Source organism: Bacillus sp. EB V-12, assembly GCF_056158125.1.
On the sequence record NZ_JBUXJL010000001.1, the window covers coordinates 573,093 to 630,257 of the forward strand.

Annotated in this window: 62 protein-coding genes and 3 riboswitches (2 of these 65 running past the window's edge); of the genes, 38 read left to right on the forward strand and 24 right to left on the reverse strand. The window is 34.8% G+C overall.

From position 1 onward, the window contains the following. Positions 1–315: the 5' portion of a DUF309 domain-containing protein gene (locus ACZDYH_RS03100; protein ID WP_000283596.1), read on the reverse strand. 204 nt of this gene lie to the left of the window's left edge; only the first 315 of its 519 coding nucleotides appear in the window; the start codon lies at positions 313–315; the stop codon falls past the left edge of the window. A gap of 99 nt (positions 316–414) precedes the next feature. Beyond that, positions 415–510: a YjcZ family sporulation protein gene (locus ACZDYH_RS03105; RefSeq protein ID WP_000510194.1), complete on the reverse strand. Its 96-nt coding sequence runs from the start codon at positions 508–510 to the stop codon at positions 415–417. 169 nt (positions 511–679) lie between these two features. On the opposite strand from ACZDYH_RS03105, the gene scpA reads away from it, so the two are divergent. The 6 genes from scpA (at position 680) to phnF (ending at position 5,943) form a co-directional block, all read left to right on the forward strand. Beyond that, a complete protein-coding gene (gene scpA / locus ACZDYH_RS03110) occupies positions 680–1,423 on the forward strand; it encodes a segregation/condensation protein A (RefSeq protein WP_001199754.1) in 744 nt (247 codons plus the stop codon). Between the two features lie 158 nt (positions 1,424–1,581). After that, positions 1,582–2,154 (forward strand): segregation/condensation protein ScpB, encoded by a 573-nt coding sequence (gene scpB / locus ACZDYH_RS03115; protein WP_000375168.1) that lies wholly within the window; start codon positions 1,582–1,584, stop codon positions 2,152–2,154. Positions 2,155–2,232: 78 nt separating this feature from the next. Then, a complete protein-coding gene (locus ACZDYH_RS03120; RefSeq protein ID WP_001214830.1) occupies positions 2,233–3,135 on the forward strand; it encodes a ComEC/Rec2 family competence protein in 903 nt (300 codons plus the stop codon). A gap of 211 nt (positions 3,136–3,346) precedes the next feature. Continuing rightward, a complete protein-coding gene (nagA, locus tag ACZDYH_RS03125; protein ID WP_006928115.1) occupies positions 3,347–4,489 on the forward strand; it encodes an N-acetylglucosamine-6-phosphate deacetylase in 1,143 nt (380 codons plus the stop codon). A 4-nt stretch (positions 4,490–4,493) separates the two neighbouring features. Further along, complete coding sequence (nagB, locus tag ACZDYH_RS03130; protein WP_001024210.1) at positions 4,494–5,282, forward strand: glucosamine-6-phosphate deaminase; 789 nt, start codon at positions 4,494–4,496, stop codon at positions 5,280–5,282. Further along, positions 5,212–5,943 carry a phosphonate metabolism transcriptional regulator PhnF gene (gene phnF, locus ACZDYH_RS03135; protein WP_021727649.1) on the forward strand — a complete coding sequence of 244 codons (732 nt, stop codon included), beginning with the start codon at positions 5,212–5,214 and terminating at the stop codon, positions 5,941–5,943. Before nagB ends, phnF begins: the two co-directional genes overlap by 71 nt. A 73-nt stretch (positions 5,944–6,016) precedes the next feature. Here the strand turns inward: phnF and ACZDYH_RS03140 are convergent, their stop codons facing one another. Continuing rightward, complete coding sequence (locus ACZDYH_RS03140) at positions 6,017–6,823, reverse strand: Cof-type HAD-IIB family hydrolase (RefSeq protein WP_000594248.1); 807 nt, start codon at positions 6,821–6,823, stop codon at positions 6,017–6,019. A 165-nt stretch (positions 6,824–6,988) separates the two neighbouring features. On the opposite strand from ACZDYH_RS03140, the gene glcT reads away from it, so the two are divergent. The 4 genes from glcT (at position 6,989) to ptsP (ending at position 12,351) form a co-directional block, all read left to right on the forward strand. Then, positions 6,989–7,837 carry a glucose PTS transporter transcription antiterminator GlcT gene (gene glcT, locus ACZDYH_RS03145; protein ID WP_000073858.1) on the forward strand — a complete coding sequence of 283 codons (849 nt, stop codon included), beginning with the start codon at positions 6,989–6,991 and terminating at the stop codon, positions 7,835–7,837. 339 nt (positions 7,838–8,176) lie between these two features. After that, positions 8,177–10,240 carry a PTS glucose transporter subunit IIABC gene (gene ptsG / locus ACZDYH_RS03150; RefSeq protein ID WP_000475799.1) on the forward strand — a complete coding sequence of 688 codons (2,064 nt, stop codon included), beginning with the start codon at positions 8,177–8,179 and terminating at the stop codon, positions 10,238–10,240. A 135-nt stretch (positions 10,241–10,375) separates the two neighbouring features. Then, the gene (gene ptsH, locus ACZDYH_RS03155; RefSeq protein WP_000411080.1) at positions 10,376–10,639 is read left to right on the forward strand and encodes a phosphocarrier protein HPr; all 264 of its coding nucleotides are present in this window, start codon (positions 10,376–10,378) and stop codon (positions 10,637–10,639) included. Continuing rightward, the gene (gene ptsP, locus ACZDYH_RS03160; RefSeq protein WP_000174207.1) at positions 10,639–12,351 is read left to right on the forward strand and encodes a phosphoenolpyruvate--protein phosphotransferase; all 1,713 of its coding nucleotides are present in this window, start codon (positions 10,639–10,641) and stop codon (positions 12,349–12,351) included. Before ptsH ends, ptsP begins: the two co-directional genes overlap by 1 nt. A gap of 97 nt (positions 12,352–12,448) precedes the next feature. Here ptsP and ACZDYH_RS03165 read toward each other — a convergent pair whose 3' ends face one another. The 3 genes from ACZDYH_RS03165 to ACZDYH_RS03175 form a co-directional block, all read right to left on the reverse strand. Further along, the gene (locus tag ACZDYH_RS03165; RefSeq protein ID WP_006928123.1) at positions 12,449–12,811 is read right to left on the reverse strand and encodes a DUF3915 domain-containing protein; all 363 of its coding nucleotides are present in this window, start codon (positions 12,809–12,811) and stop codon (positions 12,449–12,451) included. A 196-nt stretch (positions 12,812–13,007) separates the two neighbouring features. After that, entirely contained in the window at positions 13,008–13,226 is a 219-nt protein-coding gene (locus ACZDYH_RS03170) for a hypothetical protein (RefSeq protein ID WP_000100485.1), read from the reverse strand. A gap of 234 nt (positions 13,227–13,460) precedes the next feature. After that, the gene (locus ACZDYH_RS03175; RefSeq protein ID WP_000180387.1) at positions 13,461–14,078 is read right to left on the reverse strand and encodes a nitroreductase family protein; all 618 of its coding nucleotides are present in this window, start codon (positions 14,076–14,078) and stop codon (positions 13,461–13,463) included. Positions 14,079–14,405: 327 nt separating this feature from the next. Between ACZDYH_RS03175 and ACZDYH_RS03180 the strand changes: the two genes are divergently transcribed. From ACZDYH_RS03180 to ACZDYH_RS03195, 4 genes are all read left to right on the forward strand, one after another. After that, a complete protein-coding gene (locus tag ACZDYH_RS03180) occupies positions 14,406–15,698 on the forward strand; it encodes a GGDEF domain-containing protein (RefSeq protein WP_001023185.1) in 1,293 nt (430 codons plus the stop codon). A 90-nt stretch (positions 15,699–15,788) separates the two neighbouring features. Next, positions 15,789–16,925, forward strand: a complete 1,137-nt coding sequence (locus ACZDYH_RS03185; RefSeq protein WP_049106590.1) for a serine hydrolase — start codon at positions 15,789–15,791, stop codon at positions 16,923–16,925. Positions 16,926–16,929: 4 nt separating this feature from the next. Beyond that, positions 16,930–17,808 carry an NAD(P)-dependent oxidoreductase gene (locus tag ACZDYH_RS03190; RefSeq protein ID WP_000400431.1) on the forward strand — a complete coding sequence of 293 codons (879 nt, stop codon included), beginning with the start codon at positions 16,930–16,932 and terminating at the stop codon, positions 17,806–17,808. Between the two features lie 5 nt (positions 17,809–17,813). Continuing rightward, positions 17,814–18,146 (forward strand): DUF3909 family protein, encoded by a 333-nt coding sequence (locus ACZDYH_RS03195; RefSeq protein WP_000365620.1) that lies wholly within the window; start codon positions 17,814–17,816, stop codon positions 18,144–18,146. A 51-nt stretch (positions 18,147–18,197) separates the two neighbouring features. Here the strand turns inward: ACZDYH_RS03195 and ACZDYH_RS03200 are convergent, their stop codons facing one another. From ACZDYH_RS03200 to ACZDYH_RS03225, 6 genes are all read right to left on the reverse strand, one after another. Then, positions 18,198–18,473, reverse strand: coding sequence for a hypothetical protein (locus ACZDYH_RS03200; protein WP_000054659.1), 276 nt, complete (start codon positions 18,471–18,473; stop codon positions 18,198–18,200). A gap of 287 nt (positions 18,474–18,760) precedes the next feature. Beyond that, positions 18,761–19,273, reverse strand: coding sequence for a 1,2-dihydroxy-3-keto-5-methylthiopentene dioxygenase (locus ACZDYH_RS03205; RefSeq protein ID WP_000057313.1), 513 nt, complete (start codon positions 19,271–19,273; stop codon positions 18,761–18,763). Further along, positions 19,251–19,889: a methylthioribulose 1-phosphate dehydratase gene (locus tag ACZDYH_RS03210; RefSeq protein WP_474885672.1), complete on the reverse strand. Its 639-nt coding sequence runs from the start codon at positions 19,887–19,889 to the stop codon at positions 19,251–19,253. Before ACZDYH_RS03210 ends, ACZDYH_RS03205 begins: the two co-directional genes overlap by 23 nt. Then, on the reverse strand, positions 19,886–20,545 hold the full coding sequence (locus ACZDYH_RS03215; RefSeq protein ID WP_025709088.1) for a 2-hydroxy-3-keto-5-methylthiopentenyl-1-phosphate phosphatase: 660 nt from the start codon (positions 20,543–20,545) through the stop codon (positions 19,886–19,888). The genes ACZDYH_RS03210 and ACZDYH_RS03215 overlap by 4 nt, the downstream gene beginning before the upstream one ends. Then, complete coding sequence (gene mtnW / locus ACZDYH_RS03220) at positions 20,542–21,786, reverse strand: 2,3-diketo-5-methylthiopentyl-1-phosphate enolase (protein WP_474885675.1); 1,245 nt, start codon at positions 21,784–21,786, stop codon at positions 20,542–20,544. Before mtnW ends, ACZDYH_RS03215 begins: the two co-directional genes overlap by 4 nt. A gap of 64 nt (positions 21,787–21,850) precedes the next feature. After that, positions 21,851–21,956: riboswitch (SAM riboswitch) on the reverse strand. 64 nt (positions 21,957–22,020) lie between these two features. Beyond that, entirely contained in the window at positions 22,021–23,199 is a 1,179-nt protein-coding gene (locus tag ACZDYH_RS03225) for a pyridoxal phosphate-dependent aminotransferase (protein ID WP_113304654.1), read from the reverse strand. 14 nt (positions 23,200–23,213) lie between these two features. Here ACZDYH_RS03225 and ACZDYH_RS03230 point away from each other — a divergent pair, with 14 nt between their 5' ends. The 4 genes from ACZDYH_RS03230 (at position 23,214) to ACZDYH_RS03245 (ending at position 26,849) form a co-directional block, all read left to right on the forward strand. Beyond that, complete coding sequence (locus ACZDYH_RS03230) at positions 23,214–24,077, forward strand: carbon-nitrogen family hydrolase (RefSeq protein WP_016123295.1); 864 nt, start codon at positions 23,214–23,216, stop codon at positions 24,075–24,077. A 71-nt stretch (positions 24,078–24,148) separates the two neighbouring features. Then, positions 24,149–24,290: riboswitch (SAM riboswitch) on the forward strand. A gap of 90 nt (positions 24,291–24,380) precedes the next feature. Next, the gene (gene mtnK, locus ACZDYH_RS03235; protein ID WP_474885676.1) at positions 24,381–25,562 is read left to right on the forward strand and encodes an S-methyl-5-thioribose kinase; all 1,182 of its coding nucleotides are present in this window, start codon (positions 24,381–24,383) and stop codon (positions 25,560–25,562) included. Next, on the forward strand, positions 25,559–26,620 hold the full coding sequence (mtnA, locus tag ACZDYH_RS03240) for an S-methyl-5-thioribose-1-phosphate isomerase (RefSeq protein ID WP_000104624.1): 1,062 nt from the start codon (positions 25,559–25,561) through the stop codon (positions 26,618–26,620). Before mtnK ends, mtnA begins: the two co-directional genes overlap by 4 nt. Positions 26,621–26,687: 67 nt before the next feature. Next, on the forward strand, positions 26,688–26,849 hold the full coding sequence (locus tag ACZDYH_RS03245) for a YvrJ family protein (protein ID WP_000393336.1): 162 nt from the start codon (positions 26,688–26,690) through the stop codon (positions 26,847–26,849). 30 nt (positions 26,850–26,879) lie between these two features. Here ACZDYH_RS03245 and ACZDYH_RS03250 read toward each other — a convergent pair whose 3' ends face one another. Continuing rightward, the gene (locus ACZDYH_RS03250) at positions 26,880–27,656 is read right to left on the reverse strand and encodes a 3-hydroxybutyrate dehydrogenase (protein WP_290101630.1); all 777 of its coding nucleotides are present in this window, start codon (positions 27,654–27,656) and stop codon (positions 26,880–26,882) included. Between the two features lie 196 nt (positions 27,657–27,852). On the opposite strand from ACZDYH_RS03250, the gene ACZDYH_RS03255 reads away from it, so the two are divergent. From ACZDYH_RS03255 to ACZDYH_RS03270, 4 genes are all read left to right on the forward strand, one after another. Continuing rightward, a complete protein-coding gene (locus ACZDYH_RS03255) occupies positions 27,853–28,185 on the forward strand; it encodes a PadR family transcriptional regulator (protein ID WP_000107982.1) in 333 nt (110 codons plus the stop codon). After that, the gene (locus ACZDYH_RS03260; protein WP_000952889.1) at positions 28,185–28,952 is read left to right on the forward strand and encodes a DUF1129 domain-containing protein; all 768 of its coding nucleotides are present in this window, start codon (positions 28,185–28,187) and stop codon (positions 28,950–28,952) included. Before ACZDYH_RS03255 ends, ACZDYH_RS03260 begins: the two co-directional genes overlap by 1 nt. Positions 28,953–28,965: 13 nt before the next feature. Further along, positions 28,966–29,673 (forward strand): DUF1129 domain-containing protein, encoded by a 708-nt coding sequence (locus ACZDYH_RS03265; RefSeq protein WP_474885680.1) that lies wholly within the window; start codon positions 28,966–28,968, stop codon positions 29,671–29,673. 110 nt (positions 29,674–29,783) lie between these two features. Beyond that, positions 29,784–30,083 carry a DNA-binding protein gene (locus ACZDYH_RS03270; RefSeq protein WP_290101626.1) on the forward strand — a complete coding sequence of 100 codons (300 nt, stop codon included), beginning with the start codon at positions 29,784–29,786 and terminating at the stop codon, positions 30,081–30,083. Positions 30,084–30,098: 15 nt separating this feature from the next. On the opposite strand, the gene ACZDYH_RS03275 is transcribed toward ACZDYH_RS03270, so the two are convergent. Further along, on the reverse strand, positions 30,099–30,716 hold the full coding sequence (locus ACZDYH_RS03275; RefSeq protein WP_086386177.1) for an ImmA/IrrE family metallo-endopeptidase: 618 nt from the start codon (positions 30,714–30,716) through the stop codon (positions 30,099–30,101). Between the two features lie 175 nt (positions 30,717–30,891). Here ACZDYH_RS03275 and ACZDYH_RS03280 point away from each other — a divergent pair, with 175 nt between their 5' ends. The 3 genes from ACZDYH_RS03280 to ACZDYH_RS03290 all read left to right on the forward strand — a co-directional run bounded on the left by ACZDYH_RS03280 (position 30,892) and on the right by ACZDYH_RS03290 (position 33,057). Then, the gene (locus ACZDYH_RS03280) at positions 30,892–31,185 is read left to right on the forward strand and encodes a DUF3928 family protein (RefSeq protein WP_474885683.1); all 294 of its coding nucleotides are present in this window, start codon (positions 30,892–30,894) and stop codon (positions 31,183–31,185) included. Between the two features lie 107 nt (positions 31,186–31,292). Beyond that, positions 31,293–31,742, forward strand: a complete 450-nt coding sequence (locus ACZDYH_RS03285; protein WP_000540529.1) for an NUDIX hydrolase — start codon at positions 31,293–31,295, stop codon at positions 31,740–31,742. Between the two features lie 139 nt (positions 31,743–31,881). Continuing rightward, positions 31,882–33,057 carry an acetyl-CoA C-acetyltransferase gene (locus ACZDYH_RS03290; protein ID WP_000552078.1) on the forward strand — a complete coding sequence of 392 codons (1,176 nt, stop codon included), beginning with the start codon at positions 31,882–31,884 and terminating at the stop codon, positions 33,055–33,057. Positions 33,058–33,086: 29 nt separating this feature from the next. Here ACZDYH_RS03290 and ACZDYH_RS03295 read toward each other — a convergent pair whose 3' ends face one another. Next, on the reverse strand, positions 33,087–33,839 hold the full coding sequence (locus ACZDYH_RS03295) for an AAA family ATPase (protein ID WP_000567998.1): 753 nt from the start codon (positions 33,837–33,839) through the stop codon (positions 33,087–33,089). 215 nt (positions 33,840–34,054) lie between these two features. Between ACZDYH_RS03295 and ACZDYH_RS03300 the strand changes: the two genes are divergently transcribed. After that, complete coding sequence (locus ACZDYH_RS03300; RefSeq protein ID WP_001116855.1) at positions 34,055–34,783, forward strand: DUF4184 family protein; 729 nt, start codon at positions 34,055–34,057, stop codon at positions 34,781–34,783. Between the two features lie 37 nt (positions 34,784–34,820). Further along, positions 34,821–35,582, forward strand: coding sequence for a hypothetical protein (locus tag ACZDYH_RS03305; RefSeq protein ID WP_000973899.1), 762 nt, complete (start codon positions 34,821–34,823; stop codon positions 35,580–35,582). A gap of 29 nt (positions 35,583–35,611) precedes the next feature. Here the strand turns inward: ACZDYH_RS03305 and ACZDYH_RS03310 are convergent, their stop codons facing one another. Further along, positions 35,612–36,043, reverse strand: coding sequence for a DUF3997 domain-containing protein (locus ACZDYH_RS03310; protein ID WP_000758787.1), 432 nt, complete (start codon positions 36,041–36,043; stop codon positions 35,612–35,614). 131 nt (positions 36,044–36,174) lie between these two features. On the opposite strand from ACZDYH_RS03310, the gene ACZDYH_RS03315 reads away from it, so the two are divergent. The 3 genes from ACZDYH_RS03315 to ACZDYH_RS03325 all read left to right on the forward strand — a co-directional run bounded on the left by ACZDYH_RS03315 (position 36,175) and on the right by ACZDYH_RS03325 (position 37,512). Further along, positions 36,175–36,630: an RDD family protein gene (locus ACZDYH_RS03315; RefSeq protein ID WP_000769082.1), complete on the forward strand. Its 456-nt coding sequence runs from the start codon at positions 36,175–36,177 to the stop codon at positions 36,628–36,630. A 211-nt stretch (positions 36,631–36,841) separates the two neighbouring features. Continuing rightward, on the forward strand, positions 36,842–36,931 hold the full coding sequence (locus tag ACZDYH_RS03320) for a hypothetical protein (protein ID WP_000145636.1): 90 nt from the start codon (positions 36,842–36,844) through the stop codon (positions 36,929–36,931). Positions 36,932–37,002: 71 nt separating this feature from the next. Continuing rightward, positions 37,003–37,512 (forward strand): SDR family NAD(P)-dependent oxidoreductase, encoded by a 510-nt coding sequence (locus ACZDYH_RS03325; RefSeq protein ID WP_000218410.1) that lies wholly within the window; start codon positions 37,003–37,005, stop codon positions 37,510–37,512. Positions 37,513–37,576: 64 nt separating this feature from the next. Here the strand turns inward: ACZDYH_RS03325 and ACZDYH_RS03330 are convergent, their stop codons facing one another. After that, positions 37,577–38,677, reverse strand: a complete 1,101-nt coding sequence (locus ACZDYH_RS03330) for an ABC transporter ATP-binding protein (protein WP_000818931.1) — start codon at positions 38,675–38,677, stop codon at positions 37,577–37,579. A gap of 262 nt (positions 38,678–38,939) precedes the next feature. Between ACZDYH_RS03330 and malL the strand changes: the two genes are divergently transcribed. Next, positions 38,940–40,616, forward strand: coding sequence for an oligo-1,6-glucosidase (gene malL / locus ACZDYH_RS03335; RefSeq protein WP_006928171.1), 1,677 nt, complete (start codon positions 38,940–38,942; stop codon positions 40,614–40,616). Between the two features lie 46 nt (positions 40,617–40,662). On the opposite strand, the gene ACZDYH_RS03340 is transcribed toward malL, so the two are convergent. Continuing rightward, positions 40,663–42,423, reverse strand: coding sequence for an alpha-glycosidase (locus ACZDYH_RS03340; RefSeq protein WP_000471782.1), 1,761 nt, complete (start codon positions 42,421–42,423; stop codon positions 40,663–40,665). A 323-nt stretch (positions 42,424–42,746) separates the two neighbouring features. Between ACZDYH_RS03340 and ACZDYH_RS03345 the strand changes: the two genes are divergently transcribed. From ACZDYH_RS03345 to malR, 4 genes are all read left to right on the forward strand, one after another. Continuing rightward, positions 42,747–44,006, forward strand: coding sequence for an extracellular solute-binding protein (locus ACZDYH_RS03345; protein WP_000709923.1), 1,260 nt, complete (start codon positions 42,747–42,749; stop codon positions 44,004–44,006). A gap of 76 nt (positions 44,007–44,082) precedes the next feature. Continuing rightward, on the forward strand, positions 44,083–45,384 hold the full coding sequence (malC, locus tag ACZDYH_RS03350) for a maltosaccharide ABC transporter permease MalC (RefSeq protein ID WP_001194996.1): 1,302 nt from the start codon (positions 44,083–44,085) through the stop codon (positions 45,382–45,384). Beyond that, positions 45,385–46,227, forward strand: a complete 843-nt coding sequence (gene malD / locus ACZDYH_RS03355; RefSeq protein WP_001022608.1) for a maltosaccharide ABC transporter permease MalD — start codon at positions 45,385–45,387, stop codon at positions 46,225–46,227. A gap of 269 nt (positions 46,228–46,496) precedes the next feature. Beyond that, positions 46,497–47,519: a maltose operon transcriptional repressor MalR gene (gene malR, locus ACZDYH_RS03360; RefSeq protein ID WP_000219053.1), complete on the forward strand. Its 1,023-nt coding sequence runs from the start codon at positions 46,497–46,499 to the stop codon at positions 47,517–47,519. 13 nt (positions 47,520–47,532) lie between these two features. Here the strand turns inward: malR and ACZDYH_RS03365 are convergent, their stop codons facing one another. Both ACZDYH_RS03365 and ACZDYH_RS03370 read right to left on the reverse strand, forming a co-directional pair. Further along, on the reverse strand, positions 47,533–48,696 hold the full coding sequence (locus tag ACZDYH_RS03365; protein ID WP_000434577.1) for an aminotransferase A: 1,164 nt from the start codon (positions 48,694–48,696) through the stop codon (positions 47,533–47,535). 122 nt (positions 48,697–48,818) lie between these two features. Then, positions 48,819–49,019 (reverse strand): hypothetical protein, encoded by a 201-nt coding sequence (locus ACZDYH_RS03370; protein WP_000929280.1) that lies wholly within the window; start codon positions 49,017–49,019, stop codon positions 48,819–48,821. Positions 49,020–49,329: 310 nt separating this feature from the next. Here ACZDYH_RS03370 and kinB point away from each other — a divergent pair, with 310 nt between their 5' ends. Continuing rightward, positions 49,330–50,604 (forward strand): sporulation sensor histidine kinase KinB, encoded by a 1,275-nt coding sequence (gene kinB / locus ACZDYH_RS03375; RefSeq protein WP_000420369.1) that lies wholly within the window; start codon positions 49,330–49,332, stop codon positions 50,602–50,604. 38 nt (positions 50,605–50,642) lie between these two features. Here the strand turns inward: kinB and ACZDYH_RS03380 are convergent, their stop codons facing one another. Further along, positions 50,643–51,392 (reverse strand): DUF3967 domain-containing protein, encoded by a 750-nt coding sequence (locus ACZDYH_RS03380; protein ID WP_000388471.1) that lies wholly within the window; start codon positions 51,390–51,392, stop codon positions 50,643–50,645. 226 nt (positions 51,393–51,618) lie between these two features. Here ACZDYH_RS03380 and nucA point away from each other — a divergent pair, with 226 nt between their 5' ends. Beyond that, positions 51,619–52,053, forward strand: coding sequence for a DNA-entry nuclease (gene nucA / locus ACZDYH_RS03385; RefSeq protein WP_000811494.1), 435 nt, complete (start codon positions 51,619–51,621; stop codon positions 52,051–52,053). Between the two features lie 36 nt (positions 52,054–52,089). Next, positions 52,090–52,479 (forward strand): competence protein ComJ, encoded by a 390-nt coding sequence (comJ, locus tag ACZDYH_RS03390; RefSeq protein WP_000424030.1) that lies wholly within the window; start codon positions 52,090–52,092, stop codon positions 52,477–52,479. Positions 52,480–52,517: 38 nt separating this feature from the next. On the opposite strand, the gene metE is transcribed toward comJ, so the two are convergent. The 3 genes from metE to ACZDYH_RS03405 form a co-directional block, all read right to left on the reverse strand. Next, positions 52,518–54,806, reverse strand: a complete 2,289-nt coding sequence (metE, locus tag ACZDYH_RS03395; RefSeq protein WP_001007608.1) for a 5-methyltetrahydropteroyltriglutamate--homocysteine S-methyltransferase — start codon at positions 54,804–54,806, stop codon at positions 52,518–52,520. 128 nt (positions 54,807–54,934) lie between these two features. Next, a riboswitch (cobalamin riboswitch) is annotated at positions 54,935–55,122 on the reverse strand. A gap of 196 nt (positions 55,123–55,318) precedes the next feature. Beyond that, on the reverse strand, positions 55,319–55,876 hold the full coding sequence (locus tag ACZDYH_RS03400) for a PadR family transcriptional regulator (RefSeq protein WP_000062062.1): 558 nt from the start codon (positions 55,874–55,876) through the stop codon (positions 55,319–55,321). Positions 55,877–56,104: 228 nt separating this feature from the next. Continuing rightward, positions 56,105–57,165 carry the 3' portion of an MDR family MFS transporter gene (locus tag ACZDYH_RS03405; RefSeq protein ID WP_000449912.1) on the reverse strand. Its footprint extends 481 nt past the window's final position, so the window shows 1,061 of its 1,542 coding nt (coding positions 482–1,542); the start codon falls outside the window, past its right edge; it ends in the stop codon at positions 56,105–56,107.

Genomic DNA, 57,165 nt, shown 5'->3' on the forward strand with positions numbered 1-57,165 from the left:
TTTTTTATGGATAGATTGCAATCTTTCATTGAGCAAGGAAAGAAGTTGTACTTGATTAATTCCTAAACGTTGTAAAGGCACACCGCTTTTTTCTAAAATTGTAATTGCGCTTTTCATCATTTTTGTAGAACCATTCCAATTAGCACGTCTTTGGTGGTATAAAGAAACTGCAATTTGAATGAGACCAACTAAGTAATGATCACGATTACCTCTTGGTTTTGTCTTCCAATACTCTTCTAGTATTTCGTGGCATTCAAAATAGTCATAATCTCCATGGAAATGAATTAAAAATTGTATGTATTCGGTAGGATACATGTTTTCTCGCTCCTATCTAACGGTTATACATATAAGTGTATCATAGAAATATGAACAATAAACGACTAGGAGGTTTCCCCCTAGCCGTTATTGTTCATATTAGCAGAAGCAAGCTGCTCCTACAATAATTAGTAAAATAAACAGTACAACAAGTAATGCGAACCCACCGCTAAAACCACAATCAACGTGACCCATAGTTTTTTGACCTCCTACATTGTTCTTACTACACTGTTATCATATGAAGTGGTGGGCATGATGACATAGGCATCGGTCTATTTTTAATTAAATTTCTTAAAAAGGTTGGATAGAACATGAGTATGCTCTATACTTATGTTGTTATAGAAAAAATGTGGTGGGATGCTTTGTGCAATATAATTTTAAAGTAGAGGCTTTTGAAGGGCCGTTAGATCTATTGTTACATTTAATACATCGTTATGAAATTGATATATATAATATTCCTGTAGCAGATATTACAGAGCAATATTTATCTTATGTGCATACGATGAAAGAACTTCAATTAGATGTTGCAAGTGAGTATTTAGTAATGGCTGCAACGTTATTACAAATTAAAAGTAAGATGTTGTTGCCGAAACATGAAGAAGATGTACTTGATAACGGTGATGATTTTATAGATGATCCTCGTCAAGAATTGATGGAGAGGTTAATTGAATATAAGAAATATAAGCAAGTTGCTACTGAGTTAAAAGAAAGAGAACAAGAAAGAGCACAGCTATATACACGTCCACCAATTGACTTTACATCGTTGCAACAAGAAGAGGAGACAAGCTTACCTCTTGATGTTACGTTATATGATATGCTAGCAGCATTTCAAAAATTAATGCGTCGTAAAAAGGCAAAAAAACCTGTAACAACACGTATTACTCGTCAAGAAATACCAATTGAACAGCGAATGACTGATATTTTAAAACAGTTAAAAATAAAGGGTGGTCGCCAAAGTTTTTATGATTTGTTTGTTGATGATGAACGTGAAATAATGGTTGTAACATTTTTAGCAGTTCTGGAACTTATGAAAAATCAACAAATCATAATTGAGCAAGAACATAATTTTGATGAAATTTTCGTATCAAGCTCTAATAAATCTACATAGAGCAAGTATGTGAAAATGGGATAGCAACATTTTATCTCATGCTAGGTTTTAATGTATCGTTTGGAACAAGAGAAAAAATATTGAACCGAACGCATTAATTGTGATTCGGTTTTTTGATGTGTATTTTTATGAGAAAATAGAAGGAAGGAGCTCGTGAAATGGATAGGAAAGAACAAAAGTCAATTATTGAAGGCCTTTTATTTGTTTCTGGTGATGAAGGGATTTATCCAGAACAAATAGCGAAAGTTCTTGAAATTGAAATGAATGAAGCAATTAATATTTTAGAAGAAATGCAACAAGAATGTGAAGGTGCAAACCGTGGTTTGCAAATTGTACAGTATGCAAAAGTATATCGTTTTGCTACAAAGAAAGAACATGCTTCATATTATCAAAAATTAATAGATACACCAACAGCTGCTTCACTCTCACAAGCTGCCCTCGAAACGTTAGCGATTGTTGCATATCGCCAACCAATCACAAGGACTGAAATGGAAGAGATTAGAGGAGTTAAAACTGATAAGGCGTTACAAACGTTGGTTTCACATTTACTTATAAAAGAAATGGGAAGAGCAGAAGGACCAGGGCGTCCTATTTTATACGGAACAACAAAAGAATTTTTAGACACATTTGGATTGAAAACATTAGATGATTTACCACCGCTTTCTGAAGAGAATGAACAAATGAATGAAGCAGATTTATTCTTCGGTTCCTTACAAGAGATATCGAAATAAAAGCTTAGCATTTTGCTAAGCTTTTTTTGTATATCAATTATTTACAGTGCCATACTAAATGAAAAAAGGAGACGAGTTATGAGAGGTATGCGGATTATTTTATTATTAGTTTCTGTTTTATTATGTTTTTCTTTAAATAGCGCATCAGCTAAAAGGTATATGATGTCCATTCATACTACGTCTCCTTTACATATGCATCGGCAACATCTTAGTAAAATGAAAGTGAGCTTTTTAAAAGTGGGGCAAGGTGACGCAACACTTATTATAATGCCAAATGGACAAACAATGTTAATTGATGGAGGACCTTATGAAGCAGGAGAGGTTATTATTCAGAAATTAATTGAGAAAGGGATTAATCATTTAGATGTAATTGTCAGTACGCATCCCGATATGGATCATATAGGGGGGTTAATTCCAATTGTAGAGCAAATGCCGGTATCGCTTATATTAGATAGCGGAAAAACATATAGTTCTCTTACTTATCATACGTATCGGAATAATATAAAAAAAAGAGGGATACCTTTCGTTTCAGTAAAGGAAGGACAATATATACCGCTGGATCCACATGTTTCTATACAAGTATTAAACAACGGGAAATCAAAAGATGAAAATAATGAATCCTCAATTGTTTTAAAGGTGCGATATGGAAAAGCGGATTTTTTATTAATGGGTGACGCGGATGTACGGACAGAACATGAAATATTAAAACAATTTGATGTCCATGCAGATGTGTTAAAAGTAGGGCATCACGGCTCATATACTTCAACAAGTGAAACGTTTATAAAAAAAGTGGAACCGCAGTTTGCTATTTTGTCGTACGGGAGTAGTAATCCGTATGGACATCCTCACCAAAGTGTAGTGAAACGCTTAAAAAGGCACGGTATAATGGTATATAGAACGAATAAAAGTACAGTAGAAATGGAAACAGATGGTGAACATATTATGTTAGAGTCTAGCGGGTTAATGCCATTATTGAAGTGATTTCTATATTAGGGGGCGATACTGTCCCTTTTTGGAAAAATGAATAATATATATTATAATTATAAGAGACGTAAGAAATTTCCTTTTCTGTTGAATAAAAAGGAAATTTTATTAGAATGTATAGACAACTACTCGTGTGTATATTAAGATGGAACTAGGCGAATAAGGTAATAATAACAAGTAGGTAATTCATGGGAAAGGATCGATGAAAATGAAAACGCAAATTGTCATCAATGCCAAAATTTACACAGGTCAAGAAATAGTGGAAAACGGATTTATTCGTTACGCAGAAACCATTAAAGAAATTGGTTTGATGGCTCAATATGTACCACAAGAAAATGAAACTGTTTTTGATGCTACAGGGAAGATTGTAATTCCAGGTATGATCGATGTTCATATTCATGGTGGATACGATATTGATGCGATGGATGCAAATAGCGATGGGTTAGTAACTCTAGGTAAAGAAATGTTAAAAGAAGGGGTTACAACTTACTTCCCAACAACAATGACACAAGCTCCAGAGGCAATTGAAGCAGCGTTAACTGCTGCAAAAGAAGCAAAAGAAAAAGGAGCGCATTTCGAATATATTCACTTAGAAGGACCTTATGTTTCAAAGAAACGTGCAGGTGCACAACCACTTGAACATATCGTTCCTGCAAATATTGAGCAATTTAAACAATGGCAAGAAGCAAGTGGGAATTTAATTAAATTAGTAACATATGCACCAGAAGAAGAGGGAGCATTAGAGTTTGAACAATATCTTGCTGAAACTGGTGTAGTTGGCACAATGGGGCATACAGATGCAATTGATGGGCAACTAAAAAATAGAAAAATTACACATGCAACACATTTATACAATCAAATGCGTGGATTACATCACCGTGAACCAGGAGTTGTTGGTCATGTGTTATTAAATCCAGATGTAATGGTTGAAGTAATTACAGATGGTATTCATATTCACCCTGATATGGTGAAATTAGCATATAAGTTAAAAGGACCAAAAAAAGTAAGTGTTATTACTGACGCAATGCGTGCAAAAGGTCTTGAAGATGGATTATATGAGCTTGGCGGACAGCCAGTACATGTAAAAGATGGTAGTGCTCGATTAGAAGATGGAACGTTAGCTGGTAGTATTCTAAAAATGGATCAAGCTTTCCGAAATGTAATTGAATTTACAGGTTGTTCAATCGAAGATGCAGTACTGATGACATCAGTTAACCAAGCAGAAGAGTTTGGATTAAATAATAAAGGTGCATTAGCGGTAGGAAAAGATGCAGACTTTGTTGTGATGAATGAAGATTTACATGTATATGATACGGTTCGTTTAGGAATTCATATGAAGGAAGGGAAGTAATTAAATGAATATTCTTGTTGTAAAAACTCCAGAAGAACTAGCAGAAGCAGGTTATAAATTAATTGAAGAAGTTGTAAAAACAAAAGAAAATCCAACATTAGGAATGGCTACAGGAAGCTCTCCATTAGGTATTTATGCAGAAATGCGAAAAAATAAACTTGATACAAGCCGTGTAACCACTGTAAACTTAGATGAGTACGTAAATTTACCACATGAAGATAAAAACAGCTATCACTATTTCATGCAAGAACAGTTGTTTGATCATCTTCCATTTAAACAAACTTATGTACCAAACGGGATGGCAAGTGATTTAGAGGAAGAGTGCAAACGTTACGAGAGCATTCTAGCTGCTAACCCAGTTGACCTACAGATTCTTGGAATCGGTGAAAACGGTCACATCGGATTTAATGAGCCAGGAACACCGTTTAATTCTCCAACAAACATTGTTGAATTAACAGAATCTACACGCCAAGCAAACCTTCGCTTCTTCGAAAAAGAAGAAGATGTGCCAACTCATGCGATTACAATGGGAATTGGAAGCATTATGAAAGCGAAACAAGTTCTACTTGTTGCTATGGGTTCTAAAAAGGCAGAAGCTGTTAAAGAATTATTGCAAGGTGAATATAGTGAAGAGTGTCCGGCTACAGTTTTACAACGTCATCCGAATGTAACCGTAATCGCTGATCAAGAAGCTCTATCTTTATGCAGTGAGGCGATTGCTGATGAACATCGACAAGTATTCACCATTTCCGATCTATTATCAGATTCAAGAGTGGGTGAAACAGCTAATTGAGGACGGCGAATGGAAGCCGGGAGATAAAATCCCATCTGAGAATGAACTTTGTGATAAGTTCGAAGTGAGTCGAATGACAATCAGACAGGCGATTAATAATTTAGTGGAACAAGGCTATTTATATCGGAAGCGTGGAATTGGAACATTTGTCCAACTTCCGAAAGTGGAACAAAAATTGCAAGGAATGACGGGATTCACAGAAGACATGATTTCTCGTGGGATGAACCCAAGTAGTCAATTACTTAGTTTCCGCCTAGTTCCAGCTACTGCTAAAATAGCAGACCGGTTGAGAATACAGGAGGGGGAATCGGTTTATGAAGTGAGGCGTATTCGCTTAGCTGATGATGAACCGATTGCTTTTGAGACGACATATTTGTCGCCAGCTCTTGTAAAAGATATTAACGAAGAGATATTGCAACAATCTTTATATGAACATTTAGAGAAAAAACTGGGCTTTAAACTTGTTAGCGCTACTCAGTCAATTGAAGCTTCCGTTGCGACGGAAAATGAAGCTGAACATCTGCATATTCCTAAAAAGGCGCCTGTACTTGTAATGCGTCAATGGTCATATTCAGAAGGTGAGGTACCGCTAGAGTACGTGAAATGTATTTATCGTGGAGATCGTTATAAATTTATTACGAATATCGCACGTAACAAATAGTATATTTCAGTTTGTGAAGTACAGTGGAATTGAAAATGGTTAACATGTAAAGAAATAAAAATACGACTCATCCTTATAAGGAATGAGTCGTATTTTTATTATGAGCAATTACGTGGTTAACAGCATCTTTGACGTGATTTACTACATAGTGAGCGTGATTTTTTACTGCATCATCTGCTTGTGACATAGCAAAACTGTGAGGAGTTAAAGAAAACATAGGAATGTCATTATAAGAATCCCCTATACAAGCAATTTCCTCAGGTTTTATTTGAAACTCATTTAATAAAACAGAAATGGCAGAGCCTTTACTAACATTCGGTGGCATTACATCTAAACATTGTTCTGCTGAGATGAAAGTACTAACTTTCCCGTGGAATTTTTCATCAATTTTTTTCTGAAGGAGTTGTAAGCTCTCCTTTGTTCCGCCGACAGAAATTTTATTTGGGAAAATTGTATCATCAATCTTCTGTAGTAAGTTTGGTTCTTCAACAGAAGTCATAGTTACTTGTTGTTCAAGTTCTTGAATAAAAGGTGTTTTCTCTTCAATGTAATAATTATGCTCATCACTTACATAACGGAAATAAGGCTCTTCATTCGTCATAGCTAACAAATCGGGAAGTATGCTGGAATCAAAAGTTGCAGATAATAGTTGTTTATTTTCATGTGTATATACAAAAACACCATTTACACTAATACGATGAAAATTTGTATTTACAGCTTTCATTAAGTCTGCAATTTCATTATCAAGTCTTCCGGAAGCGAAGCAAAGAATAACATTTTGTTCGGCAAGGCTGCGCAGTGCCGCAACATCTTGTTCATCAATAAGACCTCCGTGTTGCATCATTGTACCATCGATATCACTTACAAACATTTTAATCATGCTGTTATCTCCTTTCTATGTACAGTTGCTCTTACATTATACGCATCATATATAAACATGTCTAAAAAATGAATTTTTATTAAATGGCAGATGTTTTACATTGACGACAAAGAAGAATATTCTGTAACATAAAAGTAGGCTATTTAAGTACGAGGGTGGTGTTATATGAGTAATTATCTAGAAATTAAAAAAGTTTTAAATAATAATGTCATCATTGCTAGCCATCCGGAACACGAGGAAGTAGTAGTGATTGGTAAAGGAATTGGATTTGGGAAAAAAGCGAAAGATGTATTGGAGCAAGAACAAATCGAAAAAATGTTTGTCTTAAAAAATGAACGTGATCGTGAACAATACAAATTATTAGTGCCGCATATTAGTGAAAAATTAATTGAATTGATGAACGATATTATGCTGTACATTCAAGGAAAAGCGAAATCTCCACTAAATGAACATATTCATATTGCGTTAACAGATCATATTTCATTTGCGATTAAAAGGTTAAAACAAGGACTTACAATTGATAACCCTTTTTTAGTTGAAACAAAAATGCTCTATCCAGAGGAATATGAAATTGCGGAAGGTGTTGTAGAACTTTTAAATTCTCGTTTGCAAATTACATTGCCTGAAGGAGAAATTGGTTTTATTGCACTGCACATTTACAGTTCGCTTACAAATTCTGATTTATCTTCAGTTAATCAAAACTCCCGTCTCATTGCACAACTTGTATCTTTAATTGAGACAAACTTACAAATTACATTAGATCAAGAGAGCATTCATTATTTACGTCTTATTCGTCATCTTCAATATGCTATTGAGAGGGTGAAAAAAGGAGAAAAAGTAGAGGAATCGCAAAGTTTTGCTGATTTATTAAAGGCGGAGTATCCAGTTTGCTATAACTTGGCTTGGAAGCTAGTTAAGGTCATGCAAAAAGAGTTGCAACTACCTGTATATGAAGCTGAAAGTATTTATTTAACGATGCACTTGCAACGCTTAGTAAAGGCAGAGCATGTGTAAAAAGTCATATATTTTTGTCTAAAATGAAAACGTTAAAAAAAATGATTGAATCGCTTACAATAGTTATGTATAATAACTATTGCAAAGTTATACAAATTTCGACAAACACATTAAGGTGAGTAACGAAAACGTTTGCCTTAATTATAGTGAACTTATACGTAAACCTATTTTTGACACGTGTTACTGATTCGATCAGGCATGAGTGGAGAAAAGTAAGGAATGTAAGCTAGAGAAAGGGATATACTACCCTTTGTATAGCTATCGTTCTATCTTTTTTTCCTCATGTCTTTTTGGCGTTTGTCGGAAGGTATCAATATAGATAAGAGAGGAAGGGTTTCCATGTTTAAGAATATCTTTGGTGTTCTTCAAAAAGTCGGAAAAGCGTTAATGCTTCCAGTAGCGATTTTACCGGCGGCAGGTATTTTACTTGGATTTGGTAATGCATTTCAAAATCCACAGTTAACAAATGTTATTCCTGCTTTAAAAGCAGATTGGTTCGTAATGGTTGCAAAAATTATGGAACAATCTGGTGATATTATTTTCGCTAACCTTGCATTATTATTCGCAGTTGGGGTAGCAATTGGTTTAGCTGGTGGAGACGGAGTAGCTGGTTTAGCAGCATTCGTCGGCTACTTAATTATGAACAAAACGATGAGTGTGTTCTTAGAAGTAGATAAGCTAGTGAAAGTAACAAGTTCTGGAGCAGACCCAGTAAAAATTGGATTTGCAGATCCAGCGTATGCGAACGTATTAGGTATTCCAACGCTACAAACAGGGGTATTTGGTGGTATTATCGTCGGTATAGTAGCGGCATATTGCTATAATAAATACTTCAACATTGAATTACCATCATACTTAGGTTTCTTTGCAGGTAAGCGTTTCGTACCGATCGCAACTGCAACATTCTCTTTAATAGTAGGTATTATCATGTGCTTCGTTTGGCCATACATTCAAGGTGGCTTAAACACGTTCTCACATCAAATGATTGATGCAAATAGAACAATCGCAGCATTTATATTCGGTTTAATTGAACGTTCATTAATTCCATTTGGATTACATCACATTTTCTATTCACCGTTCTGGTTCGAATTCGGTCAGTATACAAATGCAGCTGGCGAATTAATCCGTGGTGACCAAAAAATCTTTATGGCACAGTTAAAAGACGGTGTAGAATTAACAGCAGGTACATTTACAACTGGTAAGTATCCGTTCATGATGTTCGGTCTTCCAGCAGCAGCTTTAGCAATGTACCATGAAGCACGTCCAGAAAATAAAAAATTAGCAGCAGGTATTTTAGGTTCTGCAGCATTAACATCTTTCTTAACAGGTATTACAGAGCCACTTGAATTTTCATTCTTATTCGTAGCGCCAGTATTATTCGGAATTCACGCTGTATTTGCTGGTCTATCATTTATGACAATGCAAATTTTAGGTGTTAAAATTGGTATGACATTCTCTGGTGGTTTAATTGACTTCCTATTATTCGGTGTACTACCAGGCCGTACAGCATGGTGGTGGGTAATTATTGTTGGTCTTGTACTAGCAGTTATTTACTACTTCGGATTCCGCTTTGCAATTCGTAAATGGAATCTAAAAACACCTGGTCGTGAAGTGGCAAATGCAAATGACGGCGCAGGAAAAGCAGAAGCAGGCGAACTTCCTCGTGAAGTATTAGTAGCACTTGGTGGTAAAGAAAACATTGCTTCTTTAGATGCTTGTATTACTCGTTTACGTGTTCAAGTTAACGAACAAAAGAATGTAAACAAAGACCGCTTAAAAGAACTTGGAGCAGCTGGTGTACTTGAAGTTGGAAATAACATTCAAGCTATTTTCGGACCGAAATCTGACACATTAAAATCACAAATTCATGATATTATGTCAGGTCGTACACCTCATGTTGAAAAAGAAGAACCTGTAAAAGTGGAAGAAACTCCTCAAAAAGTTGATGAAAATGAAACAATTGTATCACCAATCGAAGGGAAAATCTTACCAATTACAGAAGTGCCTGACCAAGTATTCTCAGGAAAAATGATGGGAGACGGATTTGCAATTGAGCCAACTGAAGGAACAGTAGTTTCTCCAGTGAACGGTGAGATTGTCAATGTATTCCCTACAAAACATGCGATTGGTATTCAATCTGAAGGCGGAAAAGAAATTTTAATCCACTTCGGTATTGATACTGTAAAATTAAATGGTGAAGGTTTTGAAGCGCTTGTAGCACAAGGCGACAAGGTGAAACAAGGCCAACCATTATTAAAAGTAGATCTTGCATTTGTAAAAGAAAATGCACCATCTATCATTACACCAATTGTCTTTACAAACTTACAACAAGGGCAACAAGTCGAATTGAAAAAAGATGGAAATGTTAAGAAGGGCGAAACCGCTATTATTGACATTCAGTAGGAATTTGACGCAAAATGTTTATAATTATAATAGGCGATGTGGTTGACCGAACATCGCCTATTATATACAATAGATGATGTAGTACTCACGTCTATACAACTAAAAAATACTGTAATTTAAAGGAGATAAATTATCATGGAAAAAATCTTTAAAGTAACTAGCGACTCAGGAATTCATGCTCGTCCAGCAACTCTACTTGTAAACACTGCAAGCAAATTCGGTTCTGACATTAACTTAGAGTATAACGGAAAGAACGTTAACTTAAAATCAATCATGGGCGTTATGTCTTTAGGCATTCAACAAAACGCAGAAATTAAAATCACTGCAAATGGTGATGATGCAGCTCAAGCACTAGCAGCTATCGAAGAAACTATGAAAAACGAAGGATTAGGAGAATAATGACTCTTAACATTCAAGGGATCGCTGCATCAAGTGGGATTGCTATTGCAAAGGCTTTCAGACTTGAAAATCCTGAATTTAACATCGAAAAGAAATCAATTACAAACGAAGCTGCAGAAATTGCACGCTTAGACGCTGCGCTTGAGAAAGCAAAAACTGAATTAGAAGCTATTAAGGACCACGCATTTGCTGAGCTAGGTGCTGACAAAGCTGCGATCTTTGAAGCACATTTATTAGTGTTAAATGATCCAGAACTAGTAAACCCAGTAAAAGATAAAGTAAATAGCGAAAAAGTAAATGCTGAATTTGCAATGGATGAAGTTGCATCAATGTTTATTTCTATGTTTGAAAACATGGATAACGAATATATGAAAGAACGTGCTGCGGACATTCGTGACGTAACAAAACGCGTTCTTGCACATTTACTAGGAATTAACTTCTCAAATCCTGGTACAATTTCTGAAGAGGTAATCATCATTGCTGAAGATTTAACACCATCTGATACAGCTCAATTAAACCGTAAGTATGCAAAAGGTTTCACTACTGATATCGGTGGACGTACATCTCACTCTGCAATTATGGCTCGTTCTATGGAAATTCCAGCTGTTGTTGGTACGAAAGTTGTTATGGAGAAAATCCAAAACGGCGATATCGTTATCATTGACGGTTTAGATGGAGAAGTAATTGTAAACCCATCAGAAGAAACTCTTCGTTCGTTTGAAGAAAAGAAAGCGAAATTTGAAGAGCAAAAAGCTGAATGGGCTAAATTAAAAGACCAAGCTACTGTAACAAGTGACGGACATCACGTTGAGCTTGTTGCAAATATCGGAACACCAAATGATGTACAAGGTATTATCGATAATGGCGGAGAAGGCGTTGGCTTATACCGTACAGAATTCTTATACATGGGCCGTGACAATCTTCCAACAGAAGAAGAGCAGTTCGAAGCGTATAAAGCAGTTCTTGAAGGTGTAAAAGAAGGTCAGCCAGTCGTTGTTCGTACACTTGACATCGGTGGAGATAAAGAGCTTCCATACTTACATTTACCAAAAGAAATGAACCCATTCTTAGGATACCGTGCAATTCGCTTATGTCTTGATGAGCAAGATGTGTTCCGTACACAACTTCGTGCATTACTTCGTGCTAGCGTATACGGTAACTTAAAAATTATGTTCCCAATGATTGCAACTCTTGATGAGTTCCGTCAAGCGAAAGCGATTTTATTAGAAGAGAAAGCGAAACTTGTAGAAGCGGGTACAACTGTTTCTGATTCTATTGAAGTTGGTATGATGGTTGAAATCCCAGCTTCAGCAGTATTAGCAGATCAATTCGCGAAAGAAGTTGACTTCTTCTCTATCGGAACAAATGATTTAATCCAATACACAATGGCTGCAGACCGTATGAACGAACAAGTATCATACTTATACCAACCATATAACCCATCTATTTTACGTCTTGTAAAAATGGTTATCGATGCTGCTCATAAAGAAGGCAAATGGGCTGGTATGTGTGGTGAGATGGCGGGCGATTCACTTGCTATCCCATTATTATTAGGATTAGGTTTAGATGAGTTCAGTATGAGTGCAACATCTATTCTTCCTGCAAGAACACAGCTAAGCAAGTTGTCAAAAGCAGAAATGGAAACATTAGCAGAAAAAGCATTAATGATGTCAACTGCTGAAGAAGTTGTTGAACTAGTTAAAAGCATATAATTAATAAAAAAACCTGAGTCGATTTGAAATCGGTCTCAGGTTTTTTCTATGAGAAAAGTAAATCTTATTTGCTTACTATCGAGGATAAGAGACAGAATTAGATAGCGATTGCAACGATATCAGTTGGGCATACACGTAAAATACCAGTAAAAGTATTTCGATTTTGATTGTTCTTATCGTCTTTATTGTTATCTTTGTTGTCTTTGTTATTACGAGCTAAAGCAGAGAAAAGAGCAACACCGTTAGCGAAACCTTCAAAAATAACATTGTTGAATGTGCCGTTACCTCTAATGCTTAAAAGAGAAAGTTCTGTTCCAACTGAAATGTTAGCAAGTACGTTACATACAGCTGGTTGTTGTGGTCTAACCTCTCTCTCTCTCTCTTTCTCGCGATGGTCGCGCTCTCTTTCATGATGATGACATTCTCTAAAGTTATCACAGCATCCAAATGATCCAAACATAATCCTCATCACCCCCTTCACACTTATAATCTATGTAAGTTCGGTAGTTAGTGACTGGACAGAGAGTGGAATTTTTTCTAGGGGATTTTCTCATTTTAAATGACTAGCTGGGTGTTTAGTATGGAATGATGTTTAAAATAGGGGGAATATAACAAAAAAATGTAAAAACCACCGAAATAAATGAAATGGGTAGCCTTTACACTTTTTTACTTTTATATAAAACGATGATATATACAGGAAGAGCTAGGAGTAGTGGTACAATGGATCGTGCAGTATGTTTTTCTGATTCTAATTGGAATGCTTCTTCTTTTGGAAATTGTAAAATGGAGATGTTTGCGGCATCACCAATAAAATATAGAAGCAGTACAGTTACTATGTAACATAAAAGTGCGATAAAGCTTCCGTATGAACTCAATGAAAATCCCTCTCTTGTTATCTATTTGTTATCATTGTATCACAATTGTAACAAAAATACACGGGTATATTTCAACGTCTTAACAAAATTCGACACGAAACGTCACGTTTATTTATGAGAAGGGAATAGAATATACTTTTCCATAAGTATAAATGTCGAATGATTTGTAGTAATATTACAAAAGTATGACAGGGAATAAAAAAACGAAGGCAATGTAGTTGCCTTCGTTTTTTATTATTTTGCCCACTCGCTCACTTGCTCTACGCTCATGCGAGGTGCAGGGTGGCCTTTTAAAGTTGATTCACCAATTGTAATAAGCATAATTGGAACGTAACGAGATGAAACGTTAAATTCGTCTGTCAGTGCTTGTGGATTGAAGCCACCAATAGCACAAGTATCCCAACCAGTTGCTTTAGCTGCAAGCATAAGTTGCATTGCTGCTAAAGATGCATTTGAAAAGGCAGCATCTCTTGGGAATTGTTCACGAGCATATGCAGATTCAATATTTTTAGCTAAGCGTTCTTTTGCTTCTTCTTTCATAAATCCTTGTTCTACAATTGGACCATATACTGGCTCAACATTTTTATAAGCTTCTAAATCACCTAAAATAGCGACTACTGCAGAAGCATCAAGAATTTGTTGTTGGTTATAAGCTATTGGATGTAATCGTTTTTGTACATCTTCACCTTGAAAAACAAGGAATTTCCAGTGTTGTAAGTTCCAAGCGGAAGGTGCTTGTGCTGCTGCTTTTAAAATCTCATGTAATTCTGTAGATGAGATTTCTTTATTTGGGTTGAATGCACGTGTAGATGTGCGTTCATATAGAACGTTAAAAAAGTTGTCGTTTGTCATAATATATCCTCCAAATTGTATATAAAATTATCGGGAAAACGTAATGTATATTACTTACATTTTGTAAGTTATCGAATTTAAGAATATAATATCTTTATTTTAATTGTCAAGTTTTAAGAAATAAGCTAGGGCATTCATACAAACGATATAATTCCTATAATCATACACTAAAAAAGGAATTTATAGAGTGAAAAGGGAAGATAACATTCTCAATTAGCTTGTTAATATGTATTTCTCACAAATTAAAGTTTATTGGAGAACAGTCTTTTAAAAATATTTGTGAGGAATTCAGTAGAACAAGATATATGAAGTGAGTGAAGACTAGTGATGAACATACTACATTTTTTATTAGAGAATACGGTTTTCCAAAATGTGTTACAAGATCTGCAGTTAAATGTCCTTTATATAGAAAATGGATGTAAACATCAACAAACGATAGAAAATATCCATCCAAAATGTATGTTTATAGCAAATAGTTTTGAAGAGGGCGAACTATTATTTCAAAGAACGAAACCGCACATTATAATTATGTATGTAACAGATTATTCTCAAATAAAATATATAAAGAATATGTATACCTCGCAAAGTACATTCATTGTCATTTGGGATCAACAAATAACAAAAGAATTTACAGATGTACTTGCATTAGGAATACGTAATATTGTAATAGCCCCTGTAACTCCGCAAGCAGTGTTAGAAGAAGTGAATAAGAGTTTGTATCAACTTTCTTTGGTAAGGCAAGTTAGTTTACAACAGGAACTGCTTCAAACGATGTTTGATTTTCAAAATGATTTATTATTTATAGTAGAAGATGATGAAATTGTTGATTGTAATACAAATTTTTTAACGTTTTTCGGATATGAAAATTTGTTTGCCTATCGCGAGCAACATTTAGTATTTGCTGAACATTTTATTAGAGAAAATGGATACTACTCGACGACGCATGATATAACATGGCTAGACGATACTTTATCAAGCGGTAGAAGAATTAAGATGTCAAATTATGAAGGGGCAGTATCTACTTTTCTATTACGTGCGACACCATTGCCAGAAGATTTATCAAGATTTATTGTAAAGTGCACGGAAATTACAGAATTAGATGAAATCTATCAAGAACAAGAAAGACTTGCTATGATAGATTCATTGACAGAGATTTATAATCGTTTAAAGTTTCAACAAATACTAGAGGTAGAATGGGAAAAGGTAATACGTAATGATGAGAAAATAGCAATTATTTTATTTGATATAGATAATTTTAAAACAGTTAATGACACATATGGTCATGATTTTGGCGATTTGGCATTAATACAACTTGCAGAGCTTATGAAATCTAAAGTGGAGCAGCAACATGTATTTGCAAGATGGGGAGGGGAAGAATTCATTATATTAGTGACAAATACAGTAGAAAAAGAAGCATTTCAAGTTGCGGAATCATTACGATTCTTCATTGAAACAAAGCAATTCACTGGAATTTCGAAGTTAACAGCTAGCTTTGGAGTTGCGTTATATGAACAAGGAACTACAAGAGAAGAATTAATGCAACGAGCGGATATTGCATTATATGAAGCGAAAAAAAATGGAAAGAATCAAGTATGTGTGTATAGAAAAGAAAAAATGTGATTTTTCGCAACAAATTGTTGCGATTTTTTTTTATTGTTTGATAATAGAATAGGGGGACAATTTTTAGCGAAGGAATTATGGAGGATTAATATGATAAAAAAAGTAATGGTGGTGGCTTCACTGTCTGCTATAGTTGGCGGCGGAGTATACTATTTTCTTGTTAGCCCCAATATAAAGGAAAACACTGTATTAACAACTAAAGTGAATCCTACTATTGAATCGGAAGTACAAGGGAATATAGAAGAAAAAGAAGAGCAACAAATTGATTATGCTAGCATATCTCAAAAATTAGATCAATATTTAGTCGGAAAGCAATTCAATGGAACAGTTTTGGTAACAGATAAAGAGCATGTTATATTGAATAAAGGATATGGGTATGCTGATGTTCAAAATAAAATAGAAAATACGCCTCAAACAAAATATCGTATCGGTTCTATTACGAAAACAGTCGTTGCCACATCTATTTTACAGCTGCAAGAACAAGGGAAATTGAATATTCAAGATAATGTAAATAAATATATTCCTTCATTTCCGGAGAATAAAAATATTACGCTATATCATTTATTAACGCATACCTCTGGTTTACCTGAACACGCAAAAGGCAATATTAATGCGGCTTCCCGCTTACAATTAATTAATTGGATTGGACGTCAAAATTTAGAATTTCCTGCAGGAACAGGTTGGAGATATACAGATTATAATTATATGGTGCTTGCTTATATAATAGAACATATATCGAAAAAACCTTTAGGAGATTACATAAAAGAAAACATATTTGTAAAAGCAGATATGCATGAATCCGGTATGGGAAATATGGTACCTGGAGATGAAAATTTTACAAAGGGTTATGTGAAAAAAGATCAAGAGCTTGTACCAGCGCAGAAGTTAGGCATGGATTGGCTATATGGTTGTGGTGAGATGTATACGACAGTTGGAGATATGAAGAAATTAGACGAAGCAATTATAAATGGAAAACTTCTTTCTGAACAAAGTATACAGGCAATGTTTTCACCTTCAGCAGAACGGAAATATGCATTTAGTTTTTATATATATCCAGATTATTTTCATAATCATGGTGTATTATCTGGTTGGAACACTTTCAATAATTTTAATAAAGAAAAAGGAACTTTTGTTATTTTATTTTCAAATGTGAAAAATAGTATGGATGATGACTTTAATAAAGAGTTCCGAAAGATGGTAAATGATTTATTAGAACAAAGGGGATGAGAAAATGGAACATAAAACTTTATCAATAGGTTTCATTGGGATTGGCGTAATGGGAAAAAGTATGGTTTATCACTTAATGCAAGATGGTCATAAAGTATATGTATATAATAGAACGAAAGCAAAAACAGATTCTTTAGTGCAAGATGGTGCAAATTGGTGTAATACGCCAAAAGAGTTAGTGAAGCAAGTTGATATTGTAATGACAATGGTTGGATATCCACATGATGTAGAAGAAGTGTATTTTGGTATAGAAGGAATTATAGAACATGCAAAAGAAGGTACGATAGCAATTGACTTTACGACATCTACACCTACTTTAGCAAAACGGATTAATGAAGTTGCAAAAAGCAAAAATATATATACGTTAGATGCACCTGTCTCAGGAGGAGATGTTGGTGCGAAAGAGGCAAAACTCGCAATTATGGTAGGTGGGGAGAAAGAAATATATGATAGATGCTTACCTTTACTTGAAAAGTTAGGAACAAACATTCAATTACAAGGACCAGCTGGGAGTGGACAACATACAAAAATGTGCAATCAAATTGCGATTGCTTCCAATATGATTGGAGTATGTGAAGCTGTTGCTTACGCGAAGAAGGCTGGACTGAATCCAGATAAAGTGTTAGAGAGTATTTCAACAGGGGCAGCAGGTAGCTGGTCATTAAGTAATTTAGCTCCTCGAATGTTAAAAGGAGACTTTGAGCCAGGATTTTATGTAAAGCATTTTATGAAAGATATGAAAATTGCTTTAGAGGAAGCAGAAAAATTACAATTACCAGTCCCAGGCTTAAGTTTGGCGAAAGAATTGTATGAAGAGTTAATTAAGGATGGCGAAGAAAATAGTGGAACACAAGTACTATATAAAAAATATATAAGGGGGTAAACGAGGTGGACCTTCAAAAGTTTGATGAGATGATTGATACTGTACAGCGAGCTACTTGTATGCAAATTAATGAAAAACAAAAAGAAGCTTTTAAACAAAAATATGATTTTGAACCAGAATTTGAATATGGAAGAGATGAGAAGGGGCATTATGTAATTCGAACCTCAAAAAAGATGTTAGAAGAAATGGAGTTTTATTTAGCATTGAAATATGATCGTGATGGAGTGGATCTTTATATGCAAGCTGAGATTGACGGCATATTTTATGTATCTATTAGCTATGGTGAAGATGCCCTACATCTACAAGAATTGTTTCAATTTCTAGAAGAAAATAAATAAAAGTCCTCAAATGAGGACTTTTATTTATTTAGTCATCTTTAATTTTTATAATTATAAGTTAGAAGCCCGGCGGCATCGTTCAACCGGGAACGGGATAATTTGTGCGATATGATTAGGACCAAATTGTTTTGTACGAGCATGGCGTATTATATAAAAAGCACACAGAATTGAAACAGGAATAGCGCCGAATAAACCAAATAATAAAGCGCTTACACAAGATGCGACAAATCCTAAAACACCAATTTCTAACTCTTCCATAATAGCTCCTAAAATAACAGGAAATGCTCCACATGTAACTCCAAGTATAAGTGCGATAAGTAAGCTCATGATTATCCCCCTCTGTTTGCGATATTATTTTCCTTCTTAGTTAATTGTAGTATATCACACATAAAACAGAATTTTCAGAAAAAATTCAATAAATGTTCAAAAAATGTTCGAAAAATGCACTTGAAAAATCAAGGTGTTAAATTTGTGATGAAATGGTACTTTCAAGTAAATAAAAAATCAGGCTTATTTCAAAATGAAATAAGCCTGTTCCATAGGAGGATGTATATATGTAGAGTGAATAAAAGTTTGGAAAAGGGGGTCCAAGTCCTTTTATTCAACTAACTACCTTAATAGATTGGAACCCAGCCTTCAGTTGTCACAAAAATACGAATAGCTACAACTTGGCGATCATCTTGCAAGGTAAAATAATGTCTTGCATTTTCAGGAACAGATATTAAATCGCCTGGCTCAAGTTCAACATCAAAGAATTTCCCATCTTTACCTTCAATAGCGAAAATGCCATGACCACTGACGATAAAGCGAACTTCGTCATCTGTATGATGGTGTTCCTTTTGGAAATTAATTAATAATTCGTCAAGGTTAGGGGTGCTATTTGAAAGTGAAATTACATCATGTGCTTTATAACCACGGCGTGCTGAAACATCAGCGATTTCTTTTGAAAAAATAGCTAATATTTCAGCTTTGTTTTCATCTGTTAACGAATAATTTTCATTTAAATGAGTAGGAAGTTTAGAAATATTCCATTTCTCATATAAAACGCCTTCCTCTTGTAGAAATTTAGATACTTCCACTTCATTTTCAATACGAGTATTTACTTCATGAATACGAATTTGCGCCATTAGAAACGCCTCCCTGAATTGATAATAGTTTTATATGAAATTGGAATAAAAACTCATAAGCTTCTAATCTCTTCTTTGCATCAAAGCTATCTCGGCCCCATACAGTAATACCGTGGTTACGGATTAATACTGCACCCGAATCTCCTTGTATATGCTTTCGGAAGTTTTCTCCAAGCGTTGGGATATGGGCATGGTTTTCGATAATAGGAATGTAAATTGTTGCACCTTCTTCCCAAATATCGAGTGCTTTAATAATTTCTTGATTTTGAAGGGTGACTGCATCACTATATAAATTTGTGATGACATTATTATCGGTTGTATGAACATGAAGTACGCAACCGGCATTCGTATTGTTATAAATGTGTGTATGCAATATTGTTTCTGCTGAAGGACGTAATTCAGTCTCTAAAACGGGAACTCCTACATGATCTACTAATAGAAAATCATCTGGAGTGGTTTTTGTTTTATCTTTACCGCTTGCCGTAATAAGAAAAGTAAGTGGTTCATGACTAACCTTTATAGAAATATTACCACTTGTTGCTGGGAACCAATTTCGTGTTGTTAACTCTTTTTTTATCTCGCTTAAGTCATACCATTGACGAAAAAGTTGTTTCATGCCTTCACCTCCAACAAAAGTTTTAATTCAGCTTGCACATCTTGAAATGTTTCAAACGGTGTATAAGCAATATGATTTTCTGCACACTTTGTAATAAGAAAATCGCGAGCGAATACTTTATCAGCTTGTTTCGCGGCTTGTAAATCAGTAATAGAATCTCCAATTACAATATGAAAGTCATCTGTATCACTTAATTTACGGATTAATGATGATTTACATAATCCGCAATGATTTTGACAATGATCATCACAAGAATGAGGCCATTTAACTGTAATAAACTCTGCTGAAAAGTCTGTTTCATTACAATAAATTTGCTCTTTTGGAATGATTCCTTGTAAGAGTGGATAGACGAAGAAATCCATTCCACCTGATATCACGTAAAAAGAAATGTTATTTTCCTTTACGAATTGTATAAACTCATGAAAACCACTACGGATTTCAGCAGTTTCTATTAAAAATTGAATAATATCATCGTGCAGATTAGTAGGTATTAATTGAAATAATTGAGAAACACCTTCTTGAATGGATAGTTCTTGTGATAAAATTTTATTCTTTACTTCTTCGGCTTCTGGTGGTGCGAATTTTTCCATAATGGACATAATGTTATCATTATTTGTAATCGTGCCATCGAAATCACAAAATACTTGAATACTCATAATTTCACCTCATAAGAGGGATTTCCCCATATTTGTAGTGCACTATGCAAATTTATGTCGTCTACTTCATGGAGTGGTTTATTTTGCAAAGTAGCATCAATTGCAGTACGAAAAGCTTTACCGCCGCCTTGCGCTCCATTTGGATGTCCGTGTATCCCGCCGCCAGCATTAATAACAACATCTTTACCGAAATCTCGTACAATAAAGGGAACGAAACCAGGATGAATACCAGCAGACGGAACAGAAAAGCTCTTCTTGAAAAATGCATCGTCTTCAGTTAAATATTTTGAGATAGCAAGAGCCTCCTCTTTTTCTAGCGCAACACTTCCGTATGGAGATGGGAATAATGAAAAGTCAGCCCCAGCATAACGTAGTAGCTTTCCAAGTAATAATGGAGATGAAACTCCATATAACTTGGATGCTGAATAAGCACCACTTACAGCAGGATGTGGCATAATAGGAACTGGGATTTCATCATCTTCTGCAAGTGATTGTAGTACATCTAGTCCGTAAGCAAATACGTTAAATAATAGAATATCAGCTCCAGCTTGCACTGCACGTTTAGCATTTTCTTTTAAATCAAAAGTTCGCCCTGTTAAATTTACGGCATATAACGTTTTATGACCGTATGTTTCGTAGACAGATTGTAAAACTTCTTTTCCAGATACAATGCGTTTCGTAAGGGGTGTTAATGCATTTTCAAATAATATTTCATCATCTTTTACTATATCTACACCACCAATTGCTTGATCGCGTAATTGCGTTTTTAAATACCCAATGTTTCGTCCAATCATTCCTTTAAAAATACTCATTAAAAGGGGACGATCATGCACTTGTAAAAGATTTCGAATACCATCTATCCCGAATTTTGGACCAGGAAAATGTTTTTTTAACTCGTCTGAAAAAGTTAAGTCAATTAGTTTTACTTCGCCATCAAGTGATAGCTTTCCAAATGTAGTCGTTAAAATCGCTGGTAAATCTGGACTGAAGTTTAATAGCGGATATTCGATTTTAATAATTCCGCGTTTTACTTTTTTACGTAAATACGAATTGGTATGTTCATGTTCAGCTAATTCCTCAACATGAATGACGTTGCCTTTATGCTGCTTTAATTGTTCTTGCAATAAGTGTGGCAAATGAGTCCAAGAGCCAATTGTTAAACCGAGTGCAATTTGCTCAGCTTTTTTTTCTAAGTTATGTGAATCATCATGGATTAAATACGTCGCTATAATTCCGCTCATTGTTATAACCTCCTAGTTAAATAAAAAAACCTCTCAGCTAAGGAGAGGTTTTTTTACAACCAGCTCCTTATCTGTCAGCGTAATGCTGCGAGAATTAGCACCGTGTCTACAATTGTAGATCGGTTGCCGGGTTTCGTCGGGCTCGTCCCTCCACCTGCTCTTGATAAGAAGTATTTAGAAATGTTTAAATTTTTAAGATAACTGAATTTTGTCAGATATTTTTCGTGTTGTCAATTACTTTTTGAAAAAATTTAATTTATCAATTCGATTAATGGCTTCTCGTAATCTATCTTCTGTATGCAAGAGACCAACACGGACATACCCTTCTCCATGCTCACCAAATCCAACACCAGGAGCAACTGCGACATGTGCTTTTTCTAGTAAAATATTAGAAAATTGCTCAGAGGTATATCCTTTTGGAACGGGAAGCCATGCAAAGAATGATCCTGTTGGAATGTCTACATTCCAACCAATTGAGTGACAGGCTGAAATAAGAGCGTTTCTTCGAGATTCGTAACTATTTACAAGGTCTATTACACAAGACTGTGAACTTAATAGCGCTTCTCGAGCAGCATCTTGAACTGCACCGAATATACTAACATACATATGATCTTGTAATAGGTTAATTGTTTCAATCACACTTTCATTCCCTACAGCAAAAGCGATGCGCCAGCCAGCCATATTGAAAGTTTTTGATAATGTGTAAATTTCAATTCCTATATCTTTCGCACCATCTGCTTGCAAGAAACTAACAGGTTTTTGACCATCAAATCCGATAGCTCCATAAGCAAAATCGTGAACAACTAATATATTATGTTTATTAGCAAAGTGAATGGTTGCATCAAAAAAATCTTTTGATGCAGTAGCACCGGTAGGATTATTTGGATAGTTTAAAAACATTAATTTTGCACGCTCTGCAATAGAGTCATCAATGTTCGTATAATCTGGTAAAAAGTTATTTTCTGCAATAAGCGGCATTGTTTCAAAGTGTGCTTTTGCTAAAGCAACCCCGGATAAATAATCAGGATAACCTGGATCCGGAACGAGAATCGTATCACCGGGATTTGTAAAACAAATCGGTAATTCTACTAGTCCAGCCTTCCCTCCAAACAAAATAGCAACTTCAGTTTTTGGGTTTAATTCCACGCCGTATTCACGTTTATAGAATGTAGCCACGGCTTCCTTTAAGCTTTCATGTCCGCGAAATGGCGGATATTTATGATGAATGGTCTTTTCGGCAGCATCTTGTAAAGCTTTTACGATATGCTGCGGTGTTGGTTGATCTGGATTACCTTGACCTAGATTAATAACATCGTGACCAGCTGCAACGACTTTGTTAACTTTTGCAACAAGTGAAGCGAAAAATTGTGTTGGCAATGATGTTACTATCTCAGAAGGTTGAAATAATTTCATACTTTCCACCTCTTTTGAAAGTTGTTACAATTCTAGTGACAAATGATATAATCTTTCCAGTATTTTGTAAAGAGAAAAATAAGAATGGGGCTGAAAAAATGAAAGTCGCATGTATTCAAATGGATATTGTTTTTGGAGATGTAGAAAAAAATATTGAGAATGCTAAAAATAAAATAAGTGAAGCTATGAAGGAAAGGCCAGATGTTATCGTCTTACCAGAACTATGGACAACAGGATATGATTTAACGAGACTTTCTGAAATTGCAGATAGGGATGGAGTGGAAACGAAAGAAAAGTTAATAGAATGGGCGAAGCAATATGATGTACATATTGTTGGTGGGTCCATAGCAAAGCAAACAGAGCAAGGCGTTACAAATACGATGTATGTTGTAAATAATGAAGGACAGTTAGTCAACGAATATAGTAAAGTACATTTATTTCAGCTTATGGATGAACATAAATATTTAATAGCTGGTAATGGTACGGGCGAATTTAAGCTAGATGATGTTGAATGTGCTGGAACAATTTGTTATGATATTCGTTTTCCAGAGTGGATGCGTGTTCATACTGCTAAAGGGGCAAAAGTATTATTTGTTGTAGCAGAATGGCCATTAGTTCGTTTAGCACATTGGCGTTTGCTATTGCAAGCAAGAGCAGTTGAAAATCAGTGTTATGTTGTTGCGTGTAATAGAGCAGGAAAGGATCCGAATAATGTGTTTGCAGGTCATTCTTTAATTGTGGATCCTTGGGGTGAAGTTGTAGTAGAGGCGAATGAAGAGGAATCAATTTTATTTGGAGAGCTTGTATTCGAGAAAATTAGAGAAGTACGAAAAGGAATTCCAGTTTTTGCGGATCGTCGTCCAGAATTATACAAATAAAATGTTGACAATTGATTTTTATTCTTGGTATAGTCATCAACATAAAGTTAAAAATTCAAAAAATTATACAACTCTTATCAAGAGCAGGTGGAGGGATTTGGCCCGATGAAGCCCAGCAACCGACCGTAATACCATTGTGAAATGGGGCGTTTATTACGCCAAAAGGCACGGTGCTAATTCCAGCAGAAAGTAAAACTTTCTGGCAGATAAGAGGGGAGAAGATAAACTTCAAACCTCTTTCTTAGTGGAAAGAGGTTTTTCTGTGTTAGAAAAACCTCTGAATTTAAAAAGGGGGAGAAGACGATGGGATATTATTTATTAACAGAAATAACAGCTGTACAATATGCGAAAGATCATGGTTATTTTGAAGAGAAGGCAAATGTCATTTGTCATGAAATTGGAGATGGAAACTTAAATTACGTGTTCAAATTAGATGATGGAGAGAAATCCATTATAATAAAACAAGCACTGCCTTATGCTAAAGTAGTTGGTGAAAGCTGGCCATTGTCTATAAAAAGAGCAACGATTGAAAGCAAGGCATTACAAATTTTTGTGCAGTATGTACCGGATTATGTTCCAGTAGTGTACAGTCATGATGAAGAGTTAGCGATAACGGTAATAGAAGACTTATCAAGACTAACAATTACAAGAAAAGGATTAATAGACGGAGAAGAATATCCGCTTTTATCCCAGCATATTGGTCGTTTTCTAGCACATGTTTTATTTTACACTTCAGATTTTGGTTTACAGTCAGAAGAGAAGAGGATACTAGAAGGTACCTTTGTAAATCCGGACCTATGTAAAATTACAGAGGATTTAGTGTTTACAGATCCTTTTGGGCATTATGATACAAATGATTATGAGCCAGATTTACAGCTCGTGGTTGATGAACTTTGGAGTGATAAAACTTTAAAACTAAAAGTAGCACAATATAAATATAAGTTCTTAACAAGAAAAGAAACTCTTATTCATGGTGATTTACATACTGGTAGTATTTTTTCCTCACCTTCTGAAACGAAAGTGATTGATCCAGAATTTGCGACATATGGCCCATTTGGATTTGATATAGGTCAATTTATTGCAAATCTATTATTAAATGCTTTATCTAGAGAAGAAGAAAAGAGAAGTGTACTATTTTTTCATATAGAAAAGACGTGGAGTTATTTTGTAGAGACTTTTACAAAGTTATGGATTGGGGAAGGTGTAGAAGCATATACGAAAGAAAAACAATGGTTACCAATTATTTTGCAAAATATCTTTACTGATGCTGTTGGATTTGCCGGATGTGAACTAATTCGTAGAACAATTGGTTTAGCTCATGTAGCAGATTTAGATGAAATAGAAAATAAAGAAACAAGAATTCAAGCTAAGAAACAAGCGCTATCCTTAGGAAAAGAACTAATAAAATATGAATCTAAAAGTGCTGATATTCAACTGTTTCGAACATTATTTCAACAGACAGTTTCAAGGGGTGTAAAAGCATGAGTACAATTGTTACTGTTCCGAGATCTGTAAGTTGGAAAGGTGATGCAATTGCAGTATTAAATCAAACGAAATTGCCACATAGCACAGAATACAAAACATTAACGACTATTGAAGGGGTTTGGAAAAGTATCATAATGTTAGAAGTACGCGGAGCGCCTGCAATTGGAATTGTAGCTGCATTTGGCTTGGCGCTTGCAGCGAAAAAATATAATACTTTACATATCGAAGAATTTCAAAAGAAGTTTAATAGAGACTGTAACTATTTAGGGACATCACGCCCAACGGCAGTAAATTTATTTTGGGCAATTGATCGTATGAGAGAATCTATTCGAGAGATTACTACAATAAAAGAAGCACAAAAAATATTAGAAGAAGAAGCGCTTCGCATTCAACAGGAAGATGAAGAGGTGTGTCGAAATATTGGGGAATATGCGTTAACATGTTTTAAAGATGGCGATAATATTTTAACAATCTGTAACGCTGGAAGTATCGCAACTGCCAGATATGGAACTGCATTAGCTCCCTTTTATATTGGAAAAGAGAAAGGTGTGCGTTTACATGCATATGCGTGTGAAACGAGACCAGTTTTACAAGGTGGTCGCTTAACGACGTGGGAATTGAAGCAAGCAAATATTGATGTGACCCTTATAACAGATAATACTGCAGCTCATGCTATTCAAACGAAAGAAATAAACGCAATTATTGTGGGGGCGGATCGAATTGTCGCAAATGGAGATACAGCCAATAAAATAGGGACAATGAATTTAGCTATTTTAGCAAAGTACTTTAATATCCCATTTTACGTTGCTGCGCCACTGTCAACATTTGATGTTACGAAAGAAACTGGAGCCGAAATTATTATTGAAGAAAGAGATGAAACAGAAGTTACGAAAATCTTTGGAAAACAAGTAGCACCAATTGGAACGGATGTTTATAATCCAGCATTTGACATAACGCCGAATGAATTAATTACAGGAATTATTACTGAGAAAGGTATTATACGCGGGGACTATAAACGAGAAATTGCATCATTATTTGAAAAACAAGCTAATACATAATAGCTTGTTTTTTTATGCCTAAATGCAGTGTTTTCTCTTACTTATATAATGAAAGGAGGGGAAGAGGGTGGAAGAGTGGATCAAGATGATAGGTAATGTAGGGTTTCCGATTGTTGTAACATTATATTTACTCCACCGTATTGAAAGTAAATTAGAGGGGGTAATTGTTGCAATTGAGAAGCTCCCGCGACAATTACTAAAGTACGAAGATCCTCGGGATAAAAAATAAAGTTTGCTCTTCTTGAGCAAACTTTATTTTTTATTGAGCGATATAACCACCATCGATAACGACAGCTTGACCAGTTATACCTTTAGCTTTTTCACTCGCTAAAAACATCGCATAATCTGCAATTTCTTGTACTTGTAATAAGCGCTTTTGTGGAACGAGTGGATAAATAACATCTTCTAAAACATTTTCAAGTGGTACATTTCGTGTAGTAGCTAAGTCTTGTAGTTGATTACGTACAAGGGGGGTATCAACATAACCAGGGCAAAGGGCATTAACAGTAATACCATGCGTAGCACCTTCTAAAGCGGCAACTTTTGTTAATCCAATTACGCCATGTTTTGCACTATTGTAGGCAGCTTTTCCAGCAAACCCGACAAGGCCGTTAATAGAAGCGACATTAATAATACGACCATATTTTTGTTGTTTCATAATCGGAAAGGCATGCTTAATTGCAATAAACGGAGCAATTTGCATAATTTGAATTAGTAGCTCGAACTTTTCAGTTGGAAAGTCTTCAATGGGTGAAACGTGTTGCATTCCTGCGTTGTTAATTAATATATGTAATGAACCGAAATGATCAACTGTTTGAGAAATTGCTGCTGTAATTTCCTCTTCAGATGTAACGTCACATTTTAAACCGATAGCTTGAAAACCTTCATTTTGTAATTGTTCAGCAGCTTCTTTTGCGCGTTCTTCAAGCCGATCGGTAATCACAACTTTTGCACCTTCTTTTGCAAAAGCCTTTCCCATTTCATAACCAATGCCACTTGCAGCACCTGTTAAAAAGACAACTCGATTTGTAACCATGATGAAAAACATCCCTTCATAATAAAGTTTTCATAGTGCTCTATTTAGAGAAGCTATAATGAAATTCCTGCAAACATTTGGAAAAAATATCGTTAGCTATCTTGTTTTGCAAAATAGTCTTTGCTATACTATTTTGTAAAGCAAGATACTTACGCTTATCTATCTTGTAAAGCAAGATAGTAGGAGGATTTGAATTATGTCGACAAGTCAAATGCTGAAAGGGATTTTAGAAGGATGCTTACTTGCTATTATTTCTGAAGGCGAAATATACGGTTATGAAATGAGTGAAAAGCTAGCGAAGTATGGTTTTACAATGGCGAGTGAGGGAAGTATTTATCCGTTATTAATACGAATGCAAAAAGAAGGACTAATAACAAGCGTAATGAAGGAATCTCCATCTGGTCCAAAGAGAAAATATTATACATTAACAGAAAAAGGCGAGGAAGCACTTGATGAATTTATGGATCGCTGGGAAACGATGCAAAGTAGTGTAGAACGTCTACTTGAAGGGAAGGGAAGGAGAAAATAATGCTATCAAGTGAAGCGCGAAAGTTTTTGTTAGATATGAGATTATTTTTGACGGCAAAGAGTGTGAAAGAAAGCGATATTGAAAATTTTATAGAAGATGCGGAACTCCATTTAATTGAGGGTGAGAGTGATGGGAAAAGTGTAGAAGATATTTTCGGAAGCTCACCGAAAGAATATGCAAATGAACTTGTCAAAGTAATGGAAAGAGATAGACAGGAAACGTGGAAGCAAATTGGTTTTACAGTAATGAATATCGTATCGTTTTGGATTATTGCTTCTATCTTAATAGTGAATCATGGAATGTTACAGATTTCACTTATTCAGTGTATCGGTTACAGTTTTTCATTGATTTTAGTTGTTATAGGTCCTAATTTTCTACTTCGCAAAATGACCTTCGTCACAAGCTTTACAAAAACATGGTTTTCCATGTGGTCTTTAGTTATGATTGCTCCATTGTTTTTATTAGGAGCTGTTACGATATTAGATGTGATATATCCTACAAAAATGCTCACATTCACCGAAGTCCAAAGTTATATAGTAGCTGGTGGGATTTTTATGATCACAGTAGCGATAAATATATATTTTGAAGGATGGTTTAAAAACTTATATTTAATCATTCCACTTTCTATTATGTTACTGTTTAAAACATTTACATCGGAAGATCTTATGCCAATGCTATTTCAAATTATATGTTTATACGGAAGTTTGTTTATTTTAATTTTCCTTGAAATTATGATGAAGACGAATAGAAGAGAAATGGTTAAATAAGGGAGGGGTTATAATGAATGTTTCTAAAGAAGGAGAAAAGTTTTTAATCGATACGAAAGTATATTTAATAACGAAAGGAATTAAAGAAGAAGAGGTGGACGCTTTTTTAGAAGATGCAGAACTTCATTTAATTGAAGGTGAGAAAGAAGGAAAAACGGTAAGTGATATATTTGGTGATTCGCCAAAAGAGTATGCGGAAGAATTAGCGAAAGAGATGGAGAAAGATAAAGGCGGGAGTATAAAGACTATTTTAGGAATGATAATTGGAATAGGGGGATATTGGTTACTTACAAATATTTTATTTGAAAGCCCAAATCATGAATTTACATTAACGAATGTACAATTAATTGGATACCCAATTGTTTTAATGATTACTATTGTAGGAATTATATTTGCTTTTAAAATGTCATCATTTAAGAGTAAAATAAAAGAATTTAGCATTATTTATGTAGCAGCATTGCTACCGATTTTATTACTAGTATTATTAATGTTTATGAATAAATGGTACGGGACACCTGTATTGCAATTAACTACAATGCAAAGTTATATACTAGCTGGAATAATCTTATTAGTACTGCTAATTGGTGAAGCGTACATACTTGGATGGATTGGAATATTAGCTGTTATCATACCGTTATTAATTATGTTTGTATTTAAAGAATTAGGGAAGCAAAACCCATATTGGGGAATGTTAGAGCCTTTACTTCTGTACGGAAGTTGATATGTATTAATGAGATGGTCTTTTAAAAATGAAGAGGAAAAAACTGTAAGCTAGTTTTATACTAATAGTGAAGTGAACGAACTGAATTTTTTATCAAGGGGGGAACGAATATGCAAAGTATATTTCTAGGTATATTGTCTATTGTGTTTTTAGGTTTAACGATTTTTGGGCTCTATACTACCTTTTTGAAAAAGGTACATGATGACTATTTCGATACTTTATTAGATGACACATCGGGTTATATTCTGTTCTTCGGTTTTATTGGAAAAGGGCTGCTCTGGATACACCAAAAATTATTTCCAAAGAAATATTATATAGGGATTTTTAGAGGGATTACATTTACATTTAGTTGTCTATTTTTATTTCTAGCAGCCGGGATTTGTTTTGTTGATTGGAATAAGTTGTTTTAAACAGTAACATGAGGGTTACTGTTTTTTTCTTTGCAATAAAGAGCTTTGTAAAGAGAGTGCTTTTTGTTCGTTCGTTAATAGGGATTGAATAGGAACATTTTCAGGGCGTGGGACTATCGGATACATAAGATTTGTTGGAGAAGGATGGTGCTCCGATCCAGTTGGGGAATGAGGATCTGCGTGAGTAAGTTTTCCGTGAACACGTCTTGTAAATAAAATATGACCAATTTCGTGAGCGAGCGTATATATATTTTTCATAGGAGCAGCCGAGTTCGTTAAAACGATATATCCTGTAAGTTGCTGCTGTTTTGCTAAAGAGTAAGCGCAGGCAATTACTGCTGTTTCTTTGAAATAATCACTGCCAATATAACAAATGTAAAGGTCGCATGCAGGAGCTTCATTTACACAAGTTTGGAAAAAGGATGCCAGCTTTTCTTGACTTTGAATAGAATTTTTATAACTAATTTCGCGGTCAGAAAAACGGAAAAGTTCATTTAAAATAATTACTTCTTGAATTTGAAAGGTAATCGGGTGCCAAATTGACTCTGCAACAGCTAAATCTTTTGCGATGCGGTCATCAGAAATATCGGCGCCGGGAGTAATACAAATACATATATTGACGTATGGATCCATAAGGAACACCTCAACTGAAAAAAAGTTCTTCCTATAATATATGTGGGGAAAAGATGTCATGTATGGATAAACGCCTTCTTTATTGAATATATAGATGACAAGTCGAAAAAATTTCATAGTTCTATAACATGGTGTGATCATCTTTTTGATATAGTAAAGAAAAGGGGGAGAATATATGTATACATTAAAAATCGTTTCAGACAGAGAAGCACTTTATCAATTTGCGAGTTATGTAAGAGTTGTACAAGGGGTGGAAGATGTATATGTAGAGGTGGGAGAACCTTTATATGAACATCCTTTAATGAAGTTTTATGTACATATTAAGCTGAAAGAAACATATGAGCAGCATAAAGTGTTACAGGAAATAGCAAGATTAGTAGAATTGGGGCGTTTTACATATGTCCATTATCGTAATGATAAAATTGAGGAAGCTTTTGAAGCTGTAAAATATGAAAGTTTTAAGAAATAAAGGTGAAAAAAAGGAGGCGAAAGCTTCTTTTTTTCTTTAAAATTACATGAACAAAAAGAGCAAAATTTTGTTATGATAAGGGAGGTTAGGGAAAGGGGAATTTACATATGGGGTATATTGAAGAGTTACGAAAAGTCGTTGGTACAAGGCCGCTTATTCTCGTAGGATCAGCAATTATTATATTAAACGATAATCAAGAAGTATTGCTTCAATATCGTTCAGATACATATGATTGGGGTGTACCTGGTGGGGCGATGGAACTGGGCGAAACGACAGAAGAAACTGCACGTAGAGAGTTATTTGAGGAAACGGGGTTAACTGCAAAAATAATGCAATTTCTTGGTGTTCTATCAGGAAAAGAAGTATATTTCCGTTATCCGAATGGCGATGAAATTTTCAATGTTATTCATCTGTATCAGGCACATCATGTGAGCGGGGAATTAAAGCTCGATCATGAAGGGTTAAAACTTCAATATTTTCCAGTAGATAAGTTGCCAAAATTGAATGAAACGACAGAGAAAATTTTACAAAAGTTTTTATATGCGCTGACAGAATAGAAGGTTAATTCCTTCTATTTTTATTATATTAAATATTTTGATTTTTTAGTATGTTTATAGTATGATAGTTATAGATATACATCTTATGGAATTTCACCTAAAAACTGACTAGGGTACATAAGAGAGGGGCAAGTGCAAAATGCATAATGTTGTTATTACAGCTGCAGTTCGTTCGCCAATTGGAACTTTTGGAGGAGCGCTAAAAAATGTAACGCCAGTAGAATTAGCTGTTCCTGTACTTCAGGAAGCTGTAAAACGAGGCGGGGTAGAACCACATGAAGTTGATGAAGTAATTTTAGGTCATTGTATTCAAAGAACTGATGAAGCAAATACGGCGAGAACAGCTGCATTAGCGGCAGGGTTTCCTGACACAGTTACGGGATATACAATCCAACGTCAATGTTCTTCAGGTATGCAAGCAATTATGTCAGCTGCAATGCAAATCCAATTAGGTGTAAGTGATGTTGTTGTTGCAGGTGGGGTAGAAGCGATGAGTTCGAGCCCTTATGCATTGAAACAGCACCGCTGGGGACAACGTCTACAGCACGGAGAAATTCGTGATACGGTGTGGGAAGTGTTAGAAGATCCGATTCACCATATTATGATGGGTGAAACAGCGGAAAATTTAGTTGAACAATATGAAATTACAAGAGAGGAACAAGATGAAGTTGCTCTTCGCAGTCATACATTGGCACTGAAGGCAATCGAGTCTGGATACTTTGACGATCAAATTGTTCCTATTACAATAAAAGAGCGTAGAAAAGAAGTTGTATTTTCGAAGGATGAACATCCACGTGCAGATATTACAGCTGAAAAATTAGCAGGATTGAAGCCGGCATTCCGTAAAGATGGATCAGTGACTGCTGGAAATGCATCTGGCCTTAATGACGGGAGTGCAGTTCTAGTATTAATGAGCGAAGAAAAAGCGAAAGAAAAAGGTTTACAACCGTTAGCTAGAATTGTTGGATATTCAGTAGCTGGAGTAGATCCAAAAATTATGGGTATTGGACCAGCACCAGCAATTCGTAAAGGTTTAGAAAAAGTAGATTGGTCATTGGAAGATGCAGATTTACTTGAAATTAATGAAGCTTTCGCGGCTCAATATTTAGCTGTAGAGAAAGAGTTAGGCTTAGACCGTGAAAAAGTGAACGTAAACGGTAGTGGCGTAGGACTTGGGCATCCAATTGGTTGTACAGGGGCTCGTATTACAGTAAGTTTAATTCACGAATTAAAAAGACGTGGGTTAGAAAAAGGAATTGCCTCTTTATGCGTCGGTGGCGGTATCGGGGTTGCCTTATTTATAGAAGCACTATAAAAAAGAAGCAGCTATTGCTGCTTCTTTTTTTACGACTCAAATAGATGATGGAATAATCGATCGCGATTTTCAAAGAAAAGTTTCGTCGTTTGGTAATGCTCAGTTTCTTCTAATGTGGATTCGTGAATTCCCTCTTGTGTTAAAGAATATATAGTGGATTCAGGATAAGCCATTAAAATAGGAGAATGCGTCGCGATAACAAATTGTGAACCTTGTTCAGCTAGTTCGTGCATTCGAATGAGCATGGAAAGTTGTCTCATTGGTGATAAAGCTGCCTCAGGCTCATCTAAAATGTATAAACCTTGTCCTGAAAAACGGTTCATAAATAATGAGAAGAATGATTCACCGTGTGATTGTTTGTGTAGTGAGATACCACCATAAGAGTTGATAACCGGATTCCCACGTGCTTCTCTATCAGCATCTATTTCATCAATATAAGAAGCAACGTTATAAAATGATTCAGCGCGAAGAAAGAAACCGTCGTTTGGTGTATTGAAACTTTTTGAAATGCGAAGGTATTCATGTAAAGATGAATGGGAATCGTTTGTGCTAAAGCGGAAGTTCTTCGTTCCACCTTCTGCATTAAAACCTAACGCAATTGCAATTCCTTCAAGTAATGTTGATTTACCTGTTCCGTTTTCTCCAATAATGAATGTTACATTTGGATGGAAAGCTAGTGATTGTAATGTTCGAATAGCGGGTAAGCAGTAAGGATATGCGGAAAAACTTGGGATATTTTCTTTTTTTAATGTGACATTTTGTAAAAAGGGTACGTCAATCAATATATAAACCTCAATTCATAACGGATTTTGAATTTAAAAAGGCAGCAAATACAAGTGTTAATGACACCTGAATCCCTTCTTGTTTTCTGAATATTTTATGTGGATTATATCATTTAAACTATCATATTCCAATGTGAAAATAAATATTGCATGGAGATCCATTCTCTCGTTATGATATATGGTATTCTATTGAAAATGTGAGAAGGAGTTAAAGTATGCCGTTTACATTTGCACATCCAGCAGCAGTTCTTCCTTTTGCGAAAAAGCATTCTAAACATATTTCAGTAACGGCTCTTATATTAGGTAGTATGGCGCCTGACTTTGAATATTTTTTGCACTTTAGACCCTATGGTGTTATTGGCCATACATGGCTTGGGTTCTTATATTTAAATTTACCGCTTGTATTTCTAATCGCATACATATATCATTACATTTTAAAAAAGCCGTTTATAACGCATTTGCCTAAACCGTTTGCTGGTTATTATTCATATGCAATAGATGAGAGGTGGGGGCTACATACCTGGAAAGAATTCTTTGTATTTTGCTATTCTGCATTATTCGGTATGCTCACGCATGTTGTTTGGGATGCATTTACTCATAATACAGGCTATTTCGTTATGAAAATAGCATTGTTACAAATTGAATTACGCAGTATTCCATTGTATAAATATATGCAACATGGGAGTACATGTGTTGGCTTATTATTGCTATTATACGTACTATGGAAGTATAAAGATGAAACAGGGAAAGATATGATTGTAGCTTTAGAAAAAAGAAAGTATTGGGTTTCGATAATCATTGTGACAGCTTTTATATTTATCGTGCATGCGTTCCTAGATCCCTATTTTCATATTTTCCAAATTGGAGGTATAATAGTATCTGGATTGACAAGTTCATTTTGTGGAATTGTCATTGTTTCTATAGTTTACAAAGCAAGGGACTAATTTTATATTCATGAATGATAGCGTTAGGAGAAATGAAATGATGAAAGCATGGAAAAGTATTTTTGTTTTATGTAGTTTTCTTCTTATGTTAAGTGGTTGCTTCCATCAAGAAGAAAAGAAAGCTGAACCGAAGAAGAAAGAATCTATTCCTGAAACGAAAGAATATGGTGGGCGTGAGCTGAAAAAAGTAGGACAAAAAGTGAAAGAAACAGGATGGGGTACTTTCAAGTTAGAGCAGATGCATTCTGTGAATCAAACATTTGAAGTAGCGCCAATGAAAATTCACGTACAAGATGTGAAAGTAATCTCTTTATCACAAATGAGTGAAAAGGCAAAAAATACATTGAAAGTATATACGGCACTAACTCCTGAAGAAGTAAAACGTAGATTAGGGGATAAAGTAAGCCAAGAAGATGCAGAATTATATGCATCGCTAAGTGGAACAGAGATTAGTAATACAATTCGTTACGTTGAGATTACATATAAAGTGGAGAATAGCGGAAATAAAAATATGCAATTTTTCTCTATGAATGATGTTATGATTAATGGTAAGCAACATTTTAAAGTAGCCACTCAAAACTTTTTATATGACGAAGATACGTTAGTTGGTACAAAAAATGTATCAAGAGAAGACTATAAGCCTGGTGAAATAAGAGATGGTATTATTGGTTTAATACTTGACGATGGAAAAGACAAGGTAAAGGATATTCAGTTTACAACTGATGATTTACTTGCAGGAGATTCAGAAACACAAGATGTTGTAAAAGAGCCACAAACGTTTAACATCTCACTAAAATAATGTAAGACAAAACAGTCAGCATACAAATATTATGCTGACTGTTTTTTTATTTCTTTTATGTATGAATCTACATTTTGAAAAGGCACCTTAATTTTAAACGCATCTTTTTGTTCATTAAATTGCTTTTCATTGTAGGGACCGAAACGTTTATTGTGCTTTACATCAATAATCCAATAATGTTCACTTTTTTTATTTGCAATTGCTGCGTCAGGGTTATTTGGATCTGATTTTTCCTCAGTTTGTTTTGCAATAATGTATTTATCATCCCAAGCAATGTCTGTAATTTTTGCAGGGATGTATTGTGTGGCATATACAGCATCTTGCGAGGGGAAAAGTTCAAATGCATTTCCAGAAGTACGTATGAGTTCGTATTCATCGTTAACCATATAAGTTAAGTGACTTGTGTTTCCTGCACAACCAGTTAATAGGAAGGCGACGAATAGGATTATCCATTTTTTCAATATGGGAACCTCCTTTATAATGCTATTGTAACAAATTGTACAAGAAAAGTAAGAGAAACGCTAGTTTACAATGTTTTTTAGAAGTGGTACGATGAGACGGGTAAAGAAGGATATGAAGGAGTCGACATAAAATGAAGTTAAAGATGCATCGTCCAGCGCTTGTAATGAATCGCATAGGTGCTTCCCTAATTGACATGTTTTTAATCTCGGTTATGTATGGTGCAGTAGTAGCTATTATGACCGGAAACTATAGTGCTATGTTTAAGCGCTTTAATATAAGCTTAGGTGATTTTAGATATGATTTTGCAGTAGTTTTCATATTAATGGCGATATATTTTATTGTATTACCCTTTCTTTGGAACGGTGTTACACTTGGAAAAAAGATAACGAGAATAAAACTAATTTCATTGAAGAGTGAAAAGCTAACATTGCAAACATTAATTATAAGATTTTTTGTAGTGTTATTACCGAACGTATTGCTATTAGGAATTCCATTAATATGTAATGTATATATGATGTTGTTCCGCAAAGATAATTGTGGTTTTCAGGATTTAATTACAAAAACGAAAGTAATAAGTCTTGTATAATGAAAAAAAGACCTTTTTATATATAAAAGGGTCTTTTTGATTTTATAAGTATATGGGGAATGTTTACAGTAAGGAAAAGCCAAAATGTATTATTTCTATTTATAATAGATTGAAAATTAAGAAAATGATATAATGATTAAAAATAATATCTTTATTCCGCCATATTGGGGTTGAGTAAAATTTCACTTTATATAATAAGGGGGAAGTTAAAATGACAGGAGGTAGCATAATTTTTTGGGGTATTCTCATTTTTATCGGTCTAGTTTTCGATCAGCGTAATAATAAGAAAAAAGAAGGATAAAAAGTAAACGTTTACAAATTAAATAGCAATTTTTCTTGCTTGCAGATTAATCTTATAAAGGAGTATACTGAATGACGGTAAGACTTATAGAAGGGGTAATGAAAATGAAGCTTGCAGGAAAAGTTGCTATCGTAACTGGCGGTGGCATCGGTATTGGACGTAATACAGCTCTTTTGTTGGCTAAACAAGGCGCAAAAGTTATTGTGACGGACATTGATCAAGAGAGTGGACAAGCAACAGTGGAGGAAATTATGAATCTAGGCGGAGAAGCACTTTTTGTATCCTATGATATGGGAAAGCAAGGAGATTGGCAACGCGTTATTAGCATTACTTTGAATGCATTCAGTCGCATTGATATGCTTTTTCAAAATGCTGGTTTATATAAAATAGATTCTATTTTTTCTCGCCAACAAGAGAACGATTCCAATGTACTTTGTATTAATGACGTTTGGATAGAGATAAAACAATTAACGTCATCTTTTATGAAACAGCAAGAAGAAGTGGTGCTTAGTGATTTACCGATTTTCGGTATTATTAGCACGAAAGGACAATCATTTCATACAGTAGAAGCCCTAGTATAATAATGAAAACCGCCCTCAATATATGTGGACGGTTTTTTGTATGTGTATAGTAAAGATAAATTTTTTAGCGAATACGTTGTTCAGTTTGGTTATCAAAGAAATGCGCTTTATTCATATCAAATGCTAATTTAATTTGGTCACCAGGTGAAAACGTATGTCTTGCATCTACACGTGCCGCAAAATCTTGATTCCCAAGTTTCATATATAAAATGGATTCAGCACCTAATAACTCAGCAACTTCAATTTTTGTTGTGAAGGCAGTAGATTGTGAAGCTTCTAAAAATAGTAGTTCATCATGAATGTCCTCTGGACGAATACCTAAAACAATTTCCTTATTTACATAGCCTTGTTCACGTAGCATCTTCATTTTTCCTTCAGATACTTTAATTTTTATAGTATTGTCTATAACGAAATCGGTTTCAGTCAATTTACCACGGAAGAAGTTCATAGCTGGTGAGCCGATAAATCCACCCACGAAAATGTTTTCTGGTGTTTCATATACTTCTTTTGGAGTTCCAATTTGTTGGATTTTTCCATCCTTCATAACGACAAGACGCGAAGCCATAGTCATTGCTTCTGTTTGATCATGTGTTACATAAATTGTTGTTGTTCCAAGACGATGATGTAGCTTAGAAATTTCTGAGCGCATTGCAACACGGAGTTTAGCATCTAAGTTTGATAATGGTTCATCCATTAAGAAAACTTTTGCATCTCGAACGATTGCTCTACCTAAAGCAACACGTTGGCGCTGTCCACCTGATAATGCTTTCGGTTTTCTATCTAAATATTGTTCAAGTCCTAAAATTTTTGCTGCATCTTTCACACGACGATCGATTTCATCTTTTGGTATTTTTCGAAGTTTTAATCCAAATGCCATATTATCATATACACTCATATGTGGATAAAGAGCGTAGTTTTGGAATACCATAGCGATATCTCGATCTTTTGGAGGAACATCATTCATTAGTTTACCATCAATTGAAAACTCGCCTTTTGAAATATCTTCAAGTCCAGCTACCATTCGTAATGTTGTAGATTTTCCGCATCCAGAAGGACCGACAAATACAATAAATTCTTTATCTTGAATGTGTAAATTAAAATCAGTTACAGCTGTTACGTTATTATCATATATTTTATAAATGTTTTCTAATTTAAGTTCTGCCATGGTATTTCCCCCTAGAAATAATTATGCAAACGTTTTCTTTGAGTTCATTATAAACGAATAGATTCAAAAAATAAATAAAAAAATAAAACGTTTTCATTTATTGGAGATTTATTAGTGGTTTTCATATGTTTTCTTAGAAAAAGAACAATAAAAATTGTAAGCGCTATTTTAAATTGAGATAGAATCTGTTATCATTCATTAATGAAAACGTTTGCGCCTTAAAAAAGAGAAAAATGAATGATGAATGAAATGGGGTAGCATAATGGAAAAACAATGGTGGAAAGAAAGTGTAGTATATCAAATTTATCCTCGTAGCTTTATGGATAGTAATGGTGATGGTATAGGAGATCTTCAAGGGATTATTTCAAAGCTAGATTACTTAAAAGAGTTAGGGATTGATGTGATTTGGTTATCACCAGTCTATGAATCTCCAAATGATGATAATGGTTATGATATAAGCGATTATTGTAAAATTATGAACGAGTTCGGAACAATGGAAGATTGGGATGAGCTATTACATGAAATGCATGAACGTAATATGAAACTTATGATGGACTTAGTTGTTAATCATACTTCGGATGAACATAATTGGTTTATTGAATCACGTAAATCAAAAGATAATAAATATAGAGATTACTATATATGGCGCCCTGGAAAAGAAGGAAAAGAGCCGAATAACTGGGGAGCAGCGTTTAGTGGATCAGCATGGCAGTATGATGAAATGACAGATGAATATTATTTACATCTGTTTTCTAAAAAACAGCCAGATTTAAATTGGGATAATGAAAAGGTAAGACAAGATGTTTATGAAATGATGAAGTTTTGGTTAGAAAAAGGAATTGATGGCTTCCGTATGGATGTTATTAATTTTATTTCTAAAGAAGAGGGATTACCAGCTGTTGAAACAGAAGAAGAGGGGTATGTTTCAGGTCATAAGCATTTTATGAACGGTCCAAACATTCATAAATATTTACATGAAATGAATGAGGAAGTATTATCGCATTATGATATTATGACGGTTGGTGAAATGCCTGGTGTAACGACAGAAGAAGCGAAATTGTATACTGGAGAAGAACGAAAAGAATTGCAAATGGTATTCCAATTTGAACATATGGATTTAGATTCAGGAGAAGGTGGAAAGTGGGATGTAAAACCATGCTCACTTCTTACTTTAAAAGAGAATTTAACAAAGTGGCAAAAAGCATTAGAGCATACCGGATGGAATAGCCTTTATTGGAATAATCATGATCAGCCTCGCGTTGTATCTCGTTTTGGTAATGATGGAATGTATCGCATTGAATCAGCAAAAATGTTAGCGACAGTTCTTCATATGATGAAAGGAACGCCATATATTTATCAAGGAGAGGAAATCGGAATGACGAACGTTCGGTTCCAATCAATTGATGAATATCGAGATATTGAAACGTTAAATATGTATAAAGAAAAAGTGATAGACCATGGTGAAGATATAGAAAAAGTAATGGAATCTATTTATATAAAGGGTCGTGATAATGCTAGAACTCCGATGCAGTGGAATAATCAGAATCACGCTGGATTTACAAAAGGTGAACCTTGGATTACTGTAAATCCTAACTATAAAGAGATTAATGTGAAACAAGCAATCCAAGATGAAGGTTCAATTTTTTATTACTATAAGAAATTAATTGAACTACGCAAAAATAATGAAATAGTTGTGTATGGATCATATGATTTAATATTAGATAATGACCCTTCTATTTTTGCTTATGTAAGAACATATGGAGATGAAAAACTACTTGTCATTGCAAACTTTACTGCGGATGAAAGTGTATTTGAAATGCCTAAGGATATTAGTTATAGTGAATCAGAGTTATTTATACACAATTACGATGTAGAAATCGGATCAATAGATAACATTCCATTACGTCCGTATGAAGCGATAGTGTTCAAATTGAAATAAGAAAAAGCCTTATGCCACTTCAAACTTGGCATAAGGCTTTTTTGGATTACCATTTTAATATGGAGAATCCATATGGAGGAAGTGTAACTTGTAATACACTTGCTTCTGCTGAAAATTCTTCGTTTGTATAAATGTTAATTATTTTCTTACCAGTAACATGAAGAGGGAGTGAAACTGTAACTTCACTATTAGTAGGGTTTAAAACGAAAAAGATAGTTTCATCCTCATATGTTTTCGTATAAGAAATATAATTATGTTCATCATTTGCTTCGATGAATTGAAAAGTACCATGTCCTCCAAATGCTTTATGTTGTTTCCGTAATAAAATCAATGTTTGTATATGGGTAAATAATGCATGATCTTGTTCTTTAGTATCCCAAATCATACATTTACGGCAATCAGGGTCCATGCCGCCATCCATACCAATTTCATCTCCGTAATAAATACAAGGAGAGCCGATGAAAGAAAGATGGAATACATAGAGCAATTTCAACTTATTTTTATCTCCGTTGCATGTTGTTAAAATTCTTGGAGTATCATGGCTGTCTAATAAATGAAATGCTGCTTCATTTACATTCATAGAGTAGGAATGTAGAGATTCTGTAATTTGCTTCATGAATTCACTTGCTTTAATGGAATCGTTAGCAAAGTAAGAAAGTAGAGCGTTTGTAACAGGATAGCTCATGACAGCATCAAATTGATCGCCTTGTAGCCACGGAAGGGCATCGTGCCAAATTTCTCCCAAAATATATACTTCAGGATTTAGTGTCTTTATTTCAGTTCGGAATTCTCTCCAAAAGTTGTGATCGACTTCATTGGCGACATCAAGGCGCCAGCCATCTATATTGAATTCTCGTACCCAATAACGTCCTACTTCAAGTAAGTATTCTTTTACATCTGGATGAGCTGTATTTAATTTTGGCATATACGGTGTAAAGGCGAAAGTATCATAATTTGGAAGTGGTTCGGTTATAATCGGAAATTCATGAATGTGGAACCACTCTTTATATGCGGACTTCTCACCATTCTCTAGTACGTCTTGAAATTTCTCGAAAAAGTATCCACTATGATTAAACACAGCATCGAGCATTACTTTTATACCGTGCTTATGACATTCTTCAACGAGCTCTTTAAAAGTTTCTTTCGTCCCAAATTGTGGGTCAATTTCCATATAGTCAATTGTGTCATATTTATGGTTTGAATGAGCTTTGAAAATAGGTGTGAAATATATTCCGGAAATGCCAAGCTTAACAAGGTAATCAAGGTTTTGAATAACACCAGAAAAATCTCCGCCGAAAAAGTTAGTTGGAGTTGGATTCGCACTTCCCCAAGGGAGGGTGTTTTCTGGATTCAGCGTACTATCGCCATTAGCGAATCGCTCAGGGAAAATCTGATACCAAATGGTGTCTTTAATCCAAGATGGTGCTTTGAATACATCATCTGCATGAATAAATGGAAAACAGAAAAAGTTACCAACATCATCATTTGGAATGCTAGAAAAGAATCCTCGCTCTGCATAAATAAGAGTGTCTGTTTCAGATTTTAATTCAAACCCATAACGTAAGCGCTTAAATTTTGGTTCGATTGAAATGGACCAATAATCAAATAATGCAGTAGAACCCGTTTTTTTCATGGGTGTACTTGCTGATATCCATTTCCCGTCTTTCCATTCGTAAGGATCACCGTAAATAAGATCGGCGCTTTGAATATCATCTCTCTTAGTACGTACTCGGATGTGAATTGTTTGTTCATCATAAGCGTATGCATAATTATCTTTCGGCCTATGATAAATGGCTTCTTTAAACATATAGAAAATCCCCCTTCAATATCTCTATACATAGTATTCCCTTAAGTGTAATAATAAAGCCTATATTGCAAACGATTGCCTTTCTCGTAGCTTTAATATTGCTTATAAGAGTAGTATTCATTTCATATAAAGTCAATGTATAAAGAGTATAATGACATAATTTTTAAATTAATATTTGCAAAATGAATAAAAGAATGTATAATGATAGACAAATAGCGCAAACGTTTTCATAGATTGAGATATTGTTTGCGCTTCAATTAAACTATTAAATGCAAACGTTTTCAGTTACTGAGGTACATAGACAATTTAGGGAGGTTTTTGGGATGAAGAAAGCATTATCATTATTAACGGTTTCAGCATTATCTATTGGTATGTTATCTGCATGTGGGCCGAAAGATTCAGGGAAAAAAGAGGAAAGTAAAGCGAAAAAAGACTATGATCTTCTTGTTTGGGAAGATGATAAAAAAGGTGTTGGTTTAGAACCAGCAGTGAAAAGCTTTGAGGAAAAATATAAAGTAAAAGTAAAAGTTGTTGAAATGCAAATGACAGATCAAGTGAAGAAGTTACGCCTTGATGGGCCAGCGGGGACTGGACCAGATGTTGTAACATTGCCACACGATCAAATCGGAAATGCAGTAACAGAAGGTTTACTTTCTGAAGTGAAAGCAGATGATGCTGTAAAGAGTAAATTTACTAATTCATCAATAGAAGCACAGACATATAATGGAAAATTATATGGTTTACCAAAAGCAATTGAGACACCAGTCTTTATTTACAATAAAAAACTAATGCCAAAAGCGCCAGAAACGATGGACGAGCTGTTTAACTTCTCAAAAGAATTTACGAAAGATGGCAAGTACGGATTTTTAGCATTAGGAGATAACTTCTACTTTGCTAATGCATTCATGGCAGGTATGGGCGGTTATGTATTTGGTGAAAAAGATGGAAAGCCAAATGCAAGTGATGTTGGATTAAATAATAGCGGAGCAGTACAAGGTGCTGAATATCTTCAAAAATGGTACAAGGAAAAATTATTCCCAAAAGGTATTATCGGTGAATCAGGTGGGCCTGCTGCTGATGGACTATTCAATGAAGGAAAAGCAGCTTCTATCATGAATGGCCCATGGGCGTTCCAAGCAATGGAAAAGAACGGGATTGATTATGGCGTTGCTCCAATGCCGAAATTACCAAATGGTCAACCAATGAAAACGTTTGTTGGGGTTAAAGGATGGCATGTAACAAGTTTCTCTAAACAAAATGATTTAGCTACAAAATTCACTGAGTGGGTAACAAATGAAGAAAACGCAAAAATTCGATTTGAGAAAACAAAAGAAATTCCTCCAGTAAAATCAGTAATGGAAGATCCAATTATTAAAGATAACGAAGCTGCAAAAGCAGTTGCAACGCAATCTGAAAATGGAATTCCAATGCCAAACATTCCAGAAATGCAAGAAGTTTGGAAACCAGCTGGAGATGCGCTTCAATTAGTTGTTACAGATAAAGAGGCACCAAAAGCGGCGCTTGATAGTGCAGTGAAACAAATTAAAGGTAATATTGAGGCAAATCATAACAAGAAAAAATAAGGTGAAATTCGTGCCTCTAATATGAGAGGCACGAATTCTCTCCCTTCCATGTAGGAAGAAAAAAGGGGGAAGGAACATGCAAACATCTATGGAACCAGCAAATGGGTTAAACCATTCAAAGCATAGGAAAATGGCAACCATGTTATCAATCATTCCAGGCGTGGGCCAAATGTATAATAAACAATTTGTAAAAGGTCTTATTTTTCTAGTATTAACAGGTTCTTTTATTGTAGCCTTTGCTGATTTATTAAATATGGGATTATGGGGTATTGTAACGCTTGGTACAGAAGTTCCACGTGACCATTCTGTCTTTCTATTAGTAGAAGGAATCTTGGCCCTTATCGTTATCGCTTTTGGGCTAGGCATATATGCATTTAACTTATATGATGCATACCAAAATGGAAAGAAACGTGATAGCGGAACACCGTTAAATTCTGTAAAAGAGCAATATCGTAATTTGTTAGATCAAGGTTTTCCTTATTTAATGGTTTCACCAGGTTTTCTACTACTTATCTTTGTTGTCGTATTTCCAATCATCTTCGTAATTTTAATTGGATTTACAAACTATGATTTATATCATTCTCCTCCAGCTAAATTAGTAGATTGGGTGGGCTTTAAAAACTTTATTGATATTTTCACTTTACCGATGTGGAGAGAGACATTTGTAAGTGTATTCTCTTGGACTGTCATTTGGACATTCGTTGCAACAACATTACAAGTTGCACTTGGTATTTTCTTAGCGATTATCGTAAATCAGCCCGGTATTAAAGGAAAGGCGATTATTCGAACAATCTTCATTTTACCGTGGGCGGTTCCAGCATTCGTATCTATTCTTGTTTTCTCTGGTATGTTTAATGAAACATTCGGAGCGATTAACAATCAAGTATTAGCTTTATTCGGAATTGAAAAGATTGCTTGGATGACAGATCCATTTTGGGCGAAGATTGCTTTAATTATGATTCAAACGTGGCTTGGGTTCCCGTTTATCTTTGCGATGACAACAGGTATACTGCAATCGATTCCGGGAGAATTATATGAAGCGGCTACAGTAGATGGAGCAACTGCTTGGCAACAGTTCCGCAAAATTACATTGCCACTTGTGTTATATGCAACAGCGCCAATATTAATTACGCAATATACGTTTAACTTTAATAACTTTAGTATCATCTATCTATTTAATGGTGGAGGTCCTGCTGTAGCTGGACAAGACGCAGGTGGAACGGATATTTTAATTTCATGGATTTATAAGTTAACGATGACTTCAGCGCAGTACGGAAAAGCAGCAGCTCTTACAATGATATTATCGTTAATTGTTATTACAGTTGCGTTATGGCAATTTAAGAGAACAAAATCATTCCAAGAAGAGGATATGATGTAAATGAATATTAAAAGACAGAAGATGTTACGTCTCTCATTAAGTTATTTAGTTATTTTCGTAATGTGTGCCATCATTTTCTATCCGTTATTATGGATTATTGGCTCATCGTTTAATCCGGGTGATAGTTTATCTGGATCAAGTATTATTCCACAAAATGCAACGTTAGATCATTATCGTAAGTTATTAGATCTAGAGAATAGTAATTACTTACTATGGTATAAAAACACATTAAAAGTAAGTGTTTTAACGATGATTTTCTCAGTGTTAGCAATTAGCTTTACTGCTTATGCATTTTCGAGATATCGTTTTGTTGGAAGAAAAAATGGTTTATTAACATTTTTAATTCTGCAAATGATTCCAAACTTTGCAGCGTTAATTGCTTTATACGTATTAGCTCAATTAACAGGATTAATTGATACACACCTTGCATTAATTTTGATTTATGTAGGCGGGGCTATTCCGATGAATACATGGCTTATGAAAGGGTATTTTGATACGATTCCGAAAGAACTAGATGAATCAGCTCGAATGGATGGAGCAGGGCATTTTCGTATTTTTTGGCAAATCATTATGCCACTTGCAAAGCCAATCGTAGCGGTTGTAGCGTTATTTACTTTCATTGGTCCATTTACAGATTTCATTTTAGCGAGTATTATTTTGCGAACACCAGAAAATTATACTTTAGCAGTTGGATTATATGAAATGGTTGCGAAGAAATTCGGTAATGAATTTACAACGTTTGCAGCGGGTTCTGTGTTAATTGCGATCCCAATTTCAATTTTATTCCTATCACTACAAAAATACTTTATTTCTGGTTTAACAGCTGGAGGTACAAAAGGATGAAAAATGGGACATTACGTCCCATTTTTCTTTTCATCTCCCTATAAATAAGTTTATAGGGAGATGAAAAGAGATTTGACATCACATGTGAAAAGAAGTGAAATAAATAGTATATTATAGTATAGGAAAAAATAGCTATATCCCTTACAATACATGAAGAGGGAGAATAGGATTAGTTTTGCAAGATATAAGAAATGAAAGTTTATGACTTGCAATGAGTGCGAGATAAAATATATGAAAAATGGCAGAGAAATGAGAGGAGGGGGATTTTTATGACAGTTACAATTAAAGATGTGGCGAAGCAAGCGAATGTGGCACCATCAACAGTTTCTCGTGTAATTGCTGATAATCCAAGTATAAGTGAAAAGACAAAGCGCCGTGTTAGGAAAGTGATGAGTGAATTAGGGTATCATCCCAATTTAAATGCGAGAAATCTTGCGAACCAAACGACGAAAACACTTGGTCTTGTTATGCCAAGTTCTGCAAGTAAAGCTTTTCAAAATCCATTTTTCCCAGAAGTTATAAGAGGGATTAGTTCATTTGCACACGTAGAAGGTTATGCGCTTTACATGTCGACAGGTGAAACGGAAGAGGAAATTTTTAATGGTGTCGTAAAGATGGTACAGGGACGCCAAATTGGTGGCATTATTCTTTTATATTCAAGGGAGAATGATCGGATTATTCAATATTTACATGAACAAAATTTCCCGTTTGTTTTAATAGGAAAACCATATGATCGAAAAGATGAAATTACATATGTAGATAATGACAATTATACAGCTGCAAGAGAAGTGGCAGAATATTTAATTTCATTAGGGCATAAGCAAATCGCGTTCATTGGTGGTGGATCAGATTTACTTGTAACGAGAGATCGTTTAGCTGGTATGAGTGATGCCTTGAAATTAGCAGACATTGTATTACCAAAAGAATATATTTTACATTTTGATTTTTCGAGGGAAAGTGGTCAACAAGCTGTTGAGGAATTAATGGGACTGCAGCAACCGCCAACGGCAATTATGGCAACCGATGACTTAATTGGACTTGGTGTGTTAAGTGCTCTTTCTAAAAAAGGATTCGTTGTACCGAAAGATGTTTCTATTGTAAGCTTTAATAATGCTTTATTATCAGAAATTGCGAGCCCTCCACTTTCGACAGTTGATGTGAATATTTATCAGCTAGGATATGAGGCAGCAAAAGCTTTAGTTGATAAAGTAGAGAATGCAGAATCCACTGCAAAGTGTATCATTATTCCTCATAAATTACTAAAACGTCAAACTTGTGATCATTATGCATAAAAAAGCTAAGAGTTTAACTCTTAGCTTTTTTCATTAGAAAGGCTTCTAATCGGTCGCAGCCTTCTTTTAAAGTTTCGATACTATACGCATAGGACAAGCGAAGGTAGCCTTCACCGTATTCAGAGAATGCTGTTCCAGGAACTACAGCTAGTCCCGCTTCTTTGACAAGATCAAGTGCAAAATCAAATGATGAAGATGTCAAATGACCAACATATGGGAATAAGTAAAATGCACCTGTTGGCTTTTCAACTGTTAATTCCATTTGAGTGAGTCTATTATATACGTAATCACGGCGTTTTTTATATTGGTGGCGCATCATTTTTGGTGCGTCTTTAGCTGCTGTTAATGCTTCAATTGCAGCGTATTGAGCGATTGAAGTAGCACACGTTACATTGTATTGATGAACTTTTAATATGTGTCCTGCTAAATAGCTTGGTGCAAATAAAAGTCCAACACGCCAGCCAGTCATAGAATGTGATTTAGATAAACCGTTAATGACAATTGTCTTTTCACGCATTTCTGGGAAATGTGCGATAGATGTATGCTTTTGTTCATATACAAGCTCACTATAAATTTCATCTGAAAGGACGAAAATATTTTTATCTTTTAAAACATCTACAATATCTTTTAATTCTTCTGTGGATAAAGTTACACCAGTTGGATTAGAAGGATACGGTAGTACGATACATCTTGTTTTTTCTGTAATAGCATTTTTAAGCGCTTCAGCTGTTAAACGAAATCCAGTTTCACGAACATCTACAAAAATAGGCGTTGCACCGCATAATCGAATAATGGGTTCGTAACCTGGATAAATAGGAGCAGGTAAAATTACTTCTGTTCCTGGCTCTAAAATCGTTCGGAATGCAACATCAATTGCTTCGCTAGCACCGATTGTAACGATGGTTTCGTTTTCAGGTGAGTAATGTAAATCGTAGTTATCTTTTACGAAGTTACAAGCTGCCTTACGTAATTCTAATAAACCAGCGTTATGTGTATAGCTTGTATAGTTTTCTGTAATAGCCCGTTTTGCCGCTTCTTTCACGAGAGAAGGTGTAGGGAAATCGGGTTGTCCAATTGTTAAAGAAATCAAATTATCATAGTTTTGAATCATGTTAGAGAATTGACGGATTCCAGAAATTTGGATATCCTTCACTCTAGGGTTAATGAATTGTTCCATTGTATCTCCCTTTCTTCCGTTTGAAAATTAAGTTCATTTTATCATATTTTCTATGATTACGCTTTGTATATGTTATTTAGAAAGAGAGAGAAAAGAGAAAAAAAGCCGCTATAAGCGACTTTTTAATATCCGTATTCCCAATCTATTTCATCTTCATTCCAGAGTACAGAGGATACCTTGCCAAGGTGAACAACTGATTCGTTCACAGCACATGTGCAGTTTTCTTCTCCCGCTTTATGCTGTAACTCTTCATATACTGATTTTTCAACATTTTCTAGAACAACCAAATTTTCTTCTTTTAAAACAAGCGTAGTACCCGCCATATTTATCTTCCTCCTACTAAAGTAATGATCACTTATTTGTAAACATAGATAGTATGGATTATATGCTGTATTTTGCTATAGTTGTCCGTCTAAAAAAGTATTTTTATATTTTCTTTGTAATCCGTATTCATTGTATACTGCACGAAGGAAATTTGGTACAGGGTTTACAATCATTTCGAAAATCTGTAACAATTATTATGAGTTGTTAACAAAGAATTAACAAATATGTTAAGAAAAATCAAAATTTTAAAACAAATACACATATAAAATGATATAATCATATCAAAATACATATAGGGGATGAGAGGTTATGGAGCTTATCCGTGATTTATTGATTCAAATTGCCATCATAATTTTGCCACTATTTTTATATGAAGCGATTCGTTTAAATCGCTATCAAGAAATGCCTCCGAAGCCAAATCGTTACTTTATTATGTTTTTATCTAGCGTTACGCTCGTTCTCTCCATGACATACTCTATTTGTTTTGGCAATGTGTGTGGGTATAACTTTCATCCCATTCCAATTGTCAGTGGTTTTTTATATGGTGGGATTGTTGGTTTAATCCCAGCGGTTATTTTTGTTGCATACGAATGGTTACTAAAGGGAATGAGCTTTCTTCCAGTTTTAGAAGTAATATTTTTATTGATAGTTCCGCTATTTTTATCAAAGAAATGGTCTCTTTTTTCAAGGGATAAGAAATTAATTTTAGCATTTATGATTTCATCATTTTATGTGCTTGTTTCTTTAGTATTAGGCATGATTAATGTTCTTTTGGAAACAGGATTTACACCGTATATTTCGCAAATATATAGCGGATTTATATTTGCCTCGCTTATCATGGTCATGACAATGGTATTCCAGGTGTATTTAACTGAATATTTAAATGAAAATGCATTGCTACGTACAGAGATGCAAAAATCAGAAAAGCTTAATATTGTAAGTGAGTTAGCAGCAAGTGTGGCACATGAAGTTCGAAATCCACTAACTGTTGTTCGTGGATTTATCCAATTGCTAGAAAGTACGGAAGATGTGAAGAATAAGGATTATATGCGTCTCGTATTAGCTGAATTGGATCGGGCGGAACAAATTATTTCAGATTACTTAAATTTAGCAAGGCCACAAATTGAGAAAAAAGAACACATTTGTTTATCAGCCCAATTAATAGAAATGACCACTCTTATGTCGTCATTTGCAGCGATGCAAGGTGTATATTTACAAGTTGAAATTTCAGAAAGTCTTTATACGATTGGTGATAAGACAAAATTGAAGCAAGCCATTATGAATGTTGTTAAAAATGGTATTGAAGCAATTCAAGGAAATAAAGGATATTTAAAAGTAACAGCTATTCAAAAAGATGAAACAATCATAATAAGAGTTAAAGATAGTGGTGTTGGTATGACGAAAGAACAGTTAGCAAGGCTTGGGCAACCATATTATTCTTTAAAAGAAAAAGGGACAGGATTAGGACTTATGGTAACATTTAGTATTTTACAAGCGCATAATGGTACATTGGAATATAAGAGTGAAAGTGGAAAAGGCACTGAAGCAATTATTATATTACCAGCTGTACAAAATAAGGAATAAAAGTTACCGATGAAAGGTAACTTTTTATTTTATATTGTTTATTCATTTGTTTTTTCTTGTTTTGCTCGGCTAAATAAACTTTTAAATGATTGAAAGAAGCTTTGCTCTTTTGAGGCAGCAACCATTCTTTTTGTTTCTTGAATTTCTCGAATAACTTGCATAAGCTGTGCATCACGGTTACTGTCTTTATTATAAATTTGACTAACAAGTTTATTCATTTTTTCTTCCTGTTTGGATTCTCGTTTATACATATGATTCATTAATAAGTCCATCTTTTCTTTTTGCAGTGCATCTGTTTGAGCGGCGTGATCGACTAACTCTTGAAGCATTTTTTCTTGAGAGCCTTCTTTTACATAAACTTGTTGCATCAATTCGTCTAGTTTCTCATCCTTTAAACGATTTTGTGTAATTAAAGTAGAATTTTGATGAATAATTGCCTCATTTAATTGAGCTAGCATTTCAAGTTTTAACATGAACTCCTCAAAGTTACGCCCATCTTCTTTTTCTTTCGTTTGTATCTCTTGCTTATCTTGTATAACTGGTACAGGTGGGGCCTCTTTTTCTTTTAAAATAATCGGTATCGTTTCTGAAATATCTTCTTGTAATGTAGCAGCTCTTTCGTGTATAGATTTCAATAATTTTAAATCATCAAGTTTATAAATACGAGCATCAGCTGTTTTGGAAATCATATAACCATGTTCCTCTAACAGTTGACTATATTTGCGAACTATATGTTTTGGGATGCCTGTTTTATTCGTGACATCTTTCGTTTTATAGGTAGCTTCCATCATATTTCCTCCCCAAAAAGTATCGTATATATCATTTCAATCTTTTATGAGGACTTCCTTTGAAAAAGAATGTCGGAAGGCTATTAGTTTTCTACAGCATTAGTGAAAAAATGAAAATTTTTGGCGGAATGGCAAGGAATAACTAAAATAATGTCTGAAAACATATACAGGAGAAGTTTGTTATAATAACGGAGGAAAAGAAACTGGTAGAAACATGGAGGTATACATGAAGCAATTAAAAGGTATTATCATTTCAATTATCGCAATTCTGTCTATTTTAGTAGCAGTTTATGAAGTACTTGTGCCAGAGGAAACAAGTGTAAAGAAAACGAATACGTATGATCAAGTGTTAGAATTTCCGAAAGAACGTTATCCAGAGACAGGAAAACATATTACGGATGCTATAAAAGAAGGGCATTCAGAAGTTTGTACAATCGATCGTGGTGGTGCTGCAGATAGAAGGAAATTGTCGTTAGCACCATATCCATCAAAAAAAGGGTATGATCGTGATGAATGGCCAATGGCGATGTGCAAGGAAGGCGGAAAAGGAGCACATATTGAATATATAAGTCCGGCGGATAACCGTGGAGCAGGCTCTTGGGTAGGGAATAAGTTAGATAAATACCCAGATGGTACGCGAGTAAAATTTGAAGTGAAGTAGTAGTTGTATATTTCATAATGAAGGAGAAGGGGAACTATGGAGTTAACGATTTCTTATTCGCAATTAATGTTGATGAACTATGACGGTGAGCAGCCTTATGTAGATTGGACTGATGAAGATTTTGAAAGAGGTTATGCTAAGGCAGATGGAACTGTTATTTTTGAAGCACTTTCTGATTATACTTGTGAAGTGAAAGTGACCCCAGGGAAACATATTGAAAAAGAAGAAGTAGTTAGAACGATTACGGTTCCTTTTACAGTTGAAAATGAAAGTATCGTTATAACGAGTATTCTTTCTAATAAATTTCAAATACCTATTCCAAATGGTGAGTATACAGTTGTATTACAAGCAATTCCTCTTGAAGAGCCAACGGATGATGAATTATATAAAATACAATATGAATTCTTTTTTGAAAGTAAAGAATAAAAAATGGGTTATCCTGAGAAAAGGATAACCCATTTTTGTTATGCGTTTGTTTTTAAAAGGGAACGAGCATCTTTCGCTGCTTGCACCATATGTTCTAAAGCTGGAATAACTTCTTCTGTTCTTCTCGTTTTTAAACCACAATCAGGATTAATCCAGAAATATTTAGGATCACATACTTCTAAAGATTGTTCTACGATTTTATACATTTCATCTTTACTCGGTACACGTGGGCTATGAATATCATATACACCTAGGCCGATGCCTTTTTCATATGTTGTATGTTTTAATGTATCAATAAATTCTCCGTGACTTCTTGATGTTTCGATAGAAATTACATCTGCATCTAATGCGCGAATCGCGTCAACAATATCTTCGAAGTTACTGTAACACATATGAGTATGAATTTGTGTTTCATTTGCTACAGAAGAAGTTGCTAAAAGGAAGGATTGTACTGCCCATGTAATATAAGCATCCCAATCTTTTTCTTTTAGTGGCATTCCTTCACGAAGTGCGGGCTCATCGACTTGGATTACTCTAATTCCGGAAGATTCAAGTAGTTCAATTTCGTGACGAAGAGCTAGTGCAATTTGATACGAAACTTCTTTTCTTGGAATATCATTTCGAACGAAGGACCAATTTAAAATTGTAACAGGTCCGGTTAACATTCCTTTTACAACTTTCTCTGTTAAGCTTTGCGCATAAACTGTTTCCTTAATAGTCATGCCGTTAATAAAGGCTACATCACCATAAATAACAGGTGGTTTTACGCAGCGGGAACCGTATGATTGTACCCAACCGTTTTTAGTGAATGAGAAACCAGCAAGACGCTCACCAAAATATTCGACCATGTCAGTTCTTTCAAATTCACCATGTACAAGGACATCAAGCCCAATTTCTTCTTGGTAACGAATCCATTTTTCTGTCTCTTTTTCAATAAATTGTTCATATTGTTCATTTGAAATAACACCGTTACGCCATTCTTTTCGCGTTTGACGAACTTCAGTTGTTTGCGGGAAGCTACCAATAGTCGTTGTTGGTAATAGCGGTAACTCTAGAGCAACTTGTTGTAATTCGTATCGTTTTTCAAATGGAAGAGGACGTGAAAAATCTTCTTCTTTTAGTGCTGTTCGTGCTGCTTTGACATCTTCTCGGTTACGTGCAGCAGATGAACGAATTGTATGATGTACGTTTCGATATGTTTCCAGCTCATTACTAATGCTTTCTGTACCTTGAGTGAGAGCGGAATGAATAAGAACTAACTCTTCTAATTTTTGATTTGCAAATGCTAACGCATCAAACAGCTCAGTCGATAAGTGAGTTTCTTCTGTTTTATCGATTGGTGTATGCAATAAGCTACAAGAAGGCTGAACGATGATATCTTTCGTTTGGACTTGTTTTTGTAACGTTGTAAATAATTCAAGAACTTCATCAAGGTCAGCTCTCCAAATGTTACGGCCATCTATACAACCGACAGCTAAAGTTTTATCAGCTGGGAATCCATATTTTGAAATAGCATTTAGATTACCTTCTTTACCATGAATGAAATCTAATCCAATACCGGATACCGGGAATGTAATAATTTCTTCATAGTTTTCTTCTACGCTATCAAAATATGTTTGTAAAAGAAGAGTCGCATTTGGAACCTCTTTACGAATAGCTTCATAAATTTCTTTTGCTTGTTGAACTTCTTTTTTAGTTAAAGAAGCGAAAATCGGTTCATCAACTTGAATGGCTGGTGCACCAGCTGCATGTAGTTCTGAAAGCAGTTGTACGTAAGGTGCAACTAACTGTTTTAAAATGGTAGGAAATTGTTCTTGTGTATAGCCTTTAGCTAATTTTAAGAAAGTATATGGTCCTAAAATAACAGGCTTTCCATCTACTCCTAATTCTTGTTTTGCCTCTTCGTATAAGCGAAGTGGACGATTATCTTTTAAAGAGATTTGTAATCCCTCTTCATATTCAGGAACGATATAGTGATAGTTTGTGTTAAACCATTTTGTCATTTCGGAAGCTACGTGATCTTTAGAGCCACGCGCCATTGCGAAATATACATCAAGGTAAGATGTAAACTCAGAAAAACGTGATGGAATAAATCCTAGCATATAGGCAGTATCCAAAACGTGATCATAATATGTAAAGTCGCCAATTGGAATGAGTTCAATCCCTTTTTCTTGCTGTACTTTTACGTGTTGAAGGCGAATTTCTTTCATTGTTGTTAAAAATTGTTCTTCATCGATTTTATTGGACCAAAAAGCTTCCAATGTTTTTTTCCACTCTCGTTGTAGTCCGATACGTGGATAACCTAAGTTACTTGTTTGAATTGCCATTTTAAATTCCTCCCTAATTGAAAGTAAGCATTTCCGTTTACTAGGAAATACCTATAACAAAAAGTACAAAGACATAGAAAATAAGCCTTCCTTTTTGTTTTAACACCTCATCATCATCCGTGAATCTATCAGTGTTGTTAAAACAGGCAGGTCTCCTGACTTATGCTTCATATAATTTCTTTTACCTTCCCGTTTTCACAGTGGCACCAAAAAGAAATCTCAGCATTTACAGTGGCGGGACCGTGTTGGAGTTTCACCAAGCTTCCCTTTTAAACACGAAACAAAACTTTCGTGTACCTATTTTCCTTTTGAAAGGAATTTAACAAGCGATATGATATTGAAACAAATTTTAACATAATTTTTGGAATTTTGTCTACTGTTTTAAAATAAGAAAATTCTAAAGTTTTTATTTCTTAGTATTCTGACTTTAGTGTTCTGGAGTAACTAATAATATTACAGTATGAAAAGAGAAATTGAGCTATGAAAGAAGTAGGGATGTCTTCTTTCATAGCTCAATCTTCATCTATAGCAACTTCTGAAAGTCGGCCTGCTATAGCATCTTTAAGGAGGGTGTTTAGCCATTGTAATTCAACTGTAATATGCTCAATTACACTTTGCAAAATATATAGTTGTGCACGTGGAACCTTTCCTTTATTACAATCATATATCGTTTGCATAGTATGTAAATATTGAAGAGTATCGTTTTTCTTTTTTTCTAAAATAGGAACTAATTCGTGATCATTGCTAAAGTGAGCGAAAGATAAGGCTGAATAAATAGGTTTATATATTTGGTTTTTGGCTTCGAATTGTTTTAATAGTAAAGTGTGGAATAGTTTTTTGCCTTCTTCTGTTATATGAAAAATCGTTTTGTCAGGTCGATTTGTGTCTCTAATTACATTTGTAATATGAATTGCCCCTTGCTTTTCTAATTGCTCGAAGGCGTAATAAAGTGATCCTTTAGCATATTTAATGTAACAATCCATTTGTCGTTCTTTCATAATATGCTGCACTTCATATGGATGTTTATCTCCTTCGAGTAGCAAGCCGAGAATGACTAATTTCATGCTCATGCTGTCTCAACTCCTGTATATAAAAACTTTATCCAGTAAGATCCCCACCCAAAAATTCAGCGGAAGCAAAGAAGTTAGGTGGGGATTAACTGCCCGTAAAAGCCCGATTGGTGTGGGCTAATAATCAGTGGGGGATGAACATCCCCCCACTGATTAAAGTTTCACTTTATACATAATTATAAACGGCATATCCTTTTTCATAAAGGAATATGCCGCTTCTTTTTTATATTAACTAACTTGCTTTTGTTTTTCTTTCTTTTTAGGGCCTGTAAAGAGGCGTTCATTTCCCATAAGTAAAATACAAATAATACTTAGTACAGCCGGGATGAGTGCCCAGAAGAATGTATTCGCAATAGATGTAGCGAGAGCTTCTTTAATACCCGCTAATATTTCAGCAGGAATTTTTGCGGTAGCGCCTGGTGATAATAAGAAACTTGTGTCTCCGCCTTTTGGAGCTAATTTTGCTAGTTCAGGGGGGAATACAGAGTTTAGTTTATCTGTAAAAATATGATTTTGAATTGTACCGAAAATCGTTACACCAAGGGTCATACCGAGTGATCGGAAGAATGAGTTTGTTGATGTCGCCGAACCACGGTCCCGCATTTCCAACTTGTGAATAGAAGACATACTTAATACTGAGAATGAGAAGCCAACACCAAGCCCAGCGAGAATCATAAATAGTGTTACGAGTAAACGAGGTGTGTCCATTGTTAAAGTACTTAATAAATAAATACCAAGAACGAAGAAGACACCAGATACCATCATAATGTTACGATAGCTTGTTCGAGAAGCTAATTGTCCTCCTGTTTGACTTCCAATTACAGAACCAACCATCATTGGTGTTAAAATTAATCCAGCATTAGAGGCGGAACCTCCAAGAACGCCTTGAATGAAGATTGGAATATAAACTGTACAGATAATAAAAGCGGCACCATAGAAAAAGGCAACTCCTTGACTAGCTGCGAATAAAGGTTTTTTAAATAGATGGAACGAAATAATAGGCTCGGTTGCTTTTCGTTCTACAAAGAAGAAAATAATAAGCGTAATAACTACTGTTGTAAATAAGCCAATAATTACAGTAGAATTCCAGGCATATTCCTTACCACCAAGTTCTAATGCGAACATTAAGCAAACGATACTTATGACAAGTGTAATAGCACCAGCCCAATCAATTTTTTGTTTTCTAAATTCTAGAGACTCACTGTAGTATTTAGTAATGAAGAAAAAGGAGATAAGTCCTAATGGAATATTAATATAGAAGACCCAATGCCAACTTATATAGTCTGTAA

Bases quoted from the DNA above. Each gene is read 5' to 3' on its own strand.
- ACZDYH_RS03105 (WP_000510194.1), bottom strand. From the start codon at position 510: ATGGGTCACGTTGATTGTGGTTTTAGCGGTGGGTTCGCATTACTTGTT.
- scpB (WP_000375168.1), top strand. From the start codon at position 1,582: ATGGATAGGAAAGAACAAAAGTCAATTATTGAAGGCCTTTTATTTGTT.
- ACZDYH_RS03120 (WP_001214830.1), top strand. From the start codon at position 2,233: ATGAGAGGTATGCGGATTATTTTATTATTAGTTTCTGTTTTATTATGT.
- nagA (WP_006928115.1), top strand. From the start codon at position 3,347: ATGAAAACGCAAATTGTCATCAATGCCAAAATTTACACAGGTCAAGAA.
- nagB (WP_001024210.1), top strand. From the start codon at position 4,494: ATGAATATTCTTGTTGTAAAAACTCCAGAAGAACTAGCAGAAGCAGGT.
- phnF (WP_021727649.1), top strand. From the start codon at position 5,212: ATGAACATCGACAAGTATTCACCATTTCCGATCTATTATCAGATTCAA.
- ACZDYH_RS03140 (WP_000594248.1), bottom strand. From the start codon at position 6,823: ATGATTAAAATGTTTGTAAGTGATATCGATGGTACAATGATGCAACAC.
- glcT (WP_000073858.1), top strand. From the start codon at position 6,989: ATGAGTAATTATCTAGAAATTAAAAAAGTTTTAAATAATAATGTCATC.
- ptsG (WP_000475799.1), top strand. From the start codon at position 8,177: ATGTTTAAGAATATCTTTGGTGTTCTTCAAAAAGTCGGAAAAGCGTTA.
- ptsH (WP_000411080.1), top strand. From the start codon at position 10,376: ATGGAAAAAATCTTTAAAGTAACTAGCGACTCAGGAATTCATGCTCGT.
- ptsP (WP_000174207.1), top strand. From the start codon at position 10,639: ATGACTCTTAACATTCAAGGGATCGCTGCATCAAGTGGGATTGCTATT.
- ACZDYH_RS03165 (WP_006928123.1), bottom strand. From the start codon at position 12,811: ATGTTTGGATCATTTGGATGCTGTGATAACTTTAGAGAATGTCATCAT.
- ACZDYH_RS03175 (WP_000180387.1), bottom strand. From the start codon at position 14,078: ATGACAAACGACAACTTTTTTAACGTTCTATATGAACGCACATCTACA.
- ACZDYH_RS03180 (WP_001023185.1), top strand. From the start codon at position 14,406: ATGAACATACTACATTTTTTATTAGAGAATACGGTTTTCCAAAATGTG.
- ACZDYH_RS03185 (WP_049106590.1), top strand. From the start codon at position 15,789: ATGATAAAAAAAGTAATGGTGGTGGCTTCACTGTCTGCTATAGTTGGC.
- ACZDYH_RS03190 (WP_000400431.1), top strand. From the start codon at position 16,930: ATGGAACATAAAACTTTATCAATAGGTTTCATTGGGATTGGCGTAATG.
- ACZDYH_RS03200 (WP_000054659.1), bottom strand. From the start codon at position 18,473: ATGAGCTTACTTATCGCACTTATACTTGGAGTTACATGTGGAGCATTT.
- ACZDYH_RS03205 (WP_000057313.1), bottom strand. From the start codon at position 19,273: ATGGCGCAAATTCGTATTCATGAAGTAAATACTCGTATTGAAAATGAA.
- ACZDYH_RS03210 (WP_474885672.1), bottom strand. From the start codon at position 19,889: ATGAAACAACTTTTTCGTCAATGGTATGACTTAAGCGAGATAAAAAAA.
- ACZDYH_RS03215 (WP_025709088.1), bottom strand. From the start codon at position 20,545: ATGAGTATTCAAGTATTTTGTGATTTCGATGGCACGATTACAAATAAT.
- mtnW (WP_474885675.1), bottom strand. From the start codon at position 21,786: ATGAGCGGAATTATAGCGACGTATTTAATCCATGATGATTCACATAAC.
- ACZDYH_RS03225 (WP_113304654.1), bottom strand. From the start codon at position 23,199: ATGAAATTATTTCAACCTTCTGAGATAGTAACATCATTGCCAACACAA.
- mtnK (WP_474885676.1), top strand. From the start codon at position 24,381: ATGGGATATTATTTATTAACAGAAATAACAGCTGTACAATATGCGAAA.
- mtnA (WP_000104624.1), top strand. From the start codon at position 25,559: ATGAGTACAATTGTTACTGTTCCGAGATCTGTAAGTTGGAAAGGTGAT.
- ACZDYH_RS03250 (WP_290101630.1), bottom strand. From the start codon at position 27,656: ATGGTTACAAATCGAGTTGTCTTTTTAACAGGTGCTGCAAGTGGCATT.
- ACZDYH_RS03255 (WP_000107982.1), top strand. From the start codon at position 27,853: ATGTCGACAAGTCAAATGCTGAAAGGGATTTTAGAAGGATGCTTACTT.
- ACZDYH_RS03260 (WP_000952889.1), top strand. From the start codon at position 28,185: ATGCTATCAAGTGAAGCGCGAAAGTTTTTGTTAGATATGAGATTATTT.
- ACZDYH_RS03265 (WP_474885680.1), top strand. From the start codon at position 28,966: ATGAATGTTTCTAAAGAAGGAGAAAAGTTTTTAATCGATACGAAAGTA.
- ACZDYH_RS03270 (WP_290101626.1), top strand. From the start codon at position 29,784: ATGCAAAGTATATTTCTAGGTATATTGTCTATTGTGTTTTTAGGTTTA.
- ACZDYH_RS03275 (WP_086386177.1), bottom strand. From the start codon at position 30,716: ATGGATCCATACGTCAATATATGTATTTGTATTACTCCCGGCGCCGAT.
- ACZDYH_RS03280 (WP_474885683.1), top strand. From the start codon at position 30,892: ATGTATACATTAAAAATCGTTTCAGACAGAGAAGCACTTTATCAATTT.
- ACZDYH_RS03285 (WP_000540529.1), top strand. From the start codon at position 31,293: ATGGGGTATATTGAAGAGTTACGAAAAGTCGTTGGTACAAGGCCGCTT.
- ACZDYH_RS03290 (WP_000552078.1), top strand. From the start codon at position 31,882: ATGCATAATGTTGTTATTACAGCTGCAGTTCGTTCGCCAATTGGAACT.
- ACZDYH_RS03300 (WP_001116855.1), top strand. From the start codon at position 34,055: ATGCCGTTTACATTTGCACATCCAGCAGCAGTTCTTCCTTTTGCGAAA.
- ACZDYH_RS03305 (WP_000973899.1), top strand. From the start codon at position 34,821: ATGATGAAAGCATGGAAAAGTATTTTTGTTTTATGTAGTTTTCTTCTT.
- ACZDYH_RS03315 (WP_000769082.1), top strand. From the start codon at position 36,175: ATGAAGTTAAAGATGCATCGTCCAGCGCTTGTAATGAATCGCATAGGT.
- ACZDYH_RS03320 (WP_000145636.1), top strand. From the start codon at position 36,842: ATGACAGGAGGTAGCATAATTTTTTGGGGTATTCTCATTTTTATCGGT.
- ACZDYH_RS03325 (WP_000218410.1), top strand. From the start codon at position 37,003: ATGACGGTAAGACTTATAGAAGGGGTAATGAAAATGAAGCTTGCAGGA.
- ACZDYH_RS03330 (WP_000818931.1), bottom strand. From the start codon at position 38,677: ATGGCAGAACTTAAATTAGAAAACATTTATAAAATATATGATAATAAC.
- malL (WP_006928171.1), top strand. From the start codon at position 38,940: ATGGAAAAACAATGGTGGAAAGAAAGTGTAGTATATCAAATTTATCCT.
- ACZDYH_RS03340 (WP_000471782.1), bottom strand. From the start codon at position 42,423: ATGTTTAAAGAAGCCATTTATCATAGGCCGAAAGATAATTATGCATAC.
- ACZDYH_RS03345 (WP_000709923.1), top strand. From the start codon at position 42,747: ATGAAGAAAGCATTATCATTATTAACGGTTTCAGCATTATCTATTGGT.
- malC (WP_001194996.1), top strand. From the start codon at position 44,083: ATGCAAACATCTATGGAACCAGCAAATGGGTTAAACCATTCAAAGCAT.
- malD (WP_001022608.1), top strand. From the start codon at position 45,385: ATGAATATTAAAAGACAGAAGATGTTACGTCTCTCATTAAGTTATTTA.
- malR (WP_000219053.1), top strand. From the start codon at position 46,497: ATGACAGTTACAATTAAAGATGTGGCGAAGCAAGCGAATGTGGCACCA.
- ACZDYH_RS03365 (WP_000434577.1), bottom strand. From the start codon at position 48,696: ATGGAACAATTCATTAACCCTAGAGTGAAGGATATCCAAATTTCTGGA.
- ACZDYH_RS03370 (WP_000929280.1), bottom strand. From the start codon at position 49,019: ATGGCGGGTACTACGCTTGTTTTAAAAGAAGAAAATTTGGTTGTTCTA.
- kinB (WP_000420369.1), top strand. From the start codon at position 49,330: ATGGAGCTTATCCGTGATTTATTGATTCAAATTGCCATCATAATTTTG.
- ACZDYH_RS03380 (WP_000388471.1), bottom strand. From the start codon at position 51,392: ATGGAAGCTACCTATAAAACGAAAGATGTCACGAATAAAACAGGCATC.
- nucA (WP_000811494.1), top strand. From the start codon at position 51,619: ATGAAGCAATTAAAAGGTATTATCATTTCAATTATCGCAATTCTGTCT.
- comJ (WP_000424030.1), top strand. From the start codon at position 52,090: ATGGAGTTAACGATTTCTTATTCGCAATTAATGTTGATGAACTATGAC.
- metE (WP_001007608.1), bottom strand. From the start codon at position 54,806: ATGGCAATTCAAACAAGTAACTTAGGTTATCCACGTATCGGACTACAA.
- ACZDYH_RS03400 (WP_000062062.1), bottom strand. From the start codon at position 55,876: ATGAGCATGAAATTAGTCATTCTCGGCTTGCTACTCGAAGGAGATAAA.